The organism is Methylomonas koyamae, from assembly GCF_001644025.1.
Classification (GTDB): domain Bacteria; phylum Pseudomonadota; class Gammaproteobacteria; order Methylococcales; family Methylomonadaceae; genus Methylomonas; species Methylomonas koyamae_A.
In genome coordinates this window covers 1-44,451 of sequence record NZ_LUUK01000233.1, presented here as the reverse complement: position 1 = coordinate 44,451, position 44,451 = coordinate 1, and the positions used below count along the sequence as shown (strand labels likewise).

44 protein-coding genes and 1 pseudogene are annotated in these 44,451 nt (G+C 56.8%); 28 read left to right on the top strand and 17 right to left on the bottom strand.

Features of this window, described 5'->3' with window-relative positions; genetic code table 11:
• The first annotated feature begins 111 nt into the window (after positions 1-111).
• Positions 112-550 (top strand): annotated as a pseudogene (tnpA, locus tag A1355_RS24015) (IS200/IS605 family transposase).
• Positions 551-600: 50 nt separating this feature from the next.
• Here tnpA and A1355_RS24010 read toward each other — a convergent pair.
• Complete coding sequence (locus A1355_RS24010) at positions 601-909, bottom strand: hypothetical protein (RefSeq protein WP_157198018.1); 309 nt, start codon at positions 907-909, stop codon at positions 601-603.
• Positions 910-1,007: 98 nt separating this feature from the next.
• On the opposite strand from A1355_RS24010, the gene A1355_RS24005 reads away from it, so the two are divergent.
• The gene (locus A1355_RS24005; RefSeq protein WP_082885739.1) at positions 1,008-2,231 is read left to right on the top strand and encodes a M20 aminoacylase family protein; all 1,224 of its coding nucleotides are present in this window, start codon (positions 1,008-1,010) and stop codon (positions 2,229-2,231) included.
• Between the two features lie 29 nt (positions 2,232-2,260).
• Positions 2,261-2,959 carry an SDR family oxidoreductase gene (locus A1355_RS24000; protein ID WP_064031802.1) on the top strand — a complete coding sequence of 233 codons (699 nt, stop codon included), beginning with the start codon at positions 2,261-2,263 and terminating at the stop codon, positions 2,957-2,959.
• Positions 2,960-3,050: 91 nt separating this feature from the next.
• Here the strand turns inward: A1355_RS24000 and A1355_RS23995 are convergent, their stop codons facing one another.
• A complete protein-coding gene (locus A1355_RS23995; protein WP_064031801.1) occupies positions 3,051-3,623 on the bottom strand; it encodes a hypothetical protein in 573 nt (190 codons plus the stop codon).
• Positions 3,624-4,074: 451 nt separating this feature from the next.
• Here A1355_RS23995 and A1355_RS23990 point away from each other — a divergent pair, with 451 nt between their 5' ends.
• From A1355_RS23990 to A1355_RS23975, 4 genes are all read left to right on the top strand, one after another.
• Positions 4,075-5,967, top strand: coding sequence for an SEFIR domain-containing protein (locus A1355_RS23990; protein ID WP_064031800.1), 1,893 nt, complete (start codon positions 4,075-4,077; stop codon positions 5,965-5,967).
• Between the two features lie 6 nt (positions 5,968-5,973).
• Positions 5,974-6,978 carry an AAA family ATPase gene (locus A1355_RS23985; protein WP_064031799.1) on the top strand — a complete coding sequence of 335 codons (1,005 nt, stop codon included), beginning with the start codon at positions 5,974-5,976 and terminating at the stop codon, positions 6,976-6,978.
• Between the two features lie 194 nt (positions 6,979-7,172).
• Positions 7,173-9,854: a formylglycine-generating enzyme family protein gene (locus A1355_RS25920; RefSeq protein WP_197471900.1), complete on the top strand. Its 2,682-nt coding sequence runs from the start codon at positions 7,173-7,175 to the stop codon at positions 9,852-9,854.
• A gap of 51 nt (positions 9,855-9,905) precedes the next feature.
• Positions 9,906-10,727, top strand: coding sequence for a formylglycine-generating enzyme family protein (locus tag A1355_RS23975; RefSeq protein ID WP_064031798.1), 822 nt, complete (start codon positions 9,906-9,908; stop codon positions 10,725-10,727).
• A gap of 47 nt (positions 10,728-10,774) precedes the next feature.
• On the opposite strand, the gene dtd is transcribed toward A1355_RS23975, so the two are convergent.
• From dtd to greB, 4 genes are read right to left on the bottom strand one after another with little or no spacing between them, the layout of a single operon-like run.
• On the bottom strand, positions 10,775-11,230 hold the full coding sequence (gene dtd / locus A1355_RS23970; RefSeq protein ID WP_064031797.1) for a D-aminoacyl-tRNA deacylase: 456 nt from the start codon (positions 11,228-11,230) through the stop codon (positions 10,775-10,777).
• 4 nt (positions 11,231-11,234) lie between these two features.
• Entirely contained in the window at positions 11,235-11,639 is a 405-nt protein-coding gene (locus tag A1355_RS23965) for a gamma-glutamylcyclotransferase family protein (protein ID WP_064031796.1), read from the bottom strand.
• 3 nt (positions 11,640-11,642) lie between these two features.
• A complete protein-coding gene (locus A1355_RS25915) occupies positions 11,643-11,810 on the bottom strand; it encodes a hypothetical protein (RefSeq protein ID WP_175463766.1) in 168 nt (55 codons plus the stop codon).
• Positions 11,811-11,815: 5 nt separating this feature from the next.
• Positions 11,816-12,307 carry a transcription elongation factor GreB gene (greB, locus tag A1355_RS23960; RefSeq protein WP_064031795.1) on the bottom strand — a complete coding sequence of 164 codons (492 nt, stop codon included), beginning with the start codon at positions 12,305-12,307 and terminating at the stop codon, positions 11,816-11,818.
• A 61-nt stretch (positions 12,308-12,368) separates the two neighbouring features.
• Between greB and A1355_RS23955 the strand changes: the two genes are divergently transcribed.
• The 5 genes from A1355_RS23955 to A1355_RS23935 all read left to right on the top strand — a co-directional run bounded on the left by A1355_RS23955 (position 12,369) and on the right by A1355_RS23935 (position 17,613).
• Positions 12,369-12,845, top strand: coding sequence for an FKBP-type peptidyl-prolyl cis-trans isomerase (locus tag A1355_RS23955; RefSeq protein ID WP_064031794.1), 477 nt, complete (start codon positions 12,369-12,371; stop codon positions 12,843-12,845).
• Positions 12,846-13,091: 246 nt separating this feature from the next.
• Entirely contained in the window at positions 13,092-14,723 is a 1,632-nt protein-coding gene (locus A1355_RS23950; RefSeq protein WP_064031793.1) for a methyl-accepting chemotaxis protein, read from the top strand.
• 117 nt (positions 14,724-14,840) lie between these two features.
• Positions 14,841-15,644, top strand: a complete 804-nt coding sequence (locus A1355_RS23945; protein ID WP_064031809.1) for a ferritin-like domain-containing protein — start codon at positions 14,841-14,843, stop codon at positions 15,642-15,644.
• Positions 15,637-16,812, top strand: coding sequence for an NnrS family protein (locus tag A1355_RS23940; RefSeq protein WP_064031792.1), 1,176 nt, complete (start codon positions 15,637-15,639; stop codon positions 16,810-16,812). The genes A1355_RS23945 and A1355_RS23940 overlap by 8 nt, the downstream gene beginning before the upstream one ends.
• 75 nt (positions 16,813-16,887) lie before the next feature.
• On the top strand, positions 16,888-17,613 hold the full coding sequence (locus A1355_RS23935) for a pseudouridine synthase (protein ID WP_064031791.1): 726 nt from the start codon (positions 16,888-16,890) through the stop codon (positions 17,611-17,613).
• 240 nt (positions 17,614-17,853) lie between these two features.
• Here A1355_RS23935 and A1355_RS23930 read toward each other — a convergent pair whose 3' ends face one another.
• The 4 genes from A1355_RS23930 to A1355_RS23915 form a co-directional block, all read right to left on the bottom strand.
• Complete coding sequence (locus tag A1355_RS23930; RefSeq protein ID WP_064031790.1) at positions 17,854-18,240, bottom strand: RidA family protein; 387 nt, start codon at positions 18,238-18,240, stop codon at positions 17,854-17,856.
• 1 nt (position 18,241) lies between these two features.
• Complete coding sequence (locus A1355_RS23925) at positions 18,242-20,425, bottom strand: RelA/SpoT family protein (RefSeq protein WP_064031789.1); 2,184 nt, start codon at positions 20,423-20,425, stop codon at positions 18,242-18,244.
• Positions 20,426-20,430: 5 nt separating this feature from the next.
• Positions 20,431-20,670 carry a DNA-directed RNA polymerase subunit omega gene (gene rpoZ / locus A1355_RS23920; protein WP_064031788.1) on the bottom strand — a complete coding sequence of 80 codons (240 nt, stop codon included), beginning with the start codon at positions 20,668-20,670 and terminating at the stop codon, positions 20,431-20,433.
• 473 nt (positions 20,671-21,143) lie between these two features.
• Positions 21,144-22,595, bottom strand: a complete 1,452-nt coding sequence (locus A1355_RS23915; protein WP_064031787.1) for a M48 family metalloprotease — start codon at positions 22,593-22,595, stop codon at positions 21,144-21,146.
• A 121-nt stretch (positions 22,596-22,716) separates the two neighbouring features.
• Here A1355_RS23915 and tusD point away from each other — a divergent pair, with 121 nt between their 5' ends.
• The 7 genes from tusD to A1355_RS23880 all read left to right on the top strand — a co-directional run bounded on the left by tusD (position 22,717) and on the right by A1355_RS23880 (position 27,468).
• Entirely contained in the window at positions 22,717-23,103 is a 387-nt protein-coding gene (gene tusD, locus A1355_RS23910; protein ID WP_064031808.1) for a sulfurtransferase complex subunit TusD, read from the top strand.
• Positions 23,104-23,108: 5 nt separating this feature from the next.
• Positions 23,109-23,468 carry a sulfurtransferase complex subunit TusC gene (gene tusC, locus A1355_RS23905; protein WP_064031786.1) on the top strand — a complete coding sequence of 120 codons (360 nt, stop codon included), beginning with the start codon at positions 23,109-23,111 and terminating at the stop codon, positions 23,466-23,468.
• Positions 23,469-23,551: 83 nt separating this feature from the next.
• Positions 23,552-24,136, top strand: a complete 585-nt coding sequence (locus A1355_RS23900; RefSeq protein ID WP_064031785.1) for a PilZ domain-containing protein — start codon at positions 23,552-23,554, stop codon at positions 24,134-24,136.
• A gap of 18 nt (positions 24,137-24,154) precedes the next feature.
• Positions 24,155-25,159 (top strand): bifunctional biotin--[acetyl-CoA-carboxylase] ligase/biotin operon repressor BirA, encoded by a 1,005-nt coding sequence (gene birA / locus A1355_RS23895; protein ID WP_331710132.1) that lies wholly within the window; start codon positions 24,155-24,157, stop codon positions 25,157-25,159.
• Positions 25,156-25,890: a type III pantothenate kinase gene (locus tag A1355_RS23890; protein ID WP_064031784.1), complete on the top strand. Its 735-nt coding sequence runs from the start codon at positions 25,156-25,158 to the stop codon at positions 25,888-25,890. The genes birA and A1355_RS23890 overlap by 4 nt, the downstream gene beginning before the upstream one ends.
• Before the next feature lie 35 nt (positions 25,891-25,925).
• Positions 25,926-26,639: a hypothetical protein gene (locus A1355_RS23885; protein ID WP_157198017.1), complete on the top strand. Its 714-nt coding sequence runs from the start codon at positions 25,926-25,928 to the stop codon at positions 26,637-26,639.
• Between the two features lie 256 nt (positions 26,640-26,895).
• Positions 26,896-27,468, top strand: coding sequence for a hypothetical protein (locus A1355_RS23880; protein ID WP_064031782.1), 573 nt, complete (start codon positions 26,896-26,898; stop codon positions 27,466-27,468).
• A gap of 39 nt (positions 27,469-27,507) precedes the next feature.
• Here A1355_RS23880 and A1355_RS23875 read toward each other — a convergent pair whose 3' ends face one another.
• From A1355_RS23875 to dksA, 4 genes are read right to left on the bottom strand one after another with little or no spacing between them, the layout of a single operon-like run.
• Complete coding sequence (locus tag A1355_RS23875) at positions 27,508-28,440, bottom strand: DMT family transporter (protein WP_064031781.1); 933 nt, start codon at positions 28,438-28,440, stop codon at positions 27,508-27,510.
• Positions 28,437-30,377, bottom strand: coding sequence for an acetate--CoA ligase (gene acs / locus A1355_RS23870; RefSeq protein WP_064031806.1), 1,941 nt, complete (start codon positions 30,375-30,377; stop codon positions 28,437-28,439). Before acs ends, A1355_RS23875 begins: the two co-directional genes overlap by 4 nt.
• Before the next feature lie 14 nt (positions 30,378-30,391).
• Positions 30,392-31,300, bottom strand: a complete 909-nt coding sequence (gene gluQRS, locus A1355_RS23865) for a tRNA glutamyl-Q(34) synthetase GluQRS (protein WP_231883782.1) — start codon at positions 31,298-31,300, stop codon at positions 30,392-30,394.
• A complete protein-coding gene (gene dksA, locus A1355_RS23860; RefSeq protein WP_064031780.1) occupies positions 31,297-31,728 on the bottom strand; it encodes an RNA polymerase-binding protein DksA in 432 nt (143 codons plus the stop codon). The genes gluQRS and dksA overlap by 4 nt, the downstream gene beginning before the upstream one ends.
• 108 nt (positions 31,729-31,836) lie before the next feature.
• Between dksA and A1355_RS23855 the strand changes: the two genes are divergently transcribed.
• From A1355_RS23855 to A1355_RS23845, 3 genes are all read left to right on the top strand, one after another.
• Positions 31,837-32,997 (top strand): aminotransferase class I/II-fold pyridoxal phosphate-dependent enzyme, encoded by a 1,161-nt coding sequence (locus A1355_RS23855; protein ID WP_064031779.1) that lies wholly within the window; start codon positions 31,837-31,839, stop codon positions 32,995-32,997.
• A complete protein-coding gene (locus A1355_RS23850; RefSeq protein WP_064031778.1) occupies positions 32,988-33,311 on the top strand; it encodes a rhodanese-like domain-containing protein in 324 nt (107 codons plus the stop codon). Before A1355_RS23855 ends, A1355_RS23850 begins: the two co-directional genes overlap by 10 nt.
• Before the next feature lie 149 nt (positions 33,312-33,460).
• Positions 33,461-34,195 carry a DUF3581 domain-containing protein gene (locus A1355_RS23845; protein ID WP_064031777.1) on the top strand — a complete coding sequence of 245 codons (735 nt, stop codon included), beginning with the start codon at positions 33,461-33,463 and terminating at the stop codon, positions 34,193-34,195.
• Positions 34,196-34,251: 56 nt separating this feature from the next.
• Here the strand turns inward: A1355_RS23845 and A1355_RS23840 are convergent, their stop codons facing one another.
• The 3 genes from A1355_RS23840 to A1355_RS25910 form a co-directional block, all read right to left on the bottom strand.
• Positions 34,252-35,526, bottom strand: coding sequence for a sensor histidine kinase (locus A1355_RS23840; protein ID WP_231883781.1), 1,275 nt, complete (start codon positions 35,524-35,526; stop codon positions 34,252-34,254).
• A 47-nt stretch (positions 35,527-35,573) separates the two neighbouring features.
• Positions 35,574-36,239: a response regulator transcription factor gene (locus tag A1355_RS23835; RefSeq protein ID WP_064031775.1), complete on the bottom strand. Its 666-nt coding sequence runs from the start codon at positions 36,237-36,239 to the stop codon at positions 35,574-35,576.
• Positions 36,240-36,795: 556 nt separating this feature from the next.
• Positions 36,796-36,957: a hypothetical protein gene (locus A1355_RS25910; RefSeq protein WP_168030662.1), complete on the bottom strand. Its 162-nt coding sequence runs from the start codon at positions 36,955-36,957 to the stop codon at positions 36,796-36,798.
• 200 nt (positions 36,958-37,157) lie between these two features.
• Here A1355_RS25910 and A1355_RS23830 point away from each other — a divergent pair, with 200 nt between their 5' ends.
• From A1355_RS23830 to A1355_RS23805, 6 genes are all read left to right on the top strand, one after another.
• A complete protein-coding gene (locus A1355_RS23830) occupies positions 37,158-37,436 on the top strand; it encodes a hypothetical protein (RefSeq protein ID WP_064031774.1) in 279 nt (92 codons plus the stop codon).
• Between the two features lie 28 nt (positions 37,437-37,464).
• Positions 37,465-38,982, top strand: coding sequence for a phenylacetate--CoA ligase family protein (locus A1355_RS23825; protein ID WP_231883780.1), 1,518 nt, complete (start codon positions 37,465-37,467; stop codon positions 38,980-38,982).
• A gap of 212 nt (positions 38,983-39,194) precedes the next feature.
• On the top strand, positions 39,195-40,172 hold the full coding sequence (gene cysK / locus A1355_RS23820; RefSeq protein WP_064031773.1) for a cysteine synthase A: 978 nt from the start codon (positions 39,195-39,197) through the stop codon (positions 40,170-40,172).
• A gap of 11 nt (positions 40,173-40,183) precedes the next feature.
• The gene (gene epsC / locus A1355_RS23815; RefSeq protein WP_396643639.1) at positions 40,184-41,107 is read left to right on the top strand and encodes a serine O-acetyltransferase EpsC; all 924 of its coding nucleotides are present in this window, start codon (positions 40,184-40,186) and stop codon (positions 41,105-41,107) included.
• A gap of 461 nt (positions 41,108-41,568) precedes the next feature.
• Positions 41,569-42,486, top strand: a complete 918-nt coding sequence (locus A1355_RS23810) for a family 2A encapsulin nanocompartment shell protein (protein WP_064031771.1) — start codon at positions 41,569-41,571, stop codon at positions 42,484-42,486.
• Positions 42,473-44,125: a family 2A encapsulin nanocompartment cargo protein cysteine desulfurase gene (locus tag A1355_RS23805; RefSeq protein WP_064031770.1), complete on the top strand. Its 1,653-nt coding sequence runs from the start codon at positions 42,473-42,475 to the stop codon at positions 44,123-44,125. The genes A1355_RS23810 and A1355_RS23805 overlap by 14 nt, the downstream gene beginning before the upstream one ends.
• The last annotated feature ends 326 nt before the right edge of the window (positions 44,126-44,451 follow it).

Below are 44,451 nucleotides of genomic sequence, written 5' to 3'. Positions count from 1 at the left end.
ATGAGAAATCCCCCGGCTTAGCCGGGGAGACAGCAGGAGTTTGACATTTAGAGGAGTCCATCAGGAAACTCGAGAGCGTGAGCCGCCAAGCAAACGCAAGAGGAGAACCTGATGGACGAGAACGAAAGCTTAAGCCACTCGAAATGGGAGTGCAAATATCACGTTGTGTTTATTCCCAAGTGCCGTCGCCGAACGCTGTATAGGGCGTTGCGCAAGCATTTGGGCGAGGTGTTTCGAAGGTTAGCGAGCCAGAAAGAAAGCCGAATATTGGAAGGGCATTTGATGCCGGATCATGTGCATATGTCCGATGTTGATATCGATTCCACCGAAATATGCGGTGTCGCAGGTGATTGGCTACGTCAAAGGGAAGAGTGCGATTCACTTGGCCCGTGTTTATGGTGGAAAAAAGCGGAACTTTGTAGGTCAGCATTTCTGGGCGCGGGGGTATTTTGTTTCGACAGTGGGTCGGGATGAAACGATGATACGGGAGTATATCCGTCATCAAGAACAGGAAGACCAACGAGTCGAACAAATGAACCTTTGGCAATGAGTCGCCGCCTATTGGCGGCTAAAGTTAAAGGGCCGCGTCAGCGACCCTATTTACCGCTTTGAGCGGTTCACAACATAAAGCCCCCGGCTTTGCCGGGGGATATTTACTGTTTTGCCGAAGATTGCCTGGTGCAGCACCGTTTCGTTCAGCCAATAATTTCGGATCTTTACACCGATCGGCGCCGCCAATTCCACCAAGTCACGTTTCGCGGCTTGCTCCGGGTTGGGATTGCCGTAAACTACTTCGAGCTTGACGCCTTCCCGCGCCAGGTTTTCCGCCAACAGTTCGAATAACCTGAGCCGGTAGTGCGGCATGGTCGGGACGGCGATAACCACGTGATAGCGGTGCGAGTCGGGCATGATCGGTAATCCGTGGCGGAGAAGCATGGGGTTCGTCGAACTGATCGGTCGAACCAATTCGACCGCAATAATAGTGCTGTTCAACAGAGTCGTAAAATATGAGCGAAAATCTTCCGCCGTTAGCCAGCACCGTTCCGGAAGGGGCGATTCCCGAGATCGTCGCTGCGTTGGACCGGATTCAGAGTTGGCGCCGCGACATTCACGCCCACCCGGAATTGTGTTTCGAGGAGAGGCGTACCGCCGAGCTGGTGGCGGCCAAGTTGAGTGAATGGGGCATTCCAGTGTATAGGGGCTTGGGTAAGACCGGCGTGGTCGGCGTTCTCCAATCGGGCAGCGGCGATAGTGCGATCGGCCTGCGGGCCGACATGGATGCTTTGCCGATGCAAGAGCTCAATGGCTTTGCCCACGCCTCGCAATATCCAGGCAAGATGCACGCCTGCGGCCACGACGGCCATACTGCGATGTTGCTGGCCGCTGCGGAATATCTGGCGCGGCACCGCGATTTCGACGGCACCGTCTATCTGATTTTTCAGCCCGCCGAAGAAGGCGGCGGCGGTGCCGATGCGATGATCAAGGACGGTTTGTTCGAGCGCTTTCCGATGCGGGCGGTGTTCGGCATGCACAATTGGCCGGGCTTGGCGGTCGGCGAGTTCGCGGTCGGCGCGGGTCCGGTAATGGCGTCGATGAGCCGCTTTAAAGTCGTGGTGCACGGCAAGGGCTGCCACGCGGCGATGCCGCATTTGGGGCTGGACCCGGTTCCGGTCGCTGCTCAGTTGATTACCGCCTTCCAGACCATACTGACCCGCAACGCCAACCCGCTGGACAGCGGCGTGATCTCGGTGACGATGTTGAACGCCGGCGAGGCCACCAACATCATTGCCGATCGATGTGAACTGGCCGGTACGGTCAGGACTTTTTCCGCCGATTTGCTGGATATGATTCAAGTACGAATGGCGCAACTGACTGAGCATATTTGTCTGGCCCACGATATGCGCGGCGACTTCGAATTTCAGCGGCTGTATCCCGCCACGGTCAATGAGCCGGGCGCGGTCGAGCAAGCCAGGCAAGTCATGACTGATATGGTCGGCCAGCAGCGGGTGTTGCCGCAGGTGCCGACGATGGGCGCCGAAGACTTCGCATTCATGTTGCAAGTCTTGCCCGGTTGCTATTGCTTTCTGGGTAACGGCGACGGCGATCATCGCAGCGCCGGTCACGGTGCGGGACCTTGCTCGCTGCACAACGCCAGTTATGATTTCAACGACGACATACTTGCGCTTGGCGCCAGTTATTGGGTTAGGCTGGCGCAGGCGCAATTAGGCTGACTCTATCGCTTTTAAACTTGGGAGATTTTATGCAAACCGTGTTGATTACCGGCGCCAATCGCGGCTTGGGATTGGAGTTTTGTAAACAGTATTCGGCGGCCGGTTGGCGGGTGCTCGCGGTTTGCCGATGCCCTGACGATGCCGAGGCATTATTGACGCTGGCAGCCGATTCGGATCGAGTGAAAGTGCTGGCGGCGGACATCGCGGACTTTGGGCAAATCGACCCGTTGGCCGCCGAACTACGTGGCACGCCGATCGATGTATTGTTGAACAATGCCGGCGTCTACGGCGACCGAAGCGGCCATGGATTCGGCAATCTGGATTATTCCACCTGGCTCGATACATTGACGATCAACACGCTGGCGCCGGTCAAATTGGCCGAGGCGCTGTTGCCCAATCTGCAAGCGGGACAGCGCAAACTGATCGTCACGGTCAGCAGTCTGATGGGCAGCATGACGGACAACACCAGCGGCGGCAGTATTTTGTACCGCTCCAGCAAGGCCGGCGTCAACGCGGCGATGAAAAGCTTGTCGATCGACTTGGCGCCGCAAGGTATCGGTGTGTTGATTCTACATCCGGGATGGGTCAGAACCGATATGGGCGGACCAAACGCATTGATCGATGCCGACGAAAGCGTTTCCGGCATGATCAACGTTATCGACGGATACACGCCGGCCCAATCCGGCGGCTTTCTGCGCTACGGCGACGGTAAGGTCATGCCTTGGTGAGCCAGACGCGCGAGCAATAAAAAAAGCCGGCTGTCGCCGGCTTTTTGCATTCGTCAGGTTGGTTGGGAGTCGCCTGGCCCGACGGCTGGCGTTACATGTCGCACTTATGGGCGTCGCCGCAGCAATCGGCCATGTTACCGCCGTGGGCTTCGCAATGCTCCGTGCCGCATTGATGAGCCGCGCCGCCTTTGTGATGCGCGCAGTGACCGGTATCGCAGGTTTTCGCGGCGGCCGAAGCGTGGTGGTCGCAATGTTCGGTATGGCATTGGTGGGCCGGGGCGTTTGCATCTTGGGCGCAGTGTTCGGCGCAGGCTTTGTCTTTTTCAGCGGGATGATCGGCGCAATGTTTGGCGCAATCGTGATGAGGCGCTACATGGCTTTTGCAATGTTTGATGCAGGCTTTGTTTTTCTTGCCCTTGCTTTTGGCGCAATGAGCGATGCAGTCGTGTTCGTCGGTTGCGGCGTGGTGTTTGTCGCAATGTTTGGGTTCGACGGCGGGCGTCGGTGTTGCGACCGGCGCGGGCGCCGCCGCCTCGATGGCCGCGGCGGGCGCTGCGACAACGGGTTGAGCGTTGGCTTCGGTGGCCGGTTTGCTGGCTTCGCAACCGGTCAATAACGTGGTCGCGGCCAAATTAACCAGCAATACGACATGGCTTATTTTCATTATTTTTTCCCTTTGGTGTGGTGTTAAAAGTGGCGACATTGTAGGCAGGGGAGGCAGAGTTGGCAAATTAAAGTATGTTATTTAACACAGTTTTATTTATGGCGGCGAAATTCCCGGTTGCGGCTACACGGTGCGGGGCGGGAGAGTGGGGGCAGTTTCGTATTGAGGTTATAGGTCTATGCGACTTTCATCCTTTTGCATGTTGTCCAACGCGGCTAAAGCCGCTCACACGCCGATCGGCGATATTCGCCGGGGCAAAAGTGGTCTCTGGCATTAGCTTGCCAATTGTCGCTATTGTCTGAGGATACGGTTGTTTGACGGGCTTTGGGTGGCCGCGAATCTGGCGGACCAGGACCGATTTTGCTAGCATTCGATCCGAGTCTGCATTAACCGTCAATTCATCCGGCATCGCCGTCGGACCAAGCAAACACAACCGACAAAGGATTGGTACTTGGATCAACAAACCGCGCCCAAGGTATTCATCAGTTACAGCCACGATTCGCCCGAGCACCGCGCGGATGTACTGGCTTTGGCCAATCGGCTGCGCGATGAAAGCATAGATTGCAGAATCGATCGCTACGTCAACGGTGCGCCGGCCGAGGGCTGGATACGTTGGATGGAACGGCAAATCGCATGGGCGGATTTTGTGTTGGTGATTTGTACCGAGACTTATCTGAAACGTTTCAAAGGCGACGACAGATTAGGCGGCAGAGGCGTGAATATCGAAGGTTTGCTGATCAGCCAAACGCTGTACGATCAATTTCAAAACAATATCAAGTTTCTGCCGCTGATACCGGACAACGGCAGCATCGATCACGTACCGCTGATGCTCAAAGGCGGCACGACTTATAGAATCCAGGCGGATTATCTAAATCTGTATCGGGTATTGACCGATCAACCGGAAGTGGAGATGCCGCCTCTCGGCCCGCGCGTTGTATTAGCGCCTCAAAATGATCTTCCCAACGATCATGTAAGGATGATCGCCCCGGATAACGAAACAACTCGGCGTAGGAGCGGCTTAAGCCGCGATTCGGACAACTCCGCTACCGGTAGTGCCGACGACTCTCAAAGTCAAAACGGCCAGCCGCCGAAAGCCGATCGAATTCGCGAAGCCGCGCAAGCAAATAATCACAGCGCTCCGCATCAGCGGCAAGCGCTCATCGACTTGCTGACCGAGCAATTGCAGCGCCACGATTTACAATCGTTGGTTGCCGATTACGTGGCTCGCATCAATCAGGGTTTCGACACATCCTTTTCCGATGCCGACACATCACAGGGCTGCAAAGACTTCGCGGCCTATTTGGTCAACCAAGCCGACGACGAAGGGCGTCGGCTGCAAGTGTTGCATTTTCTTGATGCTTTACTTGCAAATGACGGTGTTCAGAATGTTGAAATGTTATTGGGTTACTTGCTGCATATCCTGATTCGTAACGACCAGATTGACAGGCATCGTATTAACCATATGCCGTTTGAATACCCGGCGACTTTAGATTTGTTGACGGCCAGTCGAAATCACCAAGCGCTAATACCCGATTACACGGAGATGGAATTTACCAATGGCCTGAAGAAACATGGCATTTTTCACAGCGATTACCAGCCTCAGATCGGAGTTTGGGAGGAAGAACGGGTAAGCCGGGAAATCGCGAAACAGATACTAGCCAGTATCAACGGATTGCGAGCGGACAGTAAAGACCCTTTGAGCGAGTTGGGTGATTTCCTGAGCGCTTACGACACTGAACGCCGTTACCAACCTATCAAAGCGATAAGAATCCATCAAAATGCTTTTAACCAGCATCCTTTATCCGATAGCGACATCGCCAGATACTTTCTACAAAAAATTGGACCTGGCTTACCGATATATGTTTATGGAGCTGAAACCGAAGGCAATGCTTCGGATTATCTGCACACCGATGAAAACAAAATTGGCGCTGTAGTCGAGCGTTACAGACGAGAATCCGGCTCCAAAATCACACCAACCCCGCCACGGGAAACCAACATGAGCAATCCAGCGAATCCGATTACCGTCACGGTCGTCAACAACAGCCCCGGAACGATTGTCGGCGACCATAACAGCCAAGTGATCGATAACAGTATCAAGCAAGTATTGACGGATGAGCTAGCCAATCTCAAAACGATAGCCGACCAGGACGATAGTATCGGCAAAAAACACTATGCCGAAATTGCCGCCGCCGCCGACACGGTGACAAACGAAATCGCCAAACCGCAAGCCGATAAGACAGTACTGGCCGCCGCCGCAAAAACCTTGGAGGGCTTTAAAAATATCGCCAGCATTACCGGCAGCATCGAAAAAATCAGTCAAATCCTTATTCCCCTGCTCAGTTAACAACTCATGACCGACATCAAGCGCCCCGACCCCGTCACCTATTATCTCCCGGCCGTCGGGACATGGCCCGAAAGCCATTATCTGCTGGACGGTCGCTGCCAGGACGCCATCCGCCTGGCCGAGGCCAGCGGCCGGCCATTGCTGGTGCGCGGTTTGCCGGGTACCGGCAAAAGCGATCTGGCGCGGGCGGCGGCGCAAATGTTCGAGCGCGCCTTCGTCTACGAAGTCGTTACCGCCCGTAGCGAGCCGCAGGAATTGTTGTGGCGCTTCGATGCGGTCGCGCGCTTGGCCGATGCCCAGGCCCAAGAACCCCGCGCCAAGGACGTCAGTCATTACATAGCCCCCGGTCCGTTATGGTGGTCTATCGATTGGCGGGGCGCTGAACAATGGCTACGCGAACACGAAGTCCACGCGCAGCGGCCGGATGCGGAACTGACCGATCAATCAGGCCAAGTGTCTCAGCAAGCTCAACGCGCCCAAACGAAGGGCTGCGTGTTGCTGTTGGATGAAATTGATAAAGCCGACAGCGAATTGCCCAACAGTCTTTTAGAAGTGCTGGCCAACAGCGGATTCCGCTTGCCGTGTGCAGACGGTTACGAGGTCAAAGCCCGTCAGCACAAACCATTGATCATCATCACCACCAACGAAGACCGGGAATTGCCGGCGGCCTTCGTGCGCCGTTGCCTGGTGTTGCCGTTGGCGGCGGATGCCGATTTCAAGCAATGGCTCATCGCTAGGGCGCGCAGCCATTACCGCGATCCCGACGATACGTCCCAGGCCGGCGACGGCCGGCCGGCGATGGCACAAACCCTCCTCGAGCAAGCCGCGCAACGACTGATGGACGACAGAGCGCAATTGCGCGGCGAAGCCCATTTGCCGGGATTGGCGGAGTACCTGGATTTGTTGCGCGGTCTGGATAGCCTGGCGCGCAATGATCCCGCGCAACAACAACAGTGGTTGGATCGGGTCTGCGACTTTGCCTACCGCAAGAGCGCCTCGCTAAGCGCTTAGGATGTGGTTATAAATAACTCCCCTGTTTCGGGTTACAAGGATTTTCCCGTTCGTCCTGAGCTTGTCGAAGGATGGACGGGAAAATCCGGGCATCCACCGCGCCAAACCGTTCATGCTTCGACTAGGCTCAGCACGAACGGTTTGGCGGGAAAAATTCATTTCGGGAAGTTATTTTTAGCGGAATCCTTAGCACCATGCGGATAGACATCGCCAACCAATCCGCGCTCGGCCGCGCCGATTTGCTGCAAATGCTGGCGGACCATAAGCACGCGGATAACGAACGTTTGCTGGCGCTGGCGGAGGTGCTGGGTTTCGAGTTTTCGCCGAAAAGCGTCAATGTAGATCCCGGTGTTGGGACTCTGACCGGAACCGGCTTTGAGAGTCACTTAATCTCAGACGGCGGGACGGCCCGATTACCGCGCGGCCTGTTCCGGCCCATGCATGCGCAACGCTTGGAACTCGTCGCCAGTTCCGAAGACTGGCAAAAGCCGGCGGCGGCCACCGACTACGGCGTATTGAGCGATGCCGACCAAGCGCCCTGGAACGCGGACGCGACCGCGCCGCCGTTTCAGCCCTTGGTGCCGTGGACCCGGCTGTGGCCGCGTCTGCATCAAACCGTCAGCCGGCGCCATTCGGCCGGCTTGGACGTGGTCAGCCTGACCCGGCAACTGGCGCAAGCCAAACCGGTCAGCCGCTTGCCTAGGCAAATCCGCCAATGCTGGCCGGCCAAACTGCATTTGATTCTGGATTTTTCCGACCGGCTGACGCCCTACTGGGACGACTGGCGCTGGCTGGCCGGCCATCTGCAGCCATTGTTGAGAGGGCGGTTAAGCGTGTCGCTGCTATACCGCGCGGACGCGGAACGGCTACACGCCTGGCCGGCGAGCGGCGGCAGGCAAACCCGGCCCTGGCCGAGCGCCGACAGCGGCGAAACCCTGTTGATCGCCAGCGATCTGGGCATGCTCGACGCTATCCGGCCCTCGGCCCGGTACCACTGGCAGCGGCGCTTGCAAGGCTTGCGCCGTCAAGACATCGCCTGTTTGATCGCCGCGCCGCTGGCGCACGGCCAATTGGTCGCGGAAACCGCCAATCTGATGCCCTTGCTTCGCCTCGGCCCCGATAACAGTCTGCGGCCTATCGCCAAATTGTCGCCGCAGCATCAAGCCGGCGCGCCGGACGACGCCGATCCGGCTTACCGGCTGTTGCTGATCTGGCTCGCGATGGCGACCCGCGCCGAACCGGCCTTGCTCAGGGCATTGCGGCTCAGTTTGCCGACGCAGGCCGATAACGCCGGCCTGGAAGGCGCGGTCTGGCTGGACGCTCGCTTGAATACCGCCGCCACCGCCTGCGCGGTCAACGAAATCGCGGCGGCCGAGCTGCAACGGCTGTTTTCCAGGCTCGAACCTTCATTGCAACAACGCTTGCTGGCGAGTCTGCGCGCTTACCATGCCGGCTTGCCGCAAATGATTCATCATGAAGAAACTCTGTTGTGGTGCGGCCTGGTGAATGCGGAGTCGGCGGTACCCGAAACCGAGCACGCCCAAAATGCCCGGCGGTTTTTTCGTAAACTCACCCAAAGCCTGCAAACGCCGGATGGTGGCCTCTACCAGCCGGCCGAACGGCATTTGCTGCTGAACATCGCCGACCATCATTTGCAGCACGCCGCCGCCAGCCTGGCCGGCGAGGATTATCTGAACCACTTATCGGTGGCGGTCAGCCGCCACCGGCCTTTGGATCGTCGGCCCTTGCCGGCCGGTTTGAACGGCGCGGATTGGCTGCAACGTCAACCGCCGATAGCCCCGCTAACCGTCGATCTGCTGTGGCGCCACGACGGGACGCTGGCGATGCTGGACCGGCCGACCGATGTCCCGGCCGAACCGTGCCGGCAACGCTTGTTAACCCTGAAACTGGATAGACCGGTCGTGCTGTGGTCGCTGCAATCGGCCGGCCAATCCCGGCATTATCGGCCTTGGTATTGGTTTGAGCAGCCTTTATTGGACGACCTGCTGTTGCTAGCGGTCGCGGCACCATTCAGCCACCAAAGTGACCAACAACTTTGGCTGCATACCGGCCGCCGGGAAATCGCGATTAAGCCGTTCGTCGCGCCGGCCTGGGCCAGCGAATGGGGCGTGGACGGCTACGGTTTGTACGCCGATTTACAGTTCAATACGGTAACGCAGCGTTTCCGCTGGATAGAACCGGGTAGTTTTTTGATGGGTTCGCCGGTTTCGGAATCAGGGCGTACTGCGTTTGAAACACAACATACCGTGTCATTGACCAAAGGATTTTGGTTGGCCGACACCGCTTGCACTCAAGCGTTTTGGCAAAGGGTGCTAGGCGAGGTGCCCAGCCATTCTAAATACGATCCTTTCAAGCCGGTCGATACGGTCAGTTGGCTTGACGTGCAAACCTTCATCGAGCACTTAAACTGGCGAATCGGAGAACTACAGGCGCGGCTGCCCAGCGAAGCGGAATGGGAGTACGCCTGCCGGGCCGGCAGCGAAACCCCGTTCAATTTCGGCGACAACATCAGTCCACGGCAAGTCAACTACGACAGCAGTCGCCCTTACCATAACGGCGAAAAGGGTGAATATCAGGCAACCACCGTGGCGGTAAAAAGCCTGCCGGCCAATGCCTGGGGTTTGTACGAAATGCACGGCAATGTCTGGGAATGGTGCAGGGACGCCTGGCGGGCGGACTTGGGCGGCGACGATGTCATCGATCCGCTGTTCGATGCACCGGATCAAGACGTTGACCGGGTGTTGCGCGGAGGCGGCTATGACAGTGGCATTGAGGGCTTGCGTTCCGCAGTCCGTTACGGGTACGCGTCTGGCGGGCGTATCAGCAACCTCGGTTTCCGTCTTGCCCTAGGTTGAAGGCGCTGCCCGGCCGCTGCGTAAGCCACCACAGTTACTTGAACAGACCGTATGAGCAACGATCACCACTTATTGCCTGCCAATTTTCCGCCGCCCTGGGCCTATGCCTGGGGCGAAGATGCGTTCGGCTTGTTTGCCAAGTTGTACTATCAAAATGTGATTCAGCGTTTCCGCTGGCTGTTGCCGGGCAGCTTTTGGATGGGATCGCCGCCGGACGAGCCGGAGCGCGAGCCTTGGGGTGACCGTAAAGAAACCCGGCACCGGGTGGGCTTGAGCCAAGGCTACTGGTTGGCCGACACCGCCTGCACCCAAGCCCTTTGGCAGGCGGTGATGGGCGAGAATCCCAGCATTTTTAACGACGATCTCGTCAAGCCGGTCGAAATGGTTAGTTGGCACGAGGTGCAAAGTTTCATAGAACAGTTAAACCGGCAAATCGGCGGATTGCAAGCACGGCTGCCCAGCGAAGCCGAATGGGAATACGCGTGCCGTGCCGGCACCGAAACCCCGTTCAGTTTCGGCGACGCTATCAGCCCAAGACTAGTCAACTACAACGGCAATTACCCCTTCAATAACGGCGAAAAGGGCGAATATCGGGCAGCCACCGTGGCGGTAAAACGCCTGCCGGCCAACGCCTGGGGCTTGTACGAAATGCATGGCAATGTCTGGGAATGGTGCCGGGACGGCTGGCGGGAGGATTTGGGCTGCGACGATGTTACCGACCCGCTGTTCGATCCGACGGATCGGGACGTTGCCCGCGTGTTGCGCGGTGGTGGTTGGTACGACGACGGAGGGGACGTGCGTTCCGCAGTCCGTAGCGGGGACCAGCCTTTCGATCGTGACCACGGTATTGGTTTCCGGCTTGCCCTAGGTTGAAGGCGCTGCCCGGCCGGGTGGCGGTAACGCTGGAGCGGGCGTGATCGTTATCGGTCGGACTTATCCGCGCTGCGTAATGTAAAGGTCACCGGGCCGTCGTTGGTCAGCGAGACTTGCATGTCGGCGCCGAAGCGGCCAAATTGCGCGCCGGGATGGAGGTCGCGCGCGCGACCTTGCAGATAGGCGAACAAGTCGCGGCCCAGTGCCGGCGGCGCGGCGGCGGTAAAGCTGGGCCGGTTGCCGCTATCGGTGTCGGCGGCCAGCGTGAATTGCGGCACCAACAGCAGGCCGCCGCCGATGTCGCGCAGGCTCAGGTTCATCTTGCCCTGGGCGTCGGCGAAGATCCGGTAGCTTAAAATGCGTTCCAGCAGCCGGTCGGCGCTTTTCCGGGTGTCGGGCTTTTCGACGCCGACCAAGGCCAGGATGCCTGGGCCGATCCGGCCGATTTCGATGCCGTCCACGACCACTTCGGCGTGGCGGACGCGTTGGATCACGGTAATCATGGATTTAACAGGTCAGATACTGGCGGTAATCGCCGGATTCGATGCGGGGTAGTCCTTGGGTTGGCCGGTTGTACAAATAGGCCCAGGCCGGGCGGATACGCTGATTTTGGGTGACTTCGACGATTTCGCGGCGGTACTCGCGCGGTTCGGGAAATTCGGCGGAACATTCCTCGTAGGCATCCAGGCAGGCTAGCAGATCGGTATCGCCGCGCAAATCGTAAAGTTCGCCGTGGATCAGATACATGGCGTCGCCAATGACAGCAGCCGGGTAGCGGCCGACATCGTAAAGCGCTCCAGTCAAGCTCGCCGGCCCCAAGGCCGTGGCGGCGCTTAAAAAATCCTGGTGGGCGGGACCGCAATCGCTACGCAAGCTACCGTAGACGAATAGAGGGAGATTAGTTTCCGGCATGGCTCAGGTCTCGTAAATCCTGTCAAGCAAGGCCTTGAACCAACGCGGTCGAAATACGATGACCCAAATCAGTAGCAAGCCGAACAACGGAATCGGACCAATTTCCAACACGGTCAATACCGCCACTGCGAATAGCAGCTTGATGCGTAACCAGTAGGAATGGGTGCTCATGGGCCTTAGTAACGGATTGCGGTGATGTAATAGCGAGTTTCTTGCTCGGCATGACGCACCACGACCTCGTCGTCCAGCAGCTTTTTCAGCAGCGCGCGGGCCAGTGGCGAATCCAGGCTGATCAAGCCGCCGGACGTGTCGATTTCGTCGGCGCCGACGATGCGATAAGTCATTTCTTCCCCCTCCATTGTTTCCAAGGTGACCCAGGCGCCGAAAAACACTTGGTCTTGGCGGGCGGGTTTTTCGGCGACCACGGTCAGGCCGGGCAGGCGTTTTTGCAGGTAGTGAATACGTCTATCGATTTCACGCAGTTCCTTCTTGCGGTAGATGTACTCCGCGTTCTCCGAGCGATCCCCTTCGGCGGCGGCGGCGGCCAGCGCGGCGGTCACGTGCTTGCGCCGTTCCCAAAGTTGTTTCAGCTCGAGCTCCAAGGTTTGATAGCCGGCGGCGGTGATATACGGCGACGATTTAGGGCGGGGAGGTCTCCAGCGCGACATGTATTTTCGGAGAAAAGGTTATATTATGGCGCCTTCAAATTTTTTCCTATCAAGGCGCTTTATGCAGATTACCAACAATACCGCAGTCTCCTTTCATTATACCTTAACCAACCGGGACGGCGAGCAGCTGGACAGTTCGCGCGGCGAAGCACCGTTGGTTTATTTGCACGGCGCCGGCAACATCATCGCCGGCTTGGAAGCGGCGCTGGCCGGCAAGCAAACCGGCGATAAATTCAACGTCACGATAGCGCCCGATCAGGCTTACGGCGAAATTCAAGAAGAAATGAAGCAAGTCGTGTCGAAAACCATGTTCGGCGACATGGAGGTCGAAGTCGGCATGCAATTTCACGCCGACGTCAATTATGGTTCCGGCGTCATCACTGTGACCGAAATTAACGGCGACGACGTCACGATAGACGGCAACCACCCTCTGGCGGGCGAAGCCTTGACCTTTGACGTCGAAGTGGTCGACGTGCGTCCGGCCACCGCCGACGAAATGTCTCACGGCCATGTTCACGGTGCCGGTTGCAGTCACTAAGTCCATCTTCCAGATAGGCGCCGAGCGATAACACGGGCTTGGCGCCAGTATCAGAATCCCGCCGGTCGGCCGGGGTACTTGGTACGGCGAGTTACCAGTCTCGTGTTCCCGTAACAGTGCCGGTCGGCGATCTTTCCCGGTCGGCTTGATGGCCCTCTATTCAGTCAACGCGCTTCACGAAACCACGCTTTCGCTTGTTGTCTATACTTCCCTGACACTCATCGTCTTGATAAGGGAGAAGCAGATATGTTGGCGAATTTGAAAATTGCCACGTTATTGGCCTGGAGTCTCAGCGGAGTCGTGATTTTGAACGTCGCGATGGTCGGCGTGACGCATTTCAAGAGCAGCGAAGTGGGCGACGGCGCCAAGTTTATCTCGGAGACGGTGTATCCGACCACGGCGCATGCCAACAACATTCGCATGAACGTGTTGCGCAACTGGGCCAATACCCTGTTACTGGGTGAAACCAGCGATCCCGGCGAGATCGAAGCGATTACCCACGAGATGACCGCCAATAGCGCGAGTATCACCGCCAGCTTCGAGTTTTTGAACGCCGCCGTCGCCGATCCGGCGGACAAGCAATTGCTGGCCGAGACCCTCGCCGCTCGTAAAACCTATACCGACAATCGCAAACAGTACGTCGAGTTGGTGAAGTCCGGAATGGCGGACGAGGCCAAGCGGTATCTGGTCAACACGCTACGCGGCAACATTAGCGAATACGTTCGATTGATCGGCAAACTCGGCGACGCCCAGACCGATAAGATGGATAGGCAAATCGCGGACATGTTGGCGCAATTTGCCGGGTTGAAATGGACTAACCTGGGCTTGGGTTTGGTGGTGGTGTTGTTCTCCCTGACCACCGCAGTGTTCATTGTACGCGGGGTGCTCGGCAAGCTGGGCGGCGAAGCGTTCGAGGTCAGCGACATCGCCAGTCAAATCGCCGCCGGCAATTTAAAGGTCAAGATTCCGGTCAAGCCGGGAGATGCCGCTAGCGTGGTCGCGTCGATGGCCAGCATGCGCGATAAATTGCGCGATATTGTCGGTGCGATCGAGCAAGGTTCGCATCGGGCCGCGCTGGCGGCGCATCGATTGGCGGAGACCGCCGATGAAGTATCGAAGGCTTCTTACGTTCAAAGCGAAGCCGCCAACACGACCGCCGCCGCCGTGCAACAGATGACGGCCAGTATCAGCGAAGTCGCCAACAGCGCCAGTTCCGCCCGCGAAATCAGCCGCCAAACCGAGCAAATTTCCAGCGCGGGCCGCGAGGTGATTTTGCGGGCGGCCTCCGGAATGGCCAACATCGCCGCCGCGGTCGCCGATTCGGCCGCGGCTATCGCCAGCCTGGAACAGCAGTCCAATGAAGTGACTGCCATCGTCAACGTGATTCGCGGCATTGCCGATCAAACCAATTTGCTGGCCTTGAATGCCGCGATTGAAGCGGCTCGAGCCGGCGAGCAGGGGCGGGGGTTCGCGGTGGTCGCCGACGAAGTGCGCAAGTTGGCCGAACGCACCTCGCGTTCGACCTTGGAAATCGCCCAAACCATCGCGAAAATCCAAAGCGGCACCCAAAGCGCGGTGACGACGATGTCGGCGGGAGTGGCACAGGTCGATGCCGGCGCGGACTTGGCCAGACAGGCGGGTTTGTCGATCGACGAGATCGAAAATAGCTCCGCGAACGTTGCGCTACACATTCAACAAATCACCGCCGCGATCCATGAGCAAAACATCGCTTGTTCCGAAATTGCCCGTAACGTCGAGCGCATCGCGCAAATGACGGTAGACAACTCGACAGCCGTCCACAAAACCTCGGATGCCGCTCGGGAGTTGGAGGGTATTTCCGGCGCGCTCGAGAAAACCATTGCCTATTTCCACCTCTAACCGTGAATCGTCTGCCGCCGGCGCGCGCCGAGCGTGGTGCTATCCGTTAAAATCTCGCTTCTGACCGCTGTTTCGGCCGATTCCCGGCCTTTGATAACCGGCGGTAACGGAGAGAATTTGGAAAATTTATTCGAGATTGCCGAACATTGTTTATTCGACGGCGATATCGCCGCCAAGTTAAACCACACACGGCGTGCGAAGCAGCTTTGCGATGCCGGGGCGCTGGCCTTTGACGATACCGGCCGAGTTCTGGCGATGGCCGATACCGTATTTCCGGCTCGGCCTATCCTGGCGATGCCGCGCGACATGCCGCGGCGGCGCTTGGATTCCGATGCTGGCAAGGCGGCATTCTTTCATGCGTTGGCGCATATCGAATTCGTCGCGATTTATCTGGCTTGGGACATGGTCTACCGATTTCGCGGCCTGCCGGCCGATTTTTATCGGGATTGGCTGGCCGTCGCCGCCGAGGAGGCCGAACATTTCGAGATGATTCGCGAGCACATGCGCCGCTATTCGGTGGATTACGGCGATTTGCCCGCGCACCGGGGCTTGTGGACGCATGCGGAGGATACCGTCGGCGATGTGCTGGCCCGTCTGGCCGTGGTGCCGCGTTGCATGGAGGCGCGCGGCCTGGATGTGACGCCGGGCATGATCGCGAAGCTTCAGGCATTGGGCGATGTGCCGGGGGTTGCCGTTCTGACGCAGATTTACCAGGATGAAATCGGCCACGTCGAGCGGGGTTCCTATTGGTTCAAGCGCTTGTCGGCCGAACGCGGACTAAATCCGGAACAGCACTACCAAACCTTGTTATTGACGCATTACCAAGGCAAGCCCAAGGGCCCGTTTAACCGAGAAGTGCGTATAATCGCCGGATTCTCGGATCACGAAATCGATTGGCTGGAGGAGCGCTTGCATGAATAACAAACCGGTTTTTGATTATCCGCTGTTCGCGATGGGCTTTCGGGCGTTTTTCGCGTTGGCGGGTTTATCGGCGCTGGCTTTGATTGGGCTTTGGAACGCGATGTCCAACGGCAATCTGCATGTCGACCACTATTTTCCAGGCACGCTCTGGCATGCTCACGAAATGTTGCTGGGCTACACCTCGGCGGTGATCGCCGGATTTTTGTTGACCGCCGTCGCCAACTGGACCTCGCGGCAGACGGTCAGCCCGGATCAATTGGCATCCTTGAGTTTTCTGTGGTTGTACGGCAGGGTGCTGCCGTTTTATTCCGAATGGCTGCCGGACGTGTTAATCGCGGCGGTCGATTGGAGTTTTCTGCCGGCGTTGACTTACTTTGTCGCTCGACCGATCTTACAAACCCGGCAATATCAACACGGGGTGTTCGTCGCGTTGCTACTGCTGATGGCACTGGCGAATGCCTGGATACACGGCGAAGTGCTGGGCTGGTCTGTCGCCGGAGCCGCGCGGGGGCTGAATTTGATGGCGGGACTGGTGGTCGTGATGATTTTAGTGATCGCCGGCCGGGTGTTCCCGTTTTTTACCGAACGGGGTTTGTCGGGGGTCATCTGCATTCGTAGCCCGGCCTTGGACATCGCGGCAATCTTGGCCGGCGCGGCGGTATTTCTATTATTGTTGATCGGCGTTTCCGGTCTGTTTCTGGCGGCGGCGGCGTTTGCGGCAGCGGTTTTGAGCCTGTTGCGCGTCGGCGGTTGGTACAACCCGCGAATCTGGTATGTGCCGCTGCTGTGGGTGTTGTATATCGGCTACGCTTGGGTGATTGTCGGTTTCGTTCTGGTGGCGCTGTCGGCGTTTGAATGGGTGGCGCCCGCCTTGGCCTTGCATGCATTCACGGTTGGCGGGATCGGGATTTTGACCTTGGGCATGATGGCGAGGGTCGCGCTCGGCCACACCGGACGCGCCTTGAAAGCCTCCAACGTGATTGCGATCGCCTTTATCGCCGTCAATCTGGCGGCCTTGTTCCGGGTGCTGGTCCCTGCACTGGTGCCGACCTGGTACGGCGGCCTGGTGATGGCATCAGCCTATTGTTGGCTGGCGGCGTTTTCGCTGTTTGCGTTTTACTATGCGCCAATATTGACCGCGCCGCGCCTGGACGGCCAGCCGGGTTGAGTGTCGGCGCGCAAGGTTCTTCTTAGTTCGCCGCGCTCGAATTAGGCTATATCAACATCGGCCAGCGAATCGTCGATGTCGTTAGAGTGTAATCCGCTAACCGAGCTTTACCGGGACCCGTGGCTGTTGGCCGTACACAAGCCGGCTGGCTTACTGGTGCATCGCAGTCCCATCGATAAGCACGAAACCGAGTTCGCTCTGCAATATGCACGAGCGATGAACGGCGGCGAGCACGTCTACCCGGTGCATCGGCTGGATCGTCCCACTTCCGGTCTATTAGTGTTCGCTCGCGACCCGAGTACCGCGAGTGTCTTAGGCAAAACGCTGATGGCGGGTCAGGTTTCCAAAACCTATCTGGCGATGGTACGCGGCTGGTTGCCGGAACACGGCTTGATCGATCACCCTTTACGCGACGAGCCGGAAGACCGGCGGCGGAAAGGCGAGTCGCAGCCCGAGCGTGAAGCCCGCACCCGTTACCGGCGCCTGGCGACGACGGAAATCCCGGTTGAGATTGAAGGCCATTCGACGAGTCGCTACAGTCTGGTCGAGTTGTGCCCGGAAACCGGTCGAAAGCATCAATTGCGCCGGCATATGAAACATATCAGTCACCCTATCATCGGCGACGCCAATCACGGCCGAGGCCGCCACAACCGTTATTTCGCCGAGCGTTTCGGTCAAGGGCGATTAATGCTCGCGGCCACCGCGTTGGATTTTCCGCACCCGATTACCGGCGAGCGTCTGCATTTGCAGGCTTCGCCCGAACCGAGCTTTTTGCAAGTGCTGTCGGTGTTTCAAACTTAGGGTACGGATCGGCAGGCCTTTGCTGGAGGCATCGACGGTGGCGATCCGATTCCTTGAAAGAGATCGGTAAAACCGAGGTCTCTCGCACCGAATTGTTTCTGGAGTCCTCGCCTGGATTCCTTTGATAAAGCCTGGTCTTGGATTGGCCTAAGCGGAAAGCGTACTGACCGAGGGGAAGGTCCGTGCCTGCAAGTCGGCACCGAGTTCGCGCTCCGGATGTGGTAGCGCGGCGATGAATGATCAGTTAGCCAAGACCATCACGCCATCCATTTCAACACCGACGCCTCTGGGTAGAGAAGCCACGCCGACAGCGGCGCGGGCGGGGTAGGGTTGGCTGAAATATTCGGCCATGATTTCGTTGACGGTGGCGAAGTTGCCGAGGTCGGTCAAAAAGATGTTGAGTTTGACGATGTCGCCGAGATCGCCGCCGGCGGCTTGGGCGACGGCTTGCAGATTATCGAACACGCGGCGGATTTGGACGGCGACGTCGCCTTCGACCACTTGCATCGTGGCCGGGTCGAGAGCGATCTGGCCGGACAGGTAAACGGTATCGCCGACTTTGACGGCTTGAGAATAGGTGCCGATCGCTTGCGGGGCATTCGGGGTGGAGATGATTTCCTTGCTCATGTTAGGCCTTGATGCGGGTGATTTTTAAAACGATGGAAAGTTTTTTCAGTTTGCGGATGATGTTGGCCAGATGGACCCGGTCGCGCACCGCCAGGATCAGCAGGTCGACCGACACTCGATCGTCCTGGCTGACGACGGTGATGTTTTCGATGTTCGAGTCCATCCCTGATATCGTCGAGGCGATCGTCGCTAGCGAACCGCGTTGGTTCAATAACTCGATGCGGATCTCGGCCGGGAATTCGCCGCTGGCTTCCGGGCTCCATTCCACGTCCAGCCAACTGGTTTGTTTTTTTCTGACTTCGTTGCTGTTGCGGCATTCGTGGTGATGAACGACGATGCCCTTGCCAGGATTGAAGAAGCCGATGATCGGATCGCCGGGGATTGGCCGGCAACATTTGGCCAGGCTGACGACAATGCCTTCGGTGCCTTTGATGATCAGCGGCGTACTGGCCTTGGGCACGTTGTCGTGCAGCTTGACCGCGGCGTTGACGTCGGTTTGGGCGATGTGTTTCGCGACCAGGAACGGCATTTTGTTGCCGAGACCGATGTCTTCCAGCAAGTCGTTCAACGAGTGCTTTTTCAAGACTTGCAACACTTGCAGAATTCGGCTGTTATCGACCTGTTCAAGCTGGATGCCGATGCTTTGCAGTTCTTTTTCCAGCAGGCGGCGACCGAGGTTGATCGCTTCCTGTTGTTTGAAGTTCTTCAGATAGGCGCGAATACAACTGCGGGCCTTGGCGGTCGTGACGTAGTTCAGCCACAACGGGTTGGGGCGGGCCCAGGCGGCGGTGATGACTTCGATGGTCATGCCGTTTTCCAACTTGGTTTGCAGCGGTACCAGCTTTTTGTCGATCCGGGCCGAGATGCAGGCGTTGCCGACGTCGGTATGCACCATATAGGCGAAATCGACGATGGTTGCGCCGCGCGGCAGTTTGATGATCTTGCCCTTGGGCGTAAACACGAAGACTTCTTGCGGAAACAGATCGACCTTGAGGTTGTCGATGAACTCCAGCGAATCGCCGGCGGACTTTTGAATTTCCAGCAGATCGCGCAACCATTCGTTGGCGCGCGCCTGTATCGTCTCGCTTTTATCCTTATCCGACTTGTACAGCCAATGCGCGGCGATCCCGGATTCGGACATGCGATGCATGTCGTGGGTGCGGATCTGAATCTCGATCGGCACGCCGTAGGGTCCTATTAAAATCGTGTGCAACGATTGGTAGCCGTTGGCCTTGGGTAGGGCGATATAGTCCTTGAAGCGGCCGGGCACCGGTTTGTAAAGGTTGTGCACGCAGCCCAACGCCCGATAGCAGTCGTCGACTTGGGCGCAATAAATCCGGAAGGCGTAGACATCGAACACATCGGTGAAGGAGATGCGCTTGTTCAGCATTTTTTGGTAAATGCTGGCGATATTTTTTTCGCGGCCCGCCACGGTGGCGCTAAGACTGCTTTCGTTTAAGCGATTTTGGATCGCGTTTTGGATCGTGTCGATGATTTCCTTACGATTGCCGCGCGATTTTTTGACGGCATTGGAAATCACCGAATAACGGTAAGGGTGGAGCGCCTTGAACCCCAGCGATTCAAGCTGATGGCGGATCTCGTTCATCCCGAGTCGGTTGGCGATCGGGGCGTAGATTTCCAGGGTTTCCTTGGCGATCCGGCGTTTCTTGTCGGAGGGCATATTGCCCATGGTCTGCATGTTATGCAGCCGGTCGGCAAGCTTGACGACAATGACGCGCAAATCCTGAGCCATTGCCAGAAACATTTTGCGGACGTTTTCGGCTTGAGCTTCGGCACGCGAGCGGCTATCGATTTTGGACAATTTGGTGACGCCGTCCACCAGTTCGGCGACTTCGACGCCGAATTGCAGACCGAGTTGTTCCTTGCTGATCGGCGTGTCTTCGATGACATCGTGCAGGATCGCCGCCATGATGCCGTGGACATCCATGTGCATGCTCGCCAGCGTGATCGCCACCGAAACCGGATGACAAATATAGGCTTCGCCGCTACGGCGAAATTGTCCGGAATGTGCCGCCGCACCGTAATGGTAGGCGCGGACGACGTCGTTGACTTGGTCGGCATCGAGATAGCCGCGTAGGCCCTCGCAGAGCTGGTGAAGCAGTTTCTCTTCGGGATGCTCTATCGCGGGTAGGGCCGGGGCGGGTTTGGCGGCTGTCTCGGGCATGGACTTTAGATTTCGATATGGGTTTCCGAAACGTAGCCGGCGCGATGCAGACTGTCGACATTGCTTTCGGATACAAAACCGGCTGCGATCTCGCGCAGGGCCACGACGGTATCCTTGTCTTTACCGCGCGGGACGAACTCGTCCGCGCCTTTTTCCAATTGTCTGGCCCGTTTACTGGCCAGTAATACCAGTTTGAAACGGTTTTCGACATTTTCTAAACAATCTTCAACGGTAACGCGTGCCATGTTTTAACCTTGGTGAGTTTTGTGAGGATGCCTGAGCACTGAGGACGGCTCGATCTTAGGGCCGCGGCCCAAGCGGGGCTTCGATTATAAGATAAAAGGCCGACTTAGCCAATTGTCGAACAGAGTCGCGTAGGCGGGGAAATTCGATAGGCAATAAAAAGCCCGCTAACGCGGGCCCGTCCTGTTGTTGTAATTATTGTTGTTATGGTTGTGGACGCCTGTCTCGAAGACAGTTTAGTTAAGCAGTTACACTAATTATTATTGTTGTTCAGCCTTTATACAGGCCGCTTCCCTCCCCCTAAAGCTACGACCGCTTTGGGTCGCATGCACTCCGTAAAAGGTGGGCGAAGTGTAGTGAAAAAAGTTCCGACTGTCCAACAAAAAATGCGCGATTTCGGGATGGTTGTTTTGCCTCGAAATTATTTGAGAATTACAAGGGTTTGCGATAGATAAGTGCCTGTTAACATTGCTGTTTAGCGTTCTGCTTTGCGAGACTCCTCCTCGCTGATGAAGAAATTCAGGCGTTCGTTGAGGATGGCTTGTAGTTGAAAGCTGAGATCGGTTTCTTGTCTGGCGAGTTTGATTTGGGTCATCGCGGCTTCAGTATCGCCGCTGGCGAAATAATATTCGGCCATGTAGCGGTGGGATTCGGCCGGTTGTTTTAAATCGGCATGGATTTGCGCCAGTAGCTCGTAATAGAAGGGTTGCTGTTTTTGATAATCCGACATTGATTGCAAGACTTGTCGCGCTCTCTCGGGCTGGCTGTTTTTGATCAACGCCCGGGTGAGTTCGATTTTGATCGCGTCGTTGCTGGGAAAGCGCTCGCTGGTTTTGCTTAATAGGTTGCTGGCTTTTTGATAGTCGTGGCTGTCCATTGCGGTTCTAGCCAGCGCGAACGGGTATTGCGGTTGATTCGGATATTGGTCGGTCAATTGCTGAAAGATTTCTGAGGCCTGGGCGAATTCTTGAGCGTCCTGGTGGATCAAGCCGATGCCATAGCGCGCTACCGCCCGCTGTTCCGTCGTGCCCTGCAGTTCCAAGGTCGCGAAGTGCTTTAGCGCCGATTTTTTATCGCTCGCGGTGGTGACCATCAGCTTGGCTTTCGTCAATAGGTAGCCGAGCGAGTCGGGAATTTGCCGATAGGCATAGGTTTCAGCCCTGCCGCGGGTGTCGGCGATCCGGCTTTCGGAGACCGGGTGGGTACGTAAAAACTCAGGTACGCCCTTGCCGTAATAGCGAGTCGATTGCATTAGTTTTTCGAAGAATACCGGCATCGCGCGCGGATCGAAATTGGAATCGGCCAACGTCTGCATGCCGACCCGATCGGCTTCTTTTTCGTGTTCGCGGGTAAAATCGATCTGAAACTGAATATTACCGGCCTGGACCGCCATCAGGGCTGCCTGGCCCATGTTCGGCGATTGAGTGGCGACCAGAATGGCCGCTAACGTCGCGGCGACGGTCGGTATCGACATTTTGCTGGCTTTCTCGATCGAGCGGTATAAATGACGTTGAGTGACGTGACCGATCTCGTGAGCCATGACCGACGCCAATTCGCTTTCGGATTCGGTCAAAAGTATCAAGCCGGAATTGACGCCGATGTAGCCGCCGGGACCGGCAAAGGCGTTGATATCCGGTTCCATGACCACGAAAAAATGGAACGGCGTTGCCGGATTGTCGCTGTGCGCCGCCAATTGCCTGCCGATGTTTTGAATGTACTGCTCGATTTCCAGGTCTTGACTGATTTCGGCCTGAGTGTGCAGATTGCGGAAAAATGCCTCGCCGAATTCCCGTTCCTGGACCGGCGAGATCAGCGCGCCCGCGGAATCACCCATGTCCGGTAGTTGCATTTTTTCGATTTCGATGGCTCCGCCAGAGGCGGTGAACAAAGTCAGGCTTAAGCCGAGAATTAGGGCAGTCAATTTCATGAAGGCTGGGACAGCAAACGGCGGTCAAGGGTTCAATCGCGTAAGGATTCGCGGCAAAGTCGTTAGAGCCGTATTAAAATGCGGCGTATGGTTGAATTTGCCCGGTACATTTTACAGCGTGATGAAATTTGCAGTACAGGTTAATGGTAGTCCTTATTTGACCAATGCCGGTTTGCACGCATTTCGGTTTGTGGAAGCGGCATTGGCTCAAGGTCACGAGGTCGTTCGGGTGTTCTTCTATCGCGATGGTGTCTACCATGCGTTCCGCTACGCCAGTCCGCCCGATGATGAGCGAGCACCGGTCGCGGGCTGGAGTCGATTGGCGGAACTGAATGGCATCGATTTGGTGGTTTGCATATCGGCGGCGCAACGGCGCGGCCTGTTGTGCGCGGACGAGGCGCGGCGCCAGGGTAAAAACGACGATGATGTGGCGCCCGGTTTTCGGATTGCCGGCTTGGGGCAATGGCTGGAAGCGACTTTGGTCGCGGACCGTTATTTGACGTTCTAATCGCGATGAAAAAACGTTACTTGTTTATGTTGTCCCAGGCCCCGCATTGCGGTAACGGTGTCCAGGAAGCCTTGGACTTGATCTTAACGACCGCCGCATTCGATCAGACCGTTGATGTGTTGTTCGTCGATGATGGCGTCTGGCAGGTGGTCGAGGGGCAGCGAGCGAGTGGGCTAGGGCTAAAAGATACGGCGGGAATGTTCGAAGCGCTGGCTTTTTATGGGGTCTCCGACGTGTTTGTCGAACATGAGTCCCTGATCGAACGCGGTGTGGAGGTCTTTGTGCCGATAATACCTCTGAAGCCGCTTGGGCGCTGCGATTTGCCCGCGCTTTTCAGCGGCTACGATGTGGTCGTGGGCGGCTAAGGTTCACGTTTCCGATCATGGATACGCTAGAATTGCTGGAATATCGATTGAATCCTATCTAAAAATTTGAGGACAGAGCGGCCATGGCGGACGAAATTACAGAAAAAAGGCGATATTTTCGGGTCAACGACACGATTAACTTGTTGCACAAAGTCATCGACAAAAATCACGTCAAGGTATTGAGCCATGTGTCCGACGATGTGCTCAGCAACTGTTCGCTCGCGTCCGCGTTGGAAGTGCTTAATCAAGAGGCCAGATTATTGGCGCCGAGATTGGAACGGCGCGATCCGGATCTGTTCGAATATTTGAAGTTGCTGGATACCAAAATCAATTTGATCGCCCAGGTGTTGACCAGCCAGTCCGAGCAATTTTCGGAACACGATACCCGGGAAGTCAGCCTGAGCGCCACCGGTTTGGCGTTTAGCAACGAAACGCCGGTGTCGGAAGGTGAAGTTCTGGAACTGAGAATGTTGCTGACGTCCTGCATGGCGGTCATTGTCGCTTACGCCAGAGTCGTGCACTGCAAGGATATTTCGGCGGATAATCCCGAGCGGCCGTACGCGGTTTGCGTGGAATACATCAACATGAAAGAAGACGACAGGGAGTTATTGATCAAGCATGTGGTTAAAAAACAGCTGCAACAACTACGCGATAAAAACGAAACTTGAAACGGCCTGGGCCCTTAGTTGCGGGACGGTTCATTGATTTCTCCGGTCGATAGACAACTCATTGCCCTTTTGGTCGACGGGCGATTTCATTCAGGTACCGAATTGGCGGGAGCGCTCGGCGTCAGTCGCTCGGCGGTCTGGAAGCATTTGCAAGGGTTGAGCGAGCTGGGTATTGAAATATTGGCCGTGTCGGGTAAGGGTTACCGTTTGGCTACACCTATGGATCTGTTGGACAGTGAGCGAATTTTCGCTTATTTGCACCATCGCGCTTCCGGTCTCTTGACTGGATTGGAGGTCCACGGCCTTATTGCTTCCACCAATACCTACTTACACGAACTTGCCGAACAAGGTGTGCCTGGCGGCCTGGTTTGCCTCGCCGAACGCCAAACAGCCGGCAAGGGGCGGCGTGGTCGGCAATGGGTTTCGCCGTTTGGGCGGAATATTTATTTGTCGATACTATGGCGTTTTCAAGGCGGTCCCGCCGCCATCGCCGGACTGAGTCTGGCGCTGGGCGTAGCGACAATCCAAGCATTGCGTCAGTTGGGAGCTCACGACGTCGGATTGAAATGGCCTAACGACATCTATTGGCGACAGCGGAAATTGGGCGGTATTTTGATTGAAGTTTCCGGTGAAAGCGACGGACCCTGCCATGCGGTGGCCGGACTAGGATTGAATGTCGATATGTCGACCAAGCAAGGTGAGGCTATCGATCAGGACTGGGCGGATTTGGTGGCAGTCTTGGGCGGCTCCGCTCGTCCCGATCGCAATCGGGTCAGCGGCGTGTTACTAAATCATTGGCTTCCGGTGTTGGCGGAGTTCGAGCAGCGTACCCTGGTCGATTACATCGAAGACTGGCGTGAGGTCGATTGCATGGTGGGAAAAACGGTGGATATTTCAATAGGGAGCCTTGCGCATCGCGGAACTGTGGCCGGCATCGACGACCAAGGTTTTCTGTTGCTAACGGATGCGAACGGTGAGCTACGCCGCTTCGCGTCCGGCGAGGTGAGTTTTAGCAAATCGTGACTTTATTGGTCGACCTGGGTAACAGCCGTTTGAAATGGGCATTGGCGGTCGACGGTAAAGTCGGCGACCTCCACGCGGTCGATTATCGACAAGCCGGATTCGCAGCTTGGTTACGGCGGCAATGGCAAACATATGCCACACCCGAGTGTATCGGCGTCGCCGCGGTCGGTGCGCCGGCAGTCCTCGACGATGTCCTGAGGGTGGCGCAATCGTTGTGGCCGGGGGTGGCGATTGTGAAGCCGTTATCGACGGCGAGCTCAGCGGGAGTCGTTAATGCTTACCGCTTTCCCGATAAGCTTGGAATTGATCGATGGCTGGCTTTGCTGGCGGCTCGCCGCGATTATCCGGGGCAATGGTGTATCGTTGACTGCGGGACCGCAATCACGTTGGACTTGCTTTCCGAAGATGGCCGGCATCAGGGTGGTCTGATAGCTCCTGGCGTTAGCCTGATGAAGGGGGTATTGGCGTTTGGTACGGAGGTACTGCCGCTGGTCGAACGGCAAGCGGACTTTGGGCTTGGAATGACTACCGAAGCGGCCATCGATAGTGGTGTGTTGTCCGCTGCAATCGGGTTGATAGAGGCGACTTTGATCAGGCATCCGCATTACCGGTTGCTAATGTGCGGCGGCGATGCTGAGCTGTTACAGGGGCTGTTGACGGTGGAGGCCGTCGTCGATGTCAAATTAGTATTAAAGGGTTTGCTGATCTGTTGCGAGGCGGGCCGGAGATGAGGTTTTTTTTTCTGCTATTGTGCTTAGCAAATGCTGTGTGGTTTTTTTGGGAGCTGCACTCCGGTGTTTTCAATGCGCCAACGTCCGGCGATTCGACCGCGCCGCCGATACTACTGGTTTCCGAACGCGAGAATGCCCGGCGGGGAGCGGCGATTTCGGCAATCGTCGACCGCTATTCGCAGCGCTCACTTGCTTCCGCCACCCAAGAGGTTTCAGCGTTTTTCAGCCAACCGCACGATTTGCAAATCACGCAGCGTGATCCCCAAGCGGAGGACAGCAAGGCTCGAGAAAACCGCGACCGTTCCGGCTGTCTGCGAATCGGACCCTTTGCCGATCGCCTGGAGATGAGGCGTTGGCTGGCTGCGAAATCCTTGACAGCGGTCGATTCCTACAGTGACGAATTCACCGTTCCCGGCGATTTTCAAGTGTACTTTCCGCCTGCTAGGGACGCCGAGCAATTACGCATCAACAAAATGATGCTTAGAGCTAAAGGCTTGACGGATTTTTGGCCGATTCCATCCGGCGATTTGAAAAGCGCATTGTCTCTGGGCGTATTCACCGAAAAATCGCGGGCGATTCTTTACCGCGACCAGCTTGTCAAACTGGGTATTGTGGCGGCCGTACGTCAGCGCAACCGCATTCGGCCGGTTTGGTACGCTCTGATCCGGCAAGGTGTTGTCGATAGGCTTCAAGACGATGCCGTTACCGTTACTGATGCGGATTGCCGTTCGCACCGGATTGGTGAATAAACGGCCTGTTGAACACTAACGTGCGAAATTCTGTTGGTTTTTTTTACATAATCGAATCCTAATGTTTTTAAGTTTTTGATTTTTAACATGTTGAATACATGGTATGCATATTGCAGTAATAAAATTGACATGAGCATTTGGCACGAAGTCACTTGCGCATGTCTCTCTTATGATCGGCATTGTGGATCAATATCGGTTCTAGGAAAGGTTGGCTATTAGGATGGCCTTTTGTTAACGTTAACTATGGGGAAAATCAATGAAGATGATTTTATCTTTCAAAAAATGTTTGGCGGTGTGCCTGTTGATGGTTGCCAACGCTGCTTCTGCAAGCGTTGTGTGGGAACCTACCGACGGTGACATCAATTTTATTACCCTTGCTTCTGTGTTGGGTTTTTCGGGTGCAGAATTCGGCATTTTCGAAGATTCCGCCACATCAAGCAGTGCAATGCCTGTTTTGACATTCACTGGCGGCGCTACTGTTAGCTTTGCGGCTGCTAGCGGTTCCGATTGGACCGTGAGCTTGCTCAGCGATCCTAGCGTTACCGGCACATTGAAAGGCTCAAGTCATTTTCAATTTGGTATGAAAACCAGCGGTGGTACTTGGACCAATGTTAAGAAAGGCTTGGAATTGGTTGACAATTCCTACTTGCTGGCGTTCGGTAGCAAACTGCTGACCGACATCGCATTGGTTACCGACATCGCTCCGTCAACCGTCGTTGACGACAATCCAGTCTCTCAAGTTCCGCTGCCGGCTTCCATTTGGATGCTAACCAGCGCATTGTTGGGCTTGTTGTACACTGGCCGCCGTAAATCGGTCGTGAATGCCTAATTAGCTAATTTTTAGGTAGGATTGGAAACCGGGGCCGCGTTAGCGGCCCCGGTTTTTTTTCGCGCGTCGGTTTTTGGATTTTGCAATTTGAACGGGTAGACTGGCACGGTCAGCCCTTTGATGCAGTGCTAATGCCGCCATGATCAGGCTGGTGCCGACGACGGTTTTCATCGTGATCGGTTCGCGGTTGGCCAGATACCCCAGTAATAACGACAATACCGGTGTCATCAGGTTCATCATGGCCACGTCGGTGGCCGGCAGTTGTCCAAGCACGTAGTAATACAAGGCAAATCCCAGTGTTGTTGCCACGACACCGAGATAGATGATCGCATATAGAGTTTGTAGCTGAATTTGTGTCGGTAGGGCGCCGTCGTCCAATATTAGCCAGGTCAACCAGTATAAAGGCACCGAAATCAGCAATCCGCCGGTGATCTGCTGCACCGACGGTAGTTTGGCGTCGATTTGCTTAACCCAGACCGCGCTAGCCGCGTGAATAAAGGTTGCCAGCAATATGCCGAGCGTGCCTTGAATGGCCATTGGATGCAATTCCCTGGCCGAGCTGAACATCACGGCCAAACCAAAAGCGCCTAGGCTGTAAGCCGCTAGTTTTCGCCAACCTAGGCTGCGCTCCTTTAGGTAAGCGGCAGCCATGAACGCCGTCATGAATGGGCCGAGGCCGAAAATGACCGAGATCCAGCCTGACGGTACGAAACGCGCCGACCAATAGGTGATCAGCATACTGGCATAAATCTGCATCGAAACGGCTAAATAGGTGCGTAGCGCTAGCCGGTGACAAGGCAAGCCTTTCCGACGCAGTAATAACAGAACCAGCAGGCAGGCCAAACCAATGGACATCCGGCCGGTCGCGCCAAACACGTAGCTGACACCAATGCTGCTCCATTTTATCGCCAGTGGTGTCGTGGTCCAGATCAGGACGACCCCGAAATAGGCTAGCGCGAGCTGTGGCTTCAACTCGGATGCTGTCGGTTGGCGACCAGCTGCTCAACGACAGCCGGATCGGCTAGCGTGGAGGTGTCGCCCAAATCGCTGAACTCGTTGGCGGCAATCTTGCGCAATATGCGCCGCATGATCTTTCCGGAGCGCGTTTTGGGCAGTCCCGGCGACCATTGAATCGCATCGGGTAGTGCAATCGCGCTGACTTCTTCGCGGACCAAATTCTTCAGTTCCGCTTTCAGGGTCTCGTTGCCTTCGACGCCGACATTCAACGTCACGTAAGCGTATATGCCTTGACCCTTGATTGGATGCGGAAAACCGACGACCGCCGCTTCGGCGACCTGGTCGTGCAGGACCAGCGCGCTTTCGATTTCGGCAGTGCCCAGGCGGTGGCCGGAAACGTTTAATACGTCGTCGATACGGCCGGTAATCCAGTAATAGCCGTCGGCGTCGCGGCGGGCGCCGTCGCCGGCGAAATAGTAACCGGGAAATTTGCTGAAATAGGTATCGACGAAGCGTTGATGGTCGCCGTAGACGCTACGGGCTTGACCCGGCCATGGAAAGGTCAATACCAGTATGCCTTCCGCTTCGCCGTCCAGCGGATGGCCTTCGGGATCCAAGATGGCTGGTTGAATACCAAAGAACGGGAGGGTTGCCGAACCGGGTTTCAATGCGGTCGCGCCGGGCAGAGGCGTAATCAGAATGCCGCCCGTCTCGGTTTGCCACCAAGTGTCGACGACGGGGCAGCGTTGATCGCCGACTACGCGGTAATACCATTCCCAGGCTTCGGGGTTGATGGGTTCGCCGACGCTGCCCAGTACACGCAAGGAGTCGCGGCCAGTACGCTGAACGTAGGCATCGCCTTGCGCCATCAGTGCGCGTATCGCGGTCGGCGCGGTATAAAAAATGTTGCCCCGGTGCTTATCGATGACTTGCCAGAAGCGATCGGGTTCGGGGTAGGTCGGGACCCCCTCGAACATCAACGTGGTCGCGCCGTTGCAAAGTGGGCCGTACAGTACGTAGGAATGCCCGGTGATCCAGCCTATGTCGGCCGTACACCAATAAACGTCGCCTTCCCGATAGTCGAACACATACTTGTGGGTCATCGCGGCATACAGTAAATAACCGCCGGTCGTGTGCAAAACGCCCTTGGGCAGGCCGGTCGATCCGGACGTATAGAGAATAAACAACGGATCCTCGGCGTCCATTAACTCCGGCTCGCAGGTCTCGTCGGCACTCTGCATCGCTTCGTGGTAGCAGACATCGCGGCCGTTGCTCCACGGAATATCGTGACCGGTATGCTTGATGACGACGACGGTTCGCAGGTTCGGGCACTGCTTGGCGGCCTTGTCCACGTTCAGTTTGGAATGGACGATTTTGCCGCCCCGGTAGCTCTCGTCGGCGCAGATCAAAAACCGGCAGTCGGCGTCGAGTATACGGTCGCGCAGGGCGTCGGCGGAGAAGCCTCCGAACACAATGGAATGAATCGCGCCGATCCGGGCGCAGGCCAAAATTACGACGGCGGCCTCGGCGATCATCGGTAGGTAAATACAAACCCGGTCGCCTTTACCGACACCTTGCGATTTCATCACGTTCGCAAACTTGCAGACCTGGCGGTGTAGTTCCCGGTAAGTTAGGGTGCTGTGGTGGCTCGGATCGTCACCTTCCCAGATGATGGCGATTTGGTCGCCGCGAGTGGCCAGATGCCGATCCAGGCAATTGACGGTGACATTTAGCTTGCCGCCGATGAACCACTGAATTTCGCCGCGCGGGTAATCGTGAGCCAGTACGCTATCCCAACGGCGCTCCCAGTCCAAAAATTGTTCCGCCTGCTCGGACCAGAAAGCTTCCGGATCGTCTATCGACCGACGATACATTTCATGGTAGCGGTCGGTGTCGATATGGGCGCTGGCGGCGATGGCCGGGATCACCGGATACAGTTTCTGGTCGGACATCTTCATCTCCTTTTTTAATAATCGTGGGCGACAGGTTGGCTAATTCGGGCGACGCCGCTGAGTTGCGCCGGTTGCCAATGGCGGATTCCCCAGTCGAGTAAATCCGCGATCGAAGCATTACGCAACGACGGGGGTGGCGCTTGGTTCAGCAAGCATAGCAACCGATATAAGGTGCGAGCGCCCGAGTGGGTGCTGACGGCGGCGGCACGGCTTTGCTTGCTGAGTTTTTGGCCTTTACCGTCGACGATGACGGGGATGTGCGCGTATGTTGGCGGCGCTTGCCCGAATAGCTGGTACAAATAACACTGCCTGGGCGTGGAGTCCAATAAATCGTAACCCCGCACGACATGGTTGACCCCTTGCCGGCAATCGTCGACGATCACCGCCAATTGGTAGGCGAAAATCCGGTCCTTACGTAGGACGACGAAATCGCCGACCTGTTTGGCCAGATTTTGCCGCATCGGCCCTTGCAAGCGATCGATAAAGCGGATGTCTTGGTTCGGGCAGGCGAGCCTCAACGCATGAGCTTGGCTGGGATCGGGATTCTGATTTCGACAATAGCCTGGATAGCGATCCGGCGAGTCGGCCAATTTGGCGCGACTGCAAATGCAGCGATAAATCAGGCCTCGCTCGCGGAGCCGTTCGATCGCGGCGGCGTATTCGTCCAGATGTTGGCTCTGGAAGTCGATATCGTCGTCCCATTGCAGCCCGAACCCGAATAATGTGTCGATGATACGTTCGGCGGCACCGGCGACGTTACGCGGTGTATCGAGATCGTCGATTCGCAGCAACCAGCGACCGCCGTGGCTGCGGGCATCCAGAAAGCTGGCCAGCGCGGTGTAGAGCGAGCCGAGATGAAGTGGGCCGGTGGGCGAGGGCGCGAACCGGCCGCTGTAGCGTACCGAATCGGGTTGCGCAATCAACCCAGTTGTTTCTCGCGGATTTCGTCCAGGGTTTTGCAATCGATGCACAGGGTCGCGGTCGGGCGGGCTTCCAGACGGCGGATGCCGATCTCAATGCCGCAGGTTTCGCAATAACCGTAATTGCCGGATTCGATTTCCTTCAAGGCTTCATCAATCTTCTTGATTAATTTGCGCTCTCGGTCGCGGGTGCGCAATTCCAGGCTGAATTCGGATTCCTGGGTCGCTCTATCGTTGGGATCGGGGAAATTGGCGGCTTCGTCCTGCATATGCGTGACCGTGCGGTCAACTTCCTTCATCAGGTCGGATTTCCATTTGTTCAAAATCGCAGCAAAGTGCTTGAGCTGCGCTTCGTTCATGTACTCTTCGCCATCTTTTTCCTCGTAAGGTTTAAAAGAATATTCTGACGTAGCAGGTTGAGAATTGTTCATCCAATGACTCCTGGCGGACTGAAAAAATCGGGGCTTTTTATCAGAATAGCCAGGGGCAAGCAAGAAGTTTGTTATGATGCGGCTCTTTTGGTTTCTGGGTCGGCGGGAATGAAGCAGCATATTGCGGAACGGATGCACGGGATCAGCGCGTTTTACGTGATGGAACTTTTGCAGCGCGCCAAGCAATTGGAAGCTCGGGGGCGCGACGTGATTCACATGGAAATCGGCGAGCCCGATTTTCCGACGCCGCCGGCGGTGATCGCTGCCGGGAACCGCTTTCTGCGGACAGGCGAAGTTAAATACACCCCAGCAGCCGGATTACTGGCGCTGCGCGAGGCTATCGCCGATTATTATCATGCGGCCGGTATCAACGTCGATGCCCGGCGAATTTTCGTGACACCAGGTGCTTCCGGTGCGTTTTTGTTGGCTTTCGGTATCAGCATCAATCCTGGCGAGCGGATTCTGATGGCCGATCCTTGCTATCCCTGTAACGATAATTTTGTTCGGCTATTCGGCGGACGTAGCGAATTAATTCCGGTTGGCGCGGACGACGATTACCAGCTCAGTGCCGACCTGATCGCCGAACACTGGGGCGCGGAATGCAAAGGCGCGCTGATTGCGTCGCCGTCGAATCCGACCGGTACCGTGATAGGCCGGGAAGCGCTACGTCAAGCCATCGCCAAGGTTACCGAGTTGGGCGGTTGCTTTTATTCGGACGAAATCTATCACGGCCTAGTCTACGACGATGCGGTGTCCAGCGCATTGGCCTTTAGCGACAAAGTCTTCGTTATCAACAGTTTCTCCAAGTTTTTCGGCATGACCGGTTGGCGGGTCGGCTGGTTGGTGGTGCCCGAAGAATTTATCGATGCCGCGGAGCGCTTGGCGCAAAACATCTTTATAGCCACCTCGACCCAATCGCAGTATGCCGCGCTGGCGAGCTTTACCCCGGAAAACTTGGCGGAACTCGAAGCGCGGCGGCTGGAGTTTCAGCGGCGCCGCGACTTTCTGTGCGAAAATTTGCCGAAACTGGGGTTTCGCATTGCCCGCAAACCGCAAGGCGCTTTTTACGTCTACGCAGACAGCAGCGATTTGGCGGACGATAGTTTCGAATTCGCCAAAGAGTTGTTGGAAACCCAGGCCGTGGCCGTGACGCCTGGCAGGGATTTTGGCGTTTATCGCGCCGATCGGCACATTCGTTTTGCATATACCGCTTCTGTCGATAGAATGGCCGCCGCGCTGACCCGATTGGAAACCTTTTTATGCCGATAACCCAATATACCCCACAACAACTTAAGCAACGCCTGGAAGCCGAGCCGGCGCCACTACTGCTGGATGTTCGCGAACCCCAAGAGTTCGCCTATGCCCGTATCGAAGGCAGTCAGTTGATTCCGTTGCAACAGATTTCGCAACGACTGGACGAGCTGGATACCGAGCGCGATATTGTCGTGATTTGCCATCACGGCATGCGTAGCCAGCAAGCCTGTTTCTTTTTACAACACCATGGCTATAGTCGCCTATACAACTTGCAGGGCGGTATAGACGCTTGGTCGCTGGCATGCGATTCCGGCGTTCCGCGATACTAATAGACACAGAGCGTTATCGGCCGCTGTTGTTTGCGAATGGCTACGATCGCGGCGTTGCTAAGCTCTCCGCGATGGGGGGCTGTATCCGGACGCCGCGGCGTCCGGACTCGCAAGATTTTGATCCGCAATATTAAAAATAAAAAATCGCCATGTTTTTGAAAGAGTTTTATGAAGTTCGCGACGGTGGTATCGCCATCAGCGCCGAGCAGGCCAGCATGTTTGCCAAGGAAGTGGCGCACGACTTTAATCCTTTGCACGATGCCGATGCCAAGCGCTTTTGCGTACCCGGCGATTTATTGTTTTCGCTTGTATTGGAAAAGTACGGGCTCAGCCAGAACATGCACTTTATCTTTTCCGGCATGGTGGGTCACAACGTCCTGTTGAATTTCCCGGAGACCGATGCCGAGCGTTTCGATGTGACCGACAGTCAACAAGATAAGACCTATCTACAAATCGAGCGCTCCGGCGATGTGATCCGCGATCCCAGCCTGATCGAGGCCCTGATCCGCGATTACGTGGCGTTTTCCGGGCAGAATTTTCCGTACGTGCTGGTGCCGCTGCTAGCCAAGGAAAATGTGATGTTCAACATCGACCGGCCGTTGGTCATCTACGAAAGCATGACGCTACATCTGGATTGCATGCAATTCAGCGAGCCGCGTCTGGAAATGTTGGAACCCAAGATGGAGGTCAACGGCAAACGTGCGACGGCTTATCTGCACTTTCAGATTTGCTGCGGTGACGCGGTGGTCGGTTCCGGCTTCAAGAAGCTGGCCGTCAGCGGCTTGCGGGATTACGAAGTCGAGCCGATGCAAGCCTTCGTCGAAGAGTATCTGGCGCGCAAGCACGGATATCTGAGCAATCTCGCGGTTGCCGAGGTGGGCTGAGGTCTGATTACCGGTAGCCGCGAACCGGTGCCGCCCACACGGCAGCGGTTAAAGATTCAAGTGGGTGGCAGCCTAACCGTGGCCGCCAAACCACCCAGTTCGGCGGATCGGCTCAAGGCCAGGCTGCCGCCGTAGTAGCCGGCAATGTCGTGGACGATGGCTAGTCCCAGCCCGTGGCCGGGTGTGGCTTCGTCCAGACGCAACCCTCGCTGCACCATTTGCCGCAGTTGCTGCTTGTCGCAACCGGGGCCGTCGTCCGCGATTCGTAACGTCAAACCTTCCCGTTCCGCGACGTCGATGACAATTCGCGATTTGGCCCACTTGCAGGCGTTATCGAGCAGGTTGCCTATCATTTCCAGCATGTCCTCGCGGTCCAGATGCAATAACTGATCGGGCGCTCGTATCTCGAAAGACAAGGCCTTTTCCGCGTAAATGACCTGCATCAGCTCGCACAGCGCCGTTAATTCCACATGGGGATTGAAGGTCGCGCCGGGTTGGGCGTTTCCGGAAATCCGCGCTCGTTTCAATTCACGGTCTATCCGTTTCAAGATCGTTTGGTTCTGTTGTTCCAACTGTCGTTTCAATTCCGGCAAGTCGCGTAGCGCCGGATTTTCGGCCAGCCGAAACAGCATCGCCAACGGCGTTTTCAAGGCGTGCGCCAGATTGCCGATCGCGGTCCGCGATTGGTGAAGGCGGCGTTCAACCAACATCAATAGCCGGTTGACTTCCTTGACCAGCGGTCGGATTTCGAACGGAACCTCGGCTTCGATCTGACGCTGCTGACCGTGGGCGATGGCCGCCAGTTCGCCGGTAACCGCGCGTAGCGGTCGTAACGATCGTTTAACGTCGGCGGTTTGCAGCGCGATCGCCGCGACCAGCACAGTCAGACTCAATGCCAGATAGCCGATTCGGATCGCGGTGATGTCTCGACCGATGTCGGTCAAGTCCTCGGCGGTACTGATGCTGATGGTGTGGCCGGCTTTGGCGAATCCGCGGCTTAAGACTAATAACAGTTGGTCGTGGGGACCGGACTTGAAATGGAATTGTCTGGTAGTATCGACGGCCATGGCCTCGAAAGGTAGCGTCGTGCCGGCGAGTGAGCGCGAATAAATCGGCTTGCCGTCGATGTGTAGCACGAAATAGTGGCCCGAATAGGCTTGGCCGTAAACCGAGCCGGCGTGGCTGGTATCGAAGCTGGGCTGGCCGTCGGCGTCGAAGTCGAGGGTGTCCAGTATCGAGTCGCTGTCGTGAGTCAGGCGGGTCAACATCTGTTTTTCGGCGACCGAGCGTATCACCCAGTCGGCCGCCAGCCAATGCAATGCAAATATCACGCATAAGATAGCCGCTAGCCCGCGATTCAAGCGTAAGCGCAATGAAATCACGCGGTTTGCCCAAATACGTAACCTTGGCCGCGCCGAGTAGCGATCAAATCCTTGCCGAGTTTGCGGCGTAAACGGTTGACGTAGACTTCGATGACATTGCTGTCCGGATCGCCGTCCATTTCATAGACATGCTCCATCAAATCGGTTTTCGTCAAAATTTGGCCGGAGTGCAGCATGAAATAGCGTAACAGACGAAACTCCAGCGAGGTTAACTGAGCGGATGGCTGACCTTCCATCGTAACGGTTTGCAATTCTTCATCCAAAGTAACGCCGGCGCAGGTCAGACCGGTATTGGTGATTCCATGGCAGCGTTTTAACAACGCCCGGATGCGCGCCTGCAATTCTTCGATGTGAAAGGGCTTGCCCAGGTAATCGTCCGCGCCGGCTTTAAAACCGTCGACTTTTTCGTGCCAGGCGTCGCGCGCGGTCAGCACGATGACCGGCATGGCGTTACCGGCGTCCCGCCATTTCTTAAGGACTGCCAGACCCGACAGCTTGGGCAGCCCCAAATCCAAGACCGCGATGTCGTAATTCTCCGTGGCGCCCAGGAATTCGCCTTGTTCGCCGTCGTAGGCCAAGTCGACCGCGAATCCGGCAATTTCAAGTTCGACCTGGATCGAGCGGGCCAGGTCGGTGTCGTCTTCTATCAGCAGCAGTCTCATCGCAAATGGGCAAACGGTAAAATAGGGATATTGTAGTGCAGCGACGTAGGCAAGGGATTAACACACGCATGACGAAGCGTTTCTAAGCGCCGTGCCTGGCGATGATTTAATCTGTTTTTAATCGCCTATTCAGAACCGGTTTATCTGAATTTGGTCTGATACCTCGCGCTTACCGTGCTTGGCCCAGTCCCTCTGGTCGGCCGGGAGTCGCCGGTGAACACGGTTGCGGACGTTTTAGTGGCGCCCCTTCCGAGTTCCCGTTGCACTTCTGCGTTCGTAGTGCATTCGGAGCCACTTAATCTCATCGGCTTTGTTTATCGTTCATCGGTCGATAGACGACGATTTCTCCTCTAATTTTGACTGAGCTCGTGTCTGGCATGGTCGGCCTTGGCCGATAGCCTCGGGGTATTCTCGCTACACGGCTTTTCCGCCGAATCAACGATCGGTATTTTGTCCGCGCAAAAAAAAGCCCCCGTCCACAAGTGACGGAGGCTATGTAGTATTGCTAGCTTCGGAGGGGTTGCTAGCTTAACAACGAGGGAGGTACAACGAGGAACTAAGCACGCAGGTTCCGATGCAAGTCCAGGTTGCTGGACAGCGACGCCGCGCCGAACAGCAGTGTGGAGAAAATGAACTCGCCGGAAACGAAACCGAATACGCCAGCGGTAAAAAACAGGCCGGTTAATACGTCTCTATAAAATAAAAGGGGTTTGTTCATGTCGGACTCCTAAGACAGCATCGGTTGATTCGTGAAGACGGTTCTATGATAACAATTGTGAAAATATTTACAATAATGCTGATAGTGCATGATTTGTTTTTATATGGGAAACAATTGCGGTCTGGCTCGTTAGCGGCCGTGTTGTAGCCTGGAGCATTTACGGCGTATGCTGTCGGCTCACTTGTAGGGAGAATGCCGCGATGAGTCATCACGCCAATGTATTACGAGCTATCTTTCATGATCCCATCAGCGCCAACATCCATTGGCGGGAAGTCGAATCGTTGCTGCATCACTTGGGCGCCACGATAGAGTCCGGTCACGGCGCCAAGTTTCGAGTGGTGTTAAACCAATTCGAAGGCTTTTTGCATCATCCGCACCACGGCGGTGTCTTCGCCAAGCAGGATGTCAAACACGTCCGGGAACTGCTTGAGCGAGCCGGCGTGACTCCTTCCTCTTACGACGAGCAGCACGGGAAGTGACCAGTGCTGTCGTAAACCGATACCCGACATGACCACCCACGAATTGAGCAATCCGACGATGACCGACTTAAATGCCGTTTTTCAGCGTTTCCTGACCACGCCGCTGGACGATTTGTTGGGCGGGCAAGACGTCAAGCCCGAGGAGAAATTGCTGGCGCTGTTTCGGCGTTGCGCCGCCGAAGTGCCGGCCTACCGCCAGTTTCTGGCCGAGCGCGGCGTCAGCCCCGAGCAAGTGGTCGACTATGCCGAATACTCCCGCTTACCGTTGATGAGCAAACAAGATTACATGCGGGCCTACCCGCTGGCTCAACGTTGCTTCGGCGGCAGTTTGGTCGGAGCCGACCGGGTCGCGGTATCTTCCGGTTCGACCGGCCAGCCGACGTTCTGGCCGCGCTCCGCCGCTGACGAATTGGATGTGGCCCTGCGTTTCGAGCAGGTCTTCAAGGACAGCTTCGCCGCCGATCGCCGTACGACCCTGGCCGTGGTGTGTTTTGCGCTGGGCAACTGGGTTGGCGGTTTATTCACGACCTCATGCTGCTGGCATTTGGCGCGCAAAGGCTACCCGATAATGGTCGCGACGCCGGGTAACAACAAGGCCGAAATCTTTCGGGTGGTGCGCGAGCTGGCGCCGCAATTCGAGCAAACCGTGTTATTGGGTTATCCGCCTTTCATCAAGGATGTTATCGATGCCGGTAGCGCCGAGGGCATCGTTTGGTCGGACTTCAACCCAAAATTGGTGTTTGCCGGCGAGGTGTTTAGCGAGGAATGGCGGGCCTTGGTCGGCGAACGCATCGGTGCCGAGCGAGCGGAATTCGATTCGGCGTCGCTGTACGGTACCGCCGACGGCGGGGTGTTGGGCAACGAAACACCGCTGAGCATCGCGATTCGGCGCTGGTTGGCCGGTCATCCCGACGAGGCCCGCGCATGGTTCGGCGAGTCGCGCTTGCCGACGCTGGTGCAATACGACCCGGCGAGCCGCTTCTTCGAAGTCGAAGCCGATACCTTGGTGGTATCGGGCGAGAACAGCGTGCCGCTGGTGCGCTACCACATCGCCGACAAAGGCGGCGTCATCCCGTATCGGCAAATCTGGGAGCGCTTGCGTGCCGCCGGTATCGAATCGGTGACCGATCTGGGCTTGCCTAGCGATTTTAAACCGCGCGAGCTGCCGTTCGTGTTCGTGTTCGGCCGGGCGGATTTCACGGTGTCCTATTACGGCGCCAATATTTATCCGGAGAATGTCACGGTAGGATTGGAACAACCGGAGTTGACCGGCTGGTTGACCGGCAAATTTGTGTTGCAAGTCAGGGAAAACGTCGCCGGCGATAGCGAGTTGCACGTCGCGGTGGAAGTCTTGCCGGATGTCGATCCCGAACACGTTGATGCGGGGCGGGTCGCCGAATCGATCAAAGTCCAGCTATTGCGGCTCAACAGCGAATTTGCCCACTACACGCCGGTGGAACGGCAAACCCCGAAGGTGACCTTGCAGCGTTTCGCCGATCCCGAGTATTTCCCGGCCGGCGTCAAACATCGCTACACCCGAAAATAGGATAATCGCGGCGCCGCTTCATGCCAAAATCAGAACATATCATCGAAATATTCGATAAGCGGCGGTTTTTATTAGCAATTTTTCTTGACAACCTGTTGCCCGCCGCCTTAAGTTAACCGGCAAGTCACGTTACGCTGACCGGACCGCCGGAAGCCAGTGCGTCCCGCACGGGGCCGCTGGCTTTTTTGTATCTAAATTTCAAGGATTTAAACATGGCACATTGGTATCCCGACAACTCGCAGTCCATCGGCAACACGCCGTTGGTGCGTTTGAACCGCATCGCCGACGGCGCGCCGGTGACCTTGCTGGCTAAGGTCGAAGGTCGCAACCCGGCTTATTCGGTGAAATGCCGGATCGGCGCGGCGATGATTAACGACGCTCAGCGCCGCGGCGTTTTGGGGCCAGGTAAGGAAATCATCGAACCGACCAGCGGCAACACCGGTATCGCGCTGGCCTTCGTCGCGGCGGCGCGCGGCATTCCGTTGACGTTGACGATGCCGGAAACCATGAGTCTGGAACGCCGCAAATTGCTGGTGGCCTACGGCGCCAAACTGATTTTGACCGAAGGCGCCAAAGGCATGAAAGGCGCGATCGCCAAGGCCGAAGAAATCGCCGCGTCCGAACCCGAACGTTATGTGCTGTTGCAACAGTTTAAAAACCCCGCCAATCCCGAAATCCACGAACTGACCACCGGTCCGGAAATCTGGAACGACAGCGACGGCGCGATCGACATTTTCGTATCCGGCGTCGGTACCGGCGGCACGATTACTGGCGTGTCGCGCTACATTAAGTTAAAGCAGGGCAAGCCCATCCATACCGTGGCCGTCGAGCCGGAAGCCAGTCCCATTCTGACCCAATTCCGCGCCGGACAGGAATTGCAACCGGCACCACACAAAATCCAGGGCATAGGCGCCGGATTCGTGCCGGACGTTTTGGACTTATCGTTGGTGGATCAGATTGAACTAGTCAGCAATGACGAAGCCATCGACTACGCGCGCCGCTTGGCCAGGGAGGAGGGCATTTTGGCCGGCATTTCCTGCGGGGCGGCGGTGGCGGCGGCGGTCAGACTCGCCAAGCAGCCGGAAAACGTCGGCAAGACCATTGTCGTGGTATTGCCGGATTCCGGTGAACGCTATCTGAGTTCGGCGCTGTTCGAAGGTTTGTTCGACGCCCAAGGCTCGGCGCTATGAACGAAGCGGCGTTGGCGATTGCGTCTCCCTTTTGGGGAATAGATGATCTGGTCGCGGAACTGCGGGCGATACGCTTGCATTCGCTCGAGGAACGCCATCGCCGCGAACATCCGCCGAAATTGCCGGCCCGTAAGGTGTTGGCCCAGATCGTCGAACAATTGGGGGCGGTCTTGTTCCCCAACCGTCTCGGCCGCCCGGATCTGACCGACGAAGGCATCGATTATTTCGTCGGTCAGACCCTGGACAGTCTGCTACGGGATTTAAGCCGGCAGATTGCGTTGGAACTGCAATTCGTCGCCGAGCAAAACGGCGAAACCATCGACGTCTGGCGGCGGGCAAGCGAGCTGACCCGTGAGTTTGCGGCCAAACTGCCCGGCGTCCGACTGTTGATCGACAGCGACATCCGCGCCGCCTACGAAGGCGATCCGGCGGCCCGTTGTCCCGACGAAGTGCTGGCCTGTTATCCCGGCATCACCGCCGTGATACACCACCGGGTGGCCCATCTGTTATACGGTTTGGGCTTACCGTTGGTGGCGCGCATCGTCAGCGAAATCGCGCATTCGGCCACCGGCATCGATATTCATCCCGGCGCGCGAATCGCCGACAGTTTTTTTATCGATCACGGTACCGGCGTCGTGATTGGCGAAACCGCGATCATCGGTCGGCGCGTGCGCTTGTACCAGGCCGTCACGTTGGGGGCCAAGCGCTTTGCCAAGGACGAAAACGGCCTATTGGTCAAGGGTAACGCCCGCCATCCTATCGTCGAGGACGATGTGGTGATTTACGCCGGCGCGACCATTTTGGGGCGAATCACGATAGGCCGGGGTTCGACGATAGGCGGGAATGTCTGGTTGACGCACAGCGTTCCGCCGGGCAGTCAGGTCAGTCAGGCGCAAGTCCGTAGCGAAATGTACGAGTCCGGCGCAGGGATTTGAATGAATACGTTCAACGCCTTGAAATTTCAGTGAAATATTTTGACCTTGTCCCGGTCTAGGTCGGGGAGTTGTCAGAACGGCCGATACGCCAACCAAACTTTCTTCGAAAAATATCATACAGCCCGATGTCGTAGAACGCGGAGTAGGCGCGGCTAAAAAATAAGTGATTAGTAACAATGGCTTAGATTGGATCTTTTGTTGCCGAGTTGCCGTTGGAATCGAGGTATACGATATTTTTAGATATTCATGTCGCGAATAGACATAAGCAAATTCCGCCGCCGACATGCCGGTATTGACAGGTTTAGTCTGCTATCGGTATCTTGAATCTAAGTCAATCGCTGACCGGATCGCCGGAAGCCAATGCGCTCGTCAGAGCCATTGGCTTTTTTTATGCCCGATGGAAATACGGCCCGAGCGATAGACGCATTCCAAGTCATCAACCAGAACTGCAAGGGACACTTATGTCGGACATTCATCAAGCCCATACCGCGTTAGGCGACGTCGCCGCGCGCACTTTATCCAATGCGACCAAAACCGTGCCGATGATGGGCACGATCACGCCGCGTTGGCTGGTTCATCTGCTGCCTTGGATCCCGGTCGAAGCGGGTATTTACCGGGTCAACAAAGTCAAAAGCGAGACCAGCATCGCCGTCGATTGCTCAAGTCTGGACGAGAAAGTGCTGCCGCAAACCTTCGTCGATTACGAAGAATGGGGCCGCGAATACCGCCTGAATGCGGTCAACACCGTCTTGGACGTACATACCCGCGTCGCCGATTTATACAGCAGCCCGCACAACCAAATTCATGAGCAATTGCGGCTGACCATCGAAACCGTCAAAGAGCGTCAGGAAAGCGAGCTGATCAACAATACCGAATACGGTTTGCTGAACAACGTCATCGAATCGCAAAAAGTCAAGACCCGCAAAGGTTCGCCGACGCCGGACGACTTGGACGAACTGATCGCCCGAGTCTGGAAAGAGCCGGGCTTCTTCCTAGCCCACCCGCGGGCGATTGCAGCCTTCGGCCGCGAAGCCACCCGCCGCGGCACGCCGCCGCCGACCTTGTCCTTGTTCGGTTCGCAATTCATCACTTGGCGCGGATTGCCTTTGATCCCGACCGACAAGCTGAAAATCGTCAACGGCAAAACCAACATACTACTGCTACGCACCGGTGAAAGCCGGCAAGGCGTGGTCGGTTTGTATCAACCAAACCTGACCGACGAACTTAGCATGGGACTGTCGGTGCGTTTCATGGGCATTAACCACAAAGCTATCGCTTCCTATTTGGTCTCGTTGTATTGCTCGCTGGCGATACTGACCGACGACGCGATCGGCGTACTCGAAAACGTCGAAGTGGACAATTACTATGACTACGCCTAATCCGGATCTGGCCGGGCTCGCTCAACAAGCGCTGAGCGGCGGTACGGTGCCGGCTGGTTTGCCGGACACCGCCGAATTAAGCCGCTTGGCCAACCTGTACTACAGCGATATGCCGACCGGCGATGGTCAAGCCATCGACAACGTACCGGCCTCGGCGGCGAGTTCGGTGCCGTATCACGCGGTGCCTAACGGTTTCGCGAATCGGCCGGGTATCGATAGCAGTGCCGTCGCCGGTCTGGCCGGACCGAGTGCCGGTTTGCCGGGCTTGTCGGAGTTGCAGCGGTTGGTGGACACCAGTAGTCGGCCGCCAGCCGGGCCAGGTGCCGGTGCCGGTAGCGCGCCGTTTTATTTTCTCAATGAACTGTCCGGCCTAGCTCGTGCCGCGCAAATTCCCGGCCTGGGTTCGGCGCATCCGCCGTTCGACGTGAACGCGGTGCGCCGCGACTTTCCGATTCTGGAAGAGCGGGTCAACGGCTATCCGTTGGCTTGGTTGGACAACGCCGCGACCACCCAAAAACCGCAGTGCGTCATCGATCGGATATCTGAGTTTTATCGTCATGAGAACTCCAATATCCACCGGGCCGCCCACGAACTGGCGGCGCGCGCCACCGACGCCTACGAAGGCGCGCGCGCTACCGTGGCGGGGTTCATTAACGCGTCGTCGGCTGACGATATCGTGTTCGTGCGCGGTGCTACCGAGGCGATCAATTTGGTCGCGCAAAGTTGGGGTCGGCAATTTATCGGCGAAGGCGACGAAATCGTCATCAGTTGGCTGGAGCATCACGCCAACATCGTGCCTTGGCAGCAGTTGTGCCGGGAAACCGGGGCGCTCTTGCGGGTGATTCCGGTCGACGACGACGGTCAGGTGATTCTGGCCGAGTACCAAAAACTGCTGAATGCCAAAACCAAGCTGGTATCGTTTACCCAGGTGTCCAATGCCTTGGGTACCGTGACGCCGGCGGCGGAGATGATAGCGCTGGCTCACCAGGCCGGCGCCAAGGTGTTGTTGGACGGCGCGCAATCGGTGTCGCATTTGCGGGTGGATGTGCAAAGCCTGGATTGCGATTGGTTGGTGTTTTCCGGACACAAGATTTTCGGCCCGACCGGTATCGGCGTGTTGTACGGCAAGCCGGAACTGCTGGCAATCACCCAGCCTTGGCAAGGCGGCGGTAACATGATCGAAGACGTTACGTTCGAGAAAACCGTGTATCAACCGGCGCCTGCCAAATTCGAAGCCGGCACCGGCAATATCGCCGATGCGGTGGGCTTGGGGGCGGCGTTGGAGTATCTGAGTCGGATCGGCATCGAAAACGTCGCCCGCTACGAACACGAGTTGCTGGAATACGGCATGCACATTTTGCGCGCGATCCCCGGTGTGCGTCTGATCGGCACCGCGCCAGACAAAACCAGTGTGCTGTCCTTCGTGATGGCGGGGCACTCCACCCAGGATGTCGGTAAGGCACTGAACGAAGCCGGCATCGCGGTCCGTTCCGGCCACCATTGCGCGCAGCCCATCCTGCGTCGCTTTGGCTTGGAAGCCACGGTACGGCCGTCGCTGGCGTTTTACAACACCTACGAAGAAATCGACCGCTTGGCGGCCGTCCTGAAGAAGCTGCAATGCGCCAAACGTAGTTTTTAGGGTTCGAACCCGCAAACCCGGCTGCTCCGGCCGGCGTTTGCGTTGTTTGGTTTTCTCTCCGCACTTGGGGCGTTGGAATGGTCATTCCGGCGTTCTCAAGCACCGCCTGTGTGTGATTCCGACCGATTTCAAACCGGCCGGGGCGGTCGAATCCGTTCCGATTTCGCCTTTCCAAGCTCGTCAGGATTCCGCGTTCACCGGGGTGTTTCCCGTTAAGCCAGTCCGGTCTTCGCCAGGCCATGCGCTGGTGTGGCCCGCATTGTTCCGTCCCTATGTTCGTCAACGAACAGACCTCGCCCTCTTGCCTGCCTAGGAGCCTGTCGGAC

What these genes read in the sequence shown, in the direction of transcription:
- A1355_RS23935 (WP_064031791.1), top strand. Translation starts at nt 16,888, where the DNA reads ATGTCGTTAGAGTGTAATCCGCTAACCGAGCTTTACCGGGACCCGTGG.
- A1355_RS25920 (WP_197471900.1), top strand. Translation starts at nt 7,173, where the DNA reads ATGCGGATAGACATCGCCAACCAATCCGCGCTCGGCCGCGCCGATTTG.
- rpoZ (WP_064031788.1), bottom strand. Translation starts at nt 20,670, where the DNA reads ATGGCACGCGTTACCGTTGAAGATTGTTTAGAAAATGTCGAAAACCGT.
- A1355_RS25915 (WP_175463766.1), bottom strand. Translation starts at nt 11,810, where the DNA reads ATGAGCACCCATTCCTACTGGTTACGCATCAAGCTGCTATTCGCAGTG.
- A1355_RS23995 (WP_064031801.1), bottom strand. Translation starts at nt 3,623, where the DNA reads ATGAAAATAAGCCATGTCGTATTGCTGGTTAATTTGGCCGCGACCACG.
- A1355_RS25910 (WP_168030662.1), bottom strand. Translation starts at nt 36,957, where the DNA reads ATGAACAAACCCCTTTTATTTTATAGAGACGTATTAACCGGCCTGTTT.
- tusC (WP_064031786.1), top strand. Translation starts at nt 23,109, where the DNA reads ATGAAAAAACGTTACTTGTTTATGTTGTCCCAGGCCCCGCATTGCGGT.
- A1355_RS23810 (WP_064031771.1), top strand. Translation starts at nt 41,569, where the DNA reads ATGTCGGACATTCATCAAGCCCATACCGCGTTAGGCGACGTCGCCGCG.
- A1355_RS23965 (WP_064031796.1), bottom strand. Translation starts at nt 11,639, where the DNA reads ATGCCGGAAACTAATCTCCCTCTATTCGTCTACGGTAGCTTGCGTAGC.
- A1355_RS23925 (WP_064031789.1), bottom strand. Translation starts at nt 20,425, where the DNA reads ATGCCCGAGACAGCCGCCAAACCCGCCCCGGCCCTACCCGCGATAGAG.
- dtd (WP_064031797.1), bottom strand. Translation starts at nt 11,230, where the DNA reads ATGATTACCGTGATCCAACGCGTCCGCCACGCCGAAGTGGTCGTGGAC.
- A1355_RS24005 (WP_082885739.1), top strand. Translation starts at nt 1,008, where the DNA reads ATGAGCGAAAATCTTCCGCCGTTAGCCAGCACCGTTCCGGAAGGGGCG.
- greB (WP_064031795.1), bottom strand. Translation starts at nt 12,307, where the DNA reads ATGTCGCGCTGGAGACCTCCCCGCCCTAAATCGTCGCCGTATATCACC.
- A1355_RS23900 (WP_064031785.1), top strand. Translation starts at nt 23,552, where the DNA reads ATGGCGGACGAAATTACAGAAAAAAGGCGATATTTTCGGGTCAACGAC.
- A1355_RS23825 (WP_231883780.1), top strand. Translation starts at nt 37,465, where the DNA reads ATGACCACCCACGAATTGAGCAATCCGACGATGACCGACTTAAATGCC.
- A1355_RS23850 (WP_064031778.1), top strand. Translation starts at nt 32,988, where the DNA reads ATGCCGATAACCCAATATACCCCACAACAACTTAAGCAACGCCTGGAA.
- A1355_RS24000 (WP_064031802.1), top strand. Translation starts at nt 2,261, where the DNA reads ATGCAAACCGTGTTGATTACCGGCGCCAATCGCGGCTTGGGATTGGAG.
- A1355_RS23835 (WP_064031775.1), bottom strand. Translation starts at nt 36,239, where the DNA reads ATGAGACTGCTGCTGATAGAAGACGACACCGACCTGGCCCGCTCGATC.
- A1355_RS23930 (WP_064031790.1), bottom strand. Translation starts at nt 18,240, where the DNA reads ATGAGCAAGGAAATCATCTCCACCCCGAATGCCCCGCAAGCGATCGGC.
- A1355_RS23855 (WP_064031779.1), top strand. Translation starts at nt 31,837, where the DNA reads ATGAAGCAGCATATTGCGGAACGGATGCACGGGATCAGCGCGTTTTAC.
- A1355_RS23845 (WP_064031777.1), top strand. Translation starts at nt 33,461, where the DNA reads ATGTTTTTGAAAGAGTTTTATGAAGTTCGCGACGGTGGTATCGCCATC.
- A1355_RS23975 (WP_064031798.1), top strand. Translation starts at nt 9,906, where the DNA reads ATGAGCAACGATCACCACTTATTGCCTGCCAATTTTCCGCCGCCCTGG.
- acs (WP_064031806.1), bottom strand. Translation starts at nt 30,377, where the DNA reads ATGTCCGACCAGAAACTGTATCCGGTGATCCCGGCCATCGCCGCCAGC.
- A1355_RS23830 (WP_064031774.1), top strand. Translation starts at nt 37,158, where the DNA reads ATGAGTCATCACGCCAATGTATTACGAGCTATCTTTCATGATCCCATC.
- A1355_RS24010 (WP_157198018.1), bottom strand. Translation starts at nt 909, where the DNA reads ATGCCCGACTCGCACCGCTATCACGTGGTTATCGCCGTCCCGACCATG.
- A1355_RS23950 (WP_064031793.1), top strand. Translation starts at nt 13,092, where the DNA reads ATGTTGGCGAATTTGAAAATTGCCACGTTATTGGCCTGGAGTCTCAGC.
- dksA (WP_064031780.1), bottom strand. Translation starts at nt 31,728, where the DNA reads ATGAACAATTCTCAACCTGCTACGTCAGAATATTCTTTTAAACCTTAC.
- A1355_RS23985 (WP_064031799.1), top strand. Translation starts at nt 5,974, where the DNA reads ATGACCGACATCAAGCGCCCCGACCCCGTCACCTATTATCTCCCGGCC.
- A1355_RS23805 (WP_064031770.1), top strand. Translation starts at nt 42,473, where the DNA reads ATGACTACGCCTAATCCGGATCTGGCCGGGCTCGCTCAACAAGCGCTG.
- cysK (WP_064031773.1), top strand. Translation starts at nt 39,195, where the DNA reads ATGGCACATTGGTATCCCGACAACTCGCAGTCCATCGGCAACACGCCG.
- A1355_RS23880 (WP_064031782.1), top strand. Translation starts at nt 26,896, where the DNA reads ATGAAGATGATTTTATCTTTCAAAAAATGTTTGGCGGTGTGCCTGTTG.
- A1355_RS23915 (WP_064031787.1), bottom strand. Translation starts at nt 22,595, where the DNA reads ATGAAATTGACTGCCCTAATTCTCGGCTTAAGCCTGACTTTGTTCACC.
- tusD (WP_064031808.1), top strand. Translation starts at nt 22,717, where the DNA reads ATGAAATTTGCAGTACAGGTTAATGGTAGTCCTTATTTGACCAATGCC.
- A1355_RS23955 (WP_064031794.1), top strand. Translation starts at nt 12,369, where the DNA reads ATGCAGATTACCAACAATACCGCAGTCTCCTTTCATTATACCTTAACC.
- A1355_RS23940 (WP_064031792.1), top strand. Translation starts at nt 15,637, where the DNA reads ATGAATAACAAACCGGTTTTTGATTATCCGCTGTTCGCGATGGGCTTT.